The 57,671-nt window shown below is 71.2% G+C and carries 47 protein-coding genes (1 of these 47 running past the window's edge); 21 read left to right on the top strand and 26 right to left on the bottom strand.

What is annotated here, in order from left to right; genetic code table 11:
- Window positions 1–503 carry the 5' portion of a helix-turn-helix domain-containing protein gene (locus ACWGJY_RS26695; protein ID WP_453263378.1) on the bottom strand. Its footprint begins 406 nt before the window's first position, so the window shows 503 of its 909 coding nt (coding positions 1–503); the start codon lies at window positions 501–503; the stop codon falls past the left edge of the window.
- Window positions 504–616: 113 nt separating this feature from the next.
- On the bottom strand, window positions 617–859 hold the full coding sequence (locus ACWGJY_RS26690; RefSeq protein ID WP_453263377.1) for a DUF397 domain-containing protein: 243 nt from the start codon (window positions 857–859) through the stop codon (window positions 617–619).
- Window positions 860–1,054: 195 nt separating this feature from the next.
- Here ACWGJY_RS26690 and ACWGJY_RS26685 point away from each other — a divergent pair, with 195 nt between their 5' ends.
- Window positions 1,055–1,561: an ATP-binding protein gene (locus ACWGJY_RS26685; protein ID WP_453263376.1), complete on the top strand. Its 507-nt coding sequence runs from the start codon at window positions 1,055–1,057 to the stop codon at window positions 1,559–1,561.
- Window positions 1,562–1,742: 181 nt separating this feature from the next.
- Here ACWGJY_RS26685 and meaB read toward each other — a convergent pair whose 3' ends face one another.
- From meaB to ACWGJY_RS26670, 3 genes are read right to left on the bottom strand one after another with little or no spacing between them, the layout of a single operon-like run.
- Window positions 1,743–2,819 (bottom strand): methylmalonyl Co-A mutase-associated GTPase MeaB, encoded by a 1,077-nt coding sequence (meaB, locus tag ACWGJY_RS26680; RefSeq protein ID WP_453263375.1) that lies wholly within the window; start codon window positions 2,817–2,819, stop codon window positions 1,743–1,745.
- A 10-nt stretch (window positions 2,820–2,829) separates the two neighbouring features.
- Window positions 2,830–5,103: a methylmalonyl-CoA mutase gene (gene scpA, locus ACWGJY_RS26675; protein WP_453263374.1), complete on the bottom strand. Its 2,274-nt coding sequence runs from the start codon at window positions 5,101–5,103 to the stop codon at window positions 2,830–2,832.
- Window positions 5,103–6,989 carry a methylmalonyl-CoA mutase family protein gene (locus ACWGJY_RS26670; RefSeq protein WP_453263373.1) on the bottom strand — a complete coding sequence of 629 codons (1,887 nt, stop codon included), beginning with the start codon at window positions 6,987–6,989 and terminating at the stop codon, window positions 5,103–5,105. Before ACWGJY_RS26670 ends, scpA begins: the two co-directional genes overlap by 1 nt.
- A gap of 220 nt (window positions 6,990–7,209) precedes the next feature.
- Here ACWGJY_RS26670 and ACWGJY_RS26665 point away from each other — a divergent pair, with 220 nt between their 5' ends.
- A complete protein-coding gene (locus ACWGJY_RS26665; RefSeq protein ID WP_453263372.1) occupies window positions 7,210–8,508 on the top strand; it encodes a DUF4185 domain-containing protein in 1,299 nt (432 codons plus the stop codon).
- Between the two features lie 23 nt (window positions 8,509–8,531).
- Here ACWGJY_RS26665 and ACWGJY_RS26660 read toward each other — a convergent pair whose 3' ends face one another.
- Genes ACWGJY_RS26660 through ACWGJY_RS26650 form a run of 3 tightly spaced genes read right to left on the bottom strand, consistent with a single transcriptional unit; the run spans window position 8,532 to window position 11,574 of the window.
- A complete protein-coding gene (locus ACWGJY_RS26660; protein WP_453263371.1) occupies window positions 8,532–9,269 on the bottom strand; it encodes a hypothetical protein in 738 nt (245 codons plus the stop codon).
- Window positions 9,266–10,849, bottom strand: a complete 1,584-nt coding sequence (locus ACWGJY_RS26655) for an ATP-binding protein (RefSeq protein WP_453263389.1) — start codon at window positions 10,847–10,849, stop codon at window positions 9,266–9,268. The genes ACWGJY_RS26660 and ACWGJY_RS26655 overlap by 4 nt, the downstream gene beginning before the upstream one ends.
- A gap of 17 nt (window positions 10,850–10,866) precedes the next feature.
- The gene (locus ACWGJY_RS26650; RefSeq protein WP_453263370.1) at window positions 10,867–11,574 is read right to left on the bottom strand and encodes a response regulator; all 708 of its coding nucleotides are present in this window, start codon (window positions 11,572–11,574) and stop codon (window positions 10,867–10,869) included.
- Between the two features lie 151 nt (window positions 11,575–11,725).
- Between ACWGJY_RS26650 and ACWGJY_RS26645 the strand changes: the two genes are divergently transcribed.
- Window positions 11,726–12,496, top strand: coding sequence for a polysaccharide deacetylase family protein (locus ACWGJY_RS26645; RefSeq protein ID WP_453263369.1), 771 nt, complete (start codon window positions 11,726–11,728; stop codon window positions 12,494–12,496).
- 297 nt (window positions 12,497–12,793) lie between these two features.
- On the opposite strand, the gene ACWGJY_RS26640 is transcribed toward ACWGJY_RS26645, so the two are convergent.
- The 3 genes from ACWGJY_RS26640 to ACWGJY_RS26630 all read right to left on the bottom strand — a co-directional run bounded on the left by ACWGJY_RS26640 (window position 12,794) and on the right by ACWGJY_RS26630 (window position 15,710).
- Window positions 12,794–13,207: an SsgA family sporulation/cell division regulator gene (locus tag ACWGJY_RS26640; RefSeq protein ID WP_453263368.1), complete on the bottom strand. Its 414-nt coding sequence runs from the start codon at window positions 13,205–13,207 to the stop codon at window positions 12,794–12,796.
- Between the two features lie 215 nt (window positions 13,208–13,422).
- Entirely contained in the window at window positions 13,423–15,099 is a 1,677-nt protein-coding gene (locus ACWGJY_RS26635; RefSeq protein WP_453263388.1) for a PH domain-containing protein, read from the bottom strand.
- 92 nt (window positions 15,100–15,191) lie between these two features.
- Window positions 15,192–15,710 (bottom strand): PH domain-containing protein, encoded by a 519-nt coding sequence (locus ACWGJY_RS26630; protein WP_453263367.1) that lies wholly within the window; start codon window positions 15,708–15,710, stop codon window positions 15,192–15,194.
- A 155-nt stretch (window positions 15,711–15,865) separates the two neighbouring features.
- Between ACWGJY_RS26630 and ACWGJY_RS26625 the strand changes: the two genes are divergently transcribed.
- On the top strand, window positions 15,866–16,654 hold the full coding sequence (locus ACWGJY_RS26625; RefSeq protein WP_453263366.1) for a TetR/AcrR family transcriptional regulator: 789 nt from the start codon (window positions 15,866–15,868) through the stop codon (window positions 16,652–16,654).
- Window positions 16,655–16,789: 135 nt separating this feature from the next.
- Here the strand turns inward: ACWGJY_RS26625 and ACWGJY_RS26620 are convergent, their stop codons facing one another.
- Window positions 16,790–17,203 (bottom strand): SsgA family sporulation/cell division regulator, encoded by a 414-nt coding sequence (locus ACWGJY_RS26620; RefSeq protein WP_453263365.1) that lies wholly within the window; start codon window positions 17,201–17,203, stop codon window positions 16,790–16,792.
- Window positions 17,204–17,964: 761 nt separating this feature from the next.
- On the opposite strand from ACWGJY_RS26620, the gene ACWGJY_RS26615 reads away from it, so the two are divergent.
- Window positions 17,965–18,990, top strand: a complete 1,026-nt coding sequence (locus ACWGJY_RS26615; protein ID WP_453263364.1) for a WD40/YVTN/BNR-like repeat-containing protein — start codon at window positions 17,965–17,967, stop codon at window positions 18,988–18,990.
- Window positions 18,991–19,198: 208 nt separating this feature from the next.
- Here ACWGJY_RS26615 and ACWGJY_RS26610 read toward each other — a convergent pair whose 3' ends face one another.
- Entirely contained in the window at window positions 19,199–19,705 is a 507-nt protein-coding gene (locus ACWGJY_RS26610; protein ID WP_453263363.1) for a MarR family winged helix-turn-helix transcriptional regulator, read from the bottom strand.
- Between the two features lie 84 nt (window positions 19,706–19,789).
- Window positions 19,790–21,553: an FUSC family protein gene (locus ACWGJY_RS26605; protein ID WP_453263362.1), complete on the bottom strand. Its 1,764-nt coding sequence runs from the start codon at window positions 21,551–21,553 to the stop codon at window positions 19,790–19,792.
- Window positions 21,554–21,920: 367 nt separating this feature from the next.
- Between ACWGJY_RS26605 and ACWGJY_RS26600 the strand changes: the two genes are divergently transcribed.
- Complete coding sequence (locus tag ACWGJY_RS26600; RefSeq protein ID WP_453263361.1) at window positions 21,921–22,538, top strand: TetR/AcrR family transcriptional regulator; 618 nt, start codon at window positions 21,921–21,923, stop codon at window positions 22,536–22,538.
- Between the two features lie 62 nt (window positions 22,539–22,600).
- Here the strand turns inward: ACWGJY_RS26600 and ACWGJY_RS26595 are convergent, their stop codons facing one another.
- From ACWGJY_RS26595 to ACWGJY_RS26580, 4 genes are all read right to left on the bottom strand, one after another.
- Window positions 22,601–22,912 (bottom strand): hypothetical protein, encoded by a 312-nt coding sequence (locus tag ACWGJY_RS26595; RefSeq protein ID WP_453263360.1) that lies wholly within the window; start codon window positions 22,910–22,912, stop codon window positions 22,601–22,603.
- Window positions 22,913–23,450: 538 nt separating this feature from the next.
- Window positions 23,451–24,254, bottom strand: coding sequence for a DeoR/GlpR family DNA-binding transcription regulator (locus tag ACWGJY_RS26590; protein WP_453263359.1), 804 nt, complete (start codon window positions 24,252–24,254; stop codon window positions 23,451–23,453).
- Between the two features lie 126 nt (window positions 24,255–24,380).
- Window positions 24,381–25,262, bottom strand: coding sequence for a class II fructose-bisphosphate aldolase (locus ACWGJY_RS26585; protein WP_453263358.1), 882 nt, complete (start codon window positions 25,260–25,262; stop codon window positions 24,381–24,383).
- Window positions 25,263–25,315: 53 nt separating this feature from the next.
- Window positions 25,316–26,221 carry an SIS domain-containing protein gene (locus ACWGJY_RS26580; protein WP_453263357.1) on the bottom strand — a complete coding sequence of 302 codons (906 nt, stop codon included), beginning with the start codon at window positions 26,219–26,221 and terminating at the stop codon, window positions 25,316–25,318.
- 341 nt (window positions 26,222–26,562) lie between these two features.
- Between ACWGJY_RS26580 and ACWGJY_RS26575 the strand changes: the two genes are divergently transcribed.
- Window positions 26,563–28,032 (top strand): sugar porter family MFS transporter, encoded by a 1,470-nt coding sequence (locus ACWGJY_RS26575; RefSeq protein WP_453263356.1) that lies wholly within the window; start codon window positions 26,563–26,565, stop codon window positions 28,030–28,032.
- Window positions 28,033–28,201: 169 nt separating this feature from the next.
- On the opposite strand, the gene ACWGJY_RS26570 is transcribed toward ACWGJY_RS26575, so the two are convergent.
- A complete protein-coding gene (locus ACWGJY_RS26570; RefSeq protein WP_030983847.1) occupies window positions 28,202–28,501 on the bottom strand; it encodes a YciI family protein in 300 nt (99 codons plus the stop codon).
- Between the two features lie 444 nt (window positions 28,502–28,945).
- On the opposite strand from ACWGJY_RS26570, the gene ACWGJY_RS26565 reads away from it, so the two are divergent.
- Window positions 28,946–29,650: an endonuclease V gene (locus ACWGJY_RS26565; protein ID WP_453263387.1), complete on the top strand. Its 705-nt coding sequence runs from the start codon at window positions 28,946–28,948 to the stop codon at window positions 29,648–29,650.
- Window positions 29,651–29,696: 46 nt separating this feature from the next.
- On the opposite strand, the gene ACWGJY_RS26560 is transcribed toward ACWGJY_RS26565, so the two are convergent.
- The gene (locus ACWGJY_RS26560; protein WP_453263355.1) at window positions 29,697–30,884 is read right to left on the bottom strand and encodes a saccharopine dehydrogenase family protein; all 1,188 of its coding nucleotides are present in this window, start codon (window positions 30,882–30,884) and stop codon (window positions 29,697–29,699) included.
- A gap of 624 nt (window positions 30,885–31,508) precedes the next feature.
- On the opposite strand from ACWGJY_RS26560, the gene ACWGJY_RS26555 reads away from it, so the two are divergent.
- From ACWGJY_RS26555 to ACWGJY_RS26530, 6 genes are all read left to right on the top strand, one after another.
- On the top strand, window positions 31,509–31,889 hold the full coding sequence (locus ACWGJY_RS26555) for an MmcQ/YjbR family DNA-binding protein (RefSeq protein WP_453263354.1): 381 nt from the start codon (window positions 31,509–31,511) through the stop codon (window positions 31,887–31,889).
- 176 nt (window positions 31,890–32,065) lie between these two features.
- Complete coding sequence (locus tag ACWGJY_RS26550; RefSeq protein WP_453263353.1) at window positions 32,066–33,259, top strand: CaiB/BaiF CoA transferase family protein; 1,194 nt, start codon at window positions 32,066–32,068, stop codon at window positions 33,257–33,259.
- A complete protein-coding gene (locus ACWGJY_RS26545; RefSeq protein WP_453263352.1) occupies window positions 33,259–33,465 on the top strand; it encodes a hypothetical protein in 207 nt (68 codons plus the stop codon). Before ACWGJY_RS26550 ends, ACWGJY_RS26545 begins: the two co-directional genes overlap by 1 nt.
- A gap of 38 nt (window positions 33,466–33,503) precedes the next feature.
- Entirely contained in the window at window positions 33,504–34,646 is a 1,143-nt protein-coding gene (locus ACWGJY_RS26540) for an acyl-CoA dehydrogenase family protein (protein WP_453263386.1), read from the top strand.
- Window positions 34,647–34,711: 65 nt separating this feature from the next.
- Window positions 34,712–35,926, top strand: a complete 1,215-nt coding sequence (locus ACWGJY_RS26535) for an acetyl-CoA C-acetyltransferase (RefSeq protein WP_453263351.1) — start codon at window positions 34,712–34,714, stop codon at window positions 35,924–35,926.
- Between the two features lie 34 nt (window positions 35,927–35,960).
- Entirely contained in the window at window positions 35,961–38,165 is a 2,205-nt protein-coding gene (locus tag ACWGJY_RS26530) for a 3-hydroxyacyl-CoA dehydrogenase NAD-binding domain-containing protein (RefSeq protein ID WP_453263350.1), read from the top strand.
- Window positions 38,166–38,201: 36 nt separating this feature from the next.
- On the opposite strand, the gene ACWGJY_RS26525 is transcribed toward ACWGJY_RS26530, so the two are convergent.
- Window positions 38,202–38,996 carry a MerR family transcriptional regulator gene (locus ACWGJY_RS26525; protein WP_453263349.1) on the bottom strand — a complete coding sequence of 265 codons (795 nt, stop codon included), beginning with the start codon at window positions 38,994–38,996 and terminating at the stop codon, window positions 38,202–38,204.
- 530 nt (window positions 38,997–39,526) lie between these two features.
- Between ACWGJY_RS26525 and ACWGJY_RS26520 the strand changes: the two genes are divergently transcribed.
- The gene (locus ACWGJY_RS26520) at window positions 39,527–40,987 is read left to right on the top strand and encodes an amino acid permease (protein ID WP_453263348.1); all 1,461 of its coding nucleotides are present in this window, start codon (window positions 39,527–39,529) and stop codon (window positions 40,985–40,987) included.
- Window positions 40,988–41,102: 115 nt separating this feature from the next.
- Here ACWGJY_RS26520 and ACWGJY_RS26515 read toward each other — a convergent pair whose 3' ends face one another.
- Together ACWGJY_RS26515 and ACWGJY_RS26510 are read right to left on the bottom strand one after the other, a co-directional pair.
- Window positions 41,103–42,794: a DUF6895 family protein gene (locus ACWGJY_RS26515; protein WP_453263347.1), complete on the bottom strand. Its 1,692-nt coding sequence runs from the start codon at window positions 42,792–42,794 to the stop codon at window positions 41,103–41,105.
- A 33-nt stretch (window positions 42,795–42,827) separates the two neighbouring features.
- A complete protein-coding gene (locus ACWGJY_RS26510) occupies window positions 42,828–43,040 on the bottom strand; it encodes a hypothetical protein (protein ID WP_392375733.1) in 213 nt (70 codons plus the stop codon).
- Between the two features lie 798 nt (window positions 43,041–43,838).
- Between ACWGJY_RS26510 and ACWGJY_RS26505 the strand changes: the two genes are divergently transcribed.
- Window positions 43,839–44,633: an oxygenase MpaB family protein gene (locus ACWGJY_RS26505; protein ID WP_453263346.1), complete on the top strand. Its 795-nt coding sequence runs from the start codon at window positions 43,839–43,841 to the stop codon at window positions 44,631–44,633.
- Window positions 44,634–44,721: 88 nt separating this feature from the next.
- Here the strand turns inward: ACWGJY_RS26505 and ACWGJY_RS26500 are convergent, their stop codons facing one another.
- Window positions 44,722–46,209, bottom strand: a complete 1,488-nt coding sequence (locus tag ACWGJY_RS26500; RefSeq protein WP_453263345.1) for a M1 family metallopeptidase — start codon at window positions 46,207–46,209, stop codon at window positions 44,722–44,724.
- 321 nt (window positions 46,210–46,530) lie between these two features.
- On the opposite strand from ACWGJY_RS26500, the gene ACWGJY_RS26495 reads away from it, so the two are divergent.
- From ACWGJY_RS26495 to ACWGJY_RS26480, 4 genes are all read left to right on the top strand, one after another.
- On the top strand, window positions 46,531–48,450 hold the full coding sequence (locus ACWGJY_RS26495) for a Xaa-Pro dipeptidyl-peptidase (protein WP_453263385.1): 1,920 nt from the start codon (window positions 46,531–46,533) through the stop codon (window positions 48,448–48,450).
- Between the two features lie 84 nt (window positions 48,451–48,534).
- Window positions 48,535–49,878: a M14 family metallopeptidase gene (locus tag ACWGJY_RS26490; RefSeq protein WP_453263344.1), complete on the top strand. Its 1,344-nt coding sequence runs from the start codon at window positions 48,535–48,537 to the stop codon at window positions 49,876–49,878.
- Between the two features lie 81 nt (window positions 49,879–49,959).
- Window positions 49,960–51,669: a BCCT family transporter gene (locus ACWGJY_RS26485; RefSeq protein WP_453263384.1), complete on the top strand. Its 1,710-nt coding sequence runs from the start codon at window positions 49,960–49,962 to the stop codon at window positions 51,667–51,669.
- A 246-nt stretch (window positions 51,670–51,915) separates the two neighbouring features.
- Window positions 51,916–52,677 (top strand): GNAT family N-acetyltransferase, encoded by a 762-nt coding sequence (locus ACWGJY_RS26480; RefSeq protein WP_453263343.1) that lies wholly within the window; start codon window positions 51,916–51,918, stop codon window positions 52,675–52,677.
- 187 nt (window positions 52,678–52,864) lie between these two features.
- On the opposite strand, the gene ACWGJY_RS26475 is transcribed toward ACWGJY_RS26480, so the two are convergent.
- Together ACWGJY_RS26475 and ACWGJY_RS26470 are read right to left on the bottom strand one after the other, a co-directional pair.
- Entirely contained in the window at window positions 52,865–53,758 is an 894-nt protein-coding gene (locus ACWGJY_RS26475; RefSeq protein WP_453263342.1) for a D-alanyl-D-alanine carboxypeptidase family protein, read from the bottom strand.
- Between the two features lie 246 nt (window positions 53,759–54,004).
- The gene (locus ACWGJY_RS26470; protein ID WP_453263341.1) at window positions 54,005–55,045 is read right to left on the bottom strand and encodes an FAD-dependent oxidoreductase; all 1,041 of its coding nucleotides are present in this window, start codon (window positions 55,043–55,045) and stop codon (window positions 54,005–54,007) included.
- A gap of 270 nt (window positions 55,046–55,315) precedes the next feature.
- On the opposite strand from ACWGJY_RS26470, the gene ACWGJY_RS26465 reads away from it, so the two are divergent.
- A complete protein-coding gene (locus tag ACWGJY_RS26465) occupies window positions 55,316–57,325 on the top strand; it encodes an FUSC family protein (protein WP_453263340.1) in 2,010 nt (669 codons plus the stop codon).
- The last annotated feature ends 346 nt before the right edge of the window (window positions 57,326–57,671 follow it).

The raw sequence follows: 57,671 nt of genomic DNA, 5'->3' as shown, positions 1-57,671 counted from the left end.
TGCACCCGTCGCTCGATCTCCTCGGGGGTGGACCTCGGATGACCGAGCTGCGCCACCGCGCGGGCGTAGTCCGGCGTCTGCAACAGGCCCGGCACGAACTGGACTTCGTACGTACGGATCACCGAGGCGGCTTCTTCGAGGCCGATATGCGTCTCGAACCAGCCGGGCAGCACATCGCCGTACTGATGCCACCAGCCGGGACTGCTGGTCTTGCGGGCCAGCTTGAGGAAGTCGGAACGGACCGCGTCGTCCGTGACGTGGTAGAGCGTCAGCAGATCGGCGACATCGCGCTCCTTGCAGCTCACCCGGCCCAGTTCCAGGCGGCTGATCTTCGCGTGCGAACCACGGATGGCGTCCCCGGCGGCTTCCCGGGTGATGCCCGCCGCCTCGCGCAGCCGGCGGAGCTGGGTGCCCAGCACGATACGCAGGACGGTCGGGCCGCCGCGTGGATGCTCCAGATAGCGGCGCAGGGACGGATCGCTGCTCGGCTGCGCGGCGGTCATGCTGACTCCCCTGAGTGGTCGGGCGAGCGCCCAGTGTCCCACCGCCCCGAGCGGTTCGTACAGTCAGGGCGACTAACCGATCGACATATGCGCCAATCGTGGTGGCGCATGTGTCAGGGGCCGGCGATGAGGTCGTCGAAGTCGCCGTCCTTGGCTCCCTGGACGAAAGCCACCATCTCGTCGCGGGTGTAGACCAGCGCCGGCCCCGAGGCGAACCGCGAGTTGCGCACCGCCACCCCGCCGTCCGAAAGAACGGCCAGTTCCACGCAGTTGCCGCTGGGGTTGCTACGGCGGCTCTTGCGCCAGACGGCACCTTCGATGCCGGTCGCCTGCATGCCGTTGGTCACCGACTCCATATCAGCTGCTCCCTTGCCGGAGGTCACTTCTTCGACCGATTTCGAGCCTGCGCTCACCTTGGCGTGAACGAGCCCCTGGGCCACCGTCCTTGCTGATGTAATTGCAGATGCACTTGCATCATGGGACGGCTGACGAGGATATTAGCCCTCCGAGGCAGTCCGGCCCAGCCCCGAAATCCCCTCGCGGAGATGTTGATGACCACACATCCGGCAGAGACCGTGCACGACGCCTTCAGGGATGAACCGTGTGAGGACAGCTGGTGGATGCCCGCTCCCGACGGCTTCGCCGCCTGCGCCCTCAGCGGCTCCGCGCGCACGGTGCCGGAAGCCCGCCGCTTCACCCGGGCGACCCTCGCCGGCTGGCAGATGTGCGCCGCCGTGGCCGACGACGTGGCCCTGGTCGTTTCCGAACTCGTCAGCAACGCCCTGCGGTACGGCGCCCGGCCCCCCGGGGACGAGGACGTCCGCGAGACGCCCGCCCCCTTCTGCAACGCCTGGCTCGCCCTGACCCGGCAGAACGCCACGGTGCTGTGCGCGGTGTCGGACGCCGGCACCGGCGCGCCCGTCGTCAAGCCCCCGGATGCCCTGTCAGAATCCGGGCGCGGACTGCATATCGTCGACCAGCTGAGCGACGCATGGGGCTGGACGCCGCCGGACCGGACCGGGAAGACGGTGTGGGCGACGGTGTCGCTGCGGGGCTGAGGCGCTCCCGTACGGGATGTCTGGTGGTCCAGCCCTCGGTGAGCCGGACGATCGCCCGGCTGGAGACCGAACTGAGTGTGCCCGTTGTCCGGGGCCGGTGCGCGAGCCGTGCGGTTGCTGCACGAAGAGGTGCTGCTCGTCGTGCCGGCCGGTCATCCGCCGGCCGGCGGGGAGCTGAGGCTCAGGGCAGGCCGGCCGCCCCGTCCGTCCCCTGCGCCCCGCCCGCCAGGCCGTCCCCCAGTCCGAACGCCGCCAGGAGCCGCTCGGCAGCCAGCGTCGCGGTGAGCTCGCCGTCGCGCACCGCACGTTCGACATCGGGGCCCAGCCGCCGTACCTCGGGGTGTTCCTGGAGGCGGTCGATCAGCCGTTCGCGCACCATCGACCAGGTCCAGTCGACCTGCTGGGCGCGGCGCCGCTCGGCCAGCGCCCCGGTGGACTCCAGGAGGGCGCGATGCTGTTCGACCCGCTCCCAGACCCCCTTCAGGCCGGTGCCCTCGCGGGCGCTGCAGGTCAGTACCGGGGGTGTCCAGGCCGCGTCCGGCGTGGGGGTCCCCCCTGTTCGAGCGTCGTCGAGAGCTTGGGGGCGCAACAGCCGTAGCGCACCGGCCAGTTCGCGGGCCGCCGAGCGGGCGTCCTGCTCGTGCGGGCCGTCGGCCTTGTTGACGGAGACCAGGTCCGCCAGCTCCAGCACGCCCTTCTTGATGCCCTGGAGCTGGTCGCCGGTGCGCGCCAGGGTCAGCAGCAGGAACGTGTCGACCATGCCCGCGACGGCGGTCTCGGACTGGCCGACGCCGACCGTCTCCACCAGGACGACGTCATAGCCCGCCGCCTCCATCACCACGATGGATTCGCGGGTGGCCCGTGCCACTCCGCCCAGCGTGCCGGACGTGGGGGAGGGGCGGACGAAGGCCGCCGGGTCCGTCGCCAGCCGCTCCATCCGGGTCTTGTCGCCCAGGATGGAGCCGCCGGTACGGCTGGAGGACGGGTCGACGGCGAGCACCGCCACCCGGTGCCCGGCACCGGTCAGCAGGGACCCGAGCGCGTCGATGAAGGTCGACTTGCCGACGCCCGGCACCCCGCTGATGCCCACTCTGCGGGCCGAACCGGAGTACGGGAGCAGCTCGATCAGCAGCCGCTGGGCCGCCGCCCGGTGGTCGGGGCGGGTGGACTCGACCAGGGTGACCGCGCGGGCGATCCAGGCGCGGGAGCCCGCGCGGACACCCTCGGCGTAGCGTTCGACATCGATCCTGGCAGGCATGGCCCCCCGATCAGAGCTCGTGGCCGAGGACCGATGCCAGGTCCTTCACCAGGTCGTGGGCGGCCTCGGGGATGACCGTGCCGGGCAGGAAGACGGCGGCGGCACCCATGTCGCGCAGCGGCTGCACATCCTGCGGCGGGATCACCCCGCCCACCACGATCGTGATGTCCTCCCGCTCCTCCGCGGCCAGCGCCTCCCGCAGTGCGGGCACCAGCGTCAGATGCCCGGCGGCCAGCGAGGACACCCCGACGATATGGACGTCCGCCTCCACCGCCTGGCGGGCCACCTCGGCCGGCGTCTGGAACAGCGGGCCGACATCGACGTCGAAGCCCAGGTCGGCGAAGGCCGTGGCGATCACCTTCTGGCCGCGGTCATGGCCGTCCTGGCCCATCTTGGCCACCAGGATGCGCGGGCGGCGGCCCTCCGCGCGCTCGAACTCGGCCACCAGCGCCCGGGTGCGCTCGACACCGGAGGAGGGGCCCGCTTCGTCTCGGTACACACCGGAGATCGTACGGATCTGGCCGGAGTGCCGTCCGTAGACCGACTCCAGGGCGTCCGAGATCTCGCCGACCGTCGCCATGGCACGGGCCGCGTCCACCGCCAGCGCCAGCAGATTGCCCTCCAGCCCCTCGCCGGGACCGGACTTCGCTGCCGCGGTCAGCGCCCGCAGCGCCTCCTGGCAGGCGTCCTCGTCGCGCTCGGCGCGCAGCCGCTTCAGCTTCTCGACCTGCTGGGCGCGCACCGAGGAGTTGTCGACCTTGAGGACGTCGATCTCCTCGTCGGTCTCCACCCGGTACTTGTTGACGCCGATCAGCGCCTGCCGGCCCGAGTCGATCCGCGCCTGGGTACGCGCAGCGGCCTCCTCGACGCGCAGTTTGGGGATGCCCGCGTCGATGGCCTTCGCCATCCCGCCGGCCGCCTCGACCTCCTCGATGTGCTGCCAGGCGCGCTGCGCCAGGTCGTGGGTGAGCTTCTCGATGTAGGCGCTGCCGCCCCAGGGGTCGATGACCCGGCAGGTGCCCGACTCCTGCTGCAGGAACAGCTGGGTGTTACGGGCGATACGGGCGGAGAAGTCGGTGGGCAGCGCGAGCGCCTCGTCGAGCGCGTTCGTGTGCAGGGACTGGGTGTGGCCCTGGGTGGCCGCCATCGCCTCCACACACGTCCGCGTGACGTTGTTGAACACGTCCTGCGCGGTCAGCGACCAGCCCGAGGTCTGCGAATGGGTGCGCAGGGAGAGCGACTTGGGGTTCTTCGGGTCGAAGCGCTGCACCAGGCGCGCCCACAGCAGCCGGGCCGCCCGCAGCTTGGCGATCTCCATGAAGAAGTTCATGCCGATCGCCCAGAAGAACGACAGCCGCGGCGCGAAGGAGTCCACGTCCATGCCCGCCGCCATGCCCGCGCGCAGGTACTCCACCCCGTCGGCGAGGGTGTATGCCAGCTCCAGGTCGGCCGTCGCACCCGCCTCTTGTATGTGGTAGCCGGAGATCGAGATGGAGTTGTAGCGCGGCATCTTCTGCGAGGTGTACGCGAAGATGTCGGAGATGATCCGCATCGAGGGCTGCGGCGGATAGATGTAGGTGTTGCGGACCATGAACTCCTTGAGGATGTCGTTCTGGATGGTCCCGGCCAGCTTCTCGGGCGGTACGCCCTGTTCCTCGGCGGCCACGATGTAGAGGGCGAGTACGGGCAGCACCGCACCGTTCATCGTCATCGACACGGTCATCTTGTCCAGCGGGATGCCCTCGAAGAGCTGCCGCATGTCATAGATCGAGTCGATCGCGACGCCCGCCATGCCGACATCGCCGGTCACCCGGGGATGGTCGCTGTCGTAGCCGCGGTGCGTGGGCAGGTCGAAGGCGACCGACAGACCCTTCTGGCCGGCCGCGAGATTGCGCCGGTAAAAGGCGTTGGACTCCTCGGCGGTGGAGAAGCCGGCGTACTGCCGGATCGTCCAGGGCTGGTTGACATACATCGTCGGGTACGGGCCGCGCAGATACGGCGTGATCCCGGGGTACGTCCCCAGGAAGTCGAGGCCGTCGAGGTCCTCCTCGGTGTACAGCGGCTTGACGTCGATGCCCTCCGGCGTCTCCCACGTCAGGTCCGCCACGCCCTTGCCGGTGGACTGCGCCACGGCCGCGGCCCAGGCCCCGCCGTCGCCGGCGGCGTCCGCCGTGGCCGGGCCGCCCAGCTCGACCGTGCTGAAGTCCGGGATGGCGCCGGCCGGCACCGAGGAGCCCCGCGGTGGCCCGCCAACGGCGCCTGTCTGCTGCGTCGTCTCCTCCATCACGCCACCTCCATGACATCCAGGGCCGAGGACAGCACCTCGACCGCGTCGCAGCCCGCGAAGACAAAGGAGTCCACCCCGGCCGCCACGAATTCCTCCCGGCGCTCACCCGGCCGGCCGTCCAGGTGCACCCGCAGTGCCCCCGCCGACTTCAGCGCGGCCGCCACGGCCGCCGCCTGCTCGCCGTACACCGCATCGCTCGCACACAGACAGGCGATCCGCGCGCCACTGCGGGCGAACGCCTCGGCCACCGACTCCGCATCCACCGGCGCGGGCTCCGAGACGGTCTCGATGCCGCCCGCCTGGAAGAGATTGGCGGCGAACGCCACCCGCGCGGTGTGCGCCGCGACCGGGCCCAGCGCGGCCAGAAAGACCTTCGGGCGGGCACCGTTCGCCGCCAGCCGGTCATCGGAGCGCGCCCGCAGCCGCTCGTACGCATCGTCCCTGCGCACCCGCGGCAGCCCTGCCCCGCCGACCGGCGCGGGCGCCGGTTCACGGGTCACCGGCGGCTCGGCGAGATGGGGGAACTCGCTGACACCGGTGATCGGTTCGCGGCGGTGGGCGAGGTCTGCGGTGCGGCGCTCCCAGGTGCGGGCCAGCCGGCCGGCGATCATCCCGGAGCGCAGCGCCGTGGCCTGGCCGCCCGCGCCCTCGATCTCCTGGAACCAGGACCACGCGGCACGGGCCAGCTCGTCGGTGAGGCTCTCCACGTACCAGGAGCCGCCCGCCGGGTCGATCACCTTCGACAGGTGCGACTCCTCCAGCAGCACGGACTGGGTGTTCCTGGCGATCCGGCGGGCGAACGCATCGGGTACGCCCAGCGCGGCATCGAACGGCAGCACCGTCACCGCATCCGCGCCGCCCACGCCCGCCGACAGCCCGGCGACCGTGGTGCGCAGCATGTTCACCCACGGGTCCCGACGGGTCATCATCACCGTGGAGGTGACGGCGTGCTGGCGCTGCGCCGACGCGGCGGGCGAGGCCCCGCAGACCTCGGCGACCCGGGCCCACAGCCGGCGGGCGGCGCGCAGTTTCGCGATCGTCAGAAACTGGTCGGCGGAGGCGGCATAGCGGAACTCCAGTTGCCGGCAGGCGTCGTCGATACCGAGACCGGCGTCCGTCAGCCGGCGCAGACAGGCGACGCCGGTGGCCAGCGAGGCACCCAGCTCCTCGGCGGGCGAGCCGCCCGCCTCGTGGTACGGCAGCGCATCGACGGCCAGCGCCCGGATGCCGGGCGCCTCGGTGGTGCAGCGCGCGGCCAGCCGGGCCGCGGACTCCCACTGGAGGCGCAGCTTGGCGTCGTCACCCGTACGGGCCAGCAGGCCGAGCGGGTCGGCGCCCAGGCAGCCGACCGCTTCGCCGAGCGGTGCGCCGGAAGCGGTGTACAGCCGCAGCAACTCCTCGGCGGCCGCCGCGAAATCGGCGCCCGCGTCCAGTACCACCGCGGCCAGGTCCAGATAGACGCCGTCGAGCGTCTGCTCCAGACCTTCCACCGGCACCCCGCCGTCGCCGACGGTCAGCCACACCGAGGTGACGCCGTTCTCCAGATCGGCCAGCACCGCTTCATTGGCGCGCCGCGGATCGGTGTGGACATGGCGCTGGCGTACGTCCCACCCGGCGACGGTCGTGCCCTCGGGCCGGCCGGCCCGGACGAACGGCGGGAAACCCGGGCGGCCCAGGGCGGCCCGGCCGTCCTCGGCGGTGTAGAGCGGGCGGATGCGGATGCCGTCCTGCAGATCGGTGGCGAGCGCATCCTCGGCGGCGGCGCCCGTCGCCTCTGTGACGCCCGATTTGCGCAGCACGCCTTCGACGAGGCGCTGCCACTGCTCTCGATCGGCATCGGGGAAGGCAGCGGCCAGGGGGAGTTCGGGGGACTCGGCGGTCATGGCAGCAGGCTAGGCGAACGACCGTTAGCTGGAGCAGGGGCTCCAGCTGTGACCTTGCACTCGTTGACCTCCCATGGATCTTCATATTTATGCGTCGGAAGGGGCAGGTGGGACGGGTCGGCCGTATGGCGCGGAGTCATCTTTTTCCGTACCGGACGCACCCGTCCCGGACCGCCCGGCGGTTCAGTACGGTGGGCCCGGCACCCGACCGAGGAGCACCATGCCCAAGGCGCCGATGATCCGCACCACGGCCGTCGCCCCGCTGCTTCTCGCCGCCGCCGCGCTCCTGTGGGCGCCGCCGCGTACGGCTTCCCCCGGCCACGCCGCGGGCTGCGCCGGACGCCGGATCGCCTCCTGGTCCGTCGATTCCCGGCATACCGCGGAATTCGCCCGTTACGGCGACGACAACACCCGGGGGGACGACTGGACCGGCGGTGACGGCACCCACTCGGTGCGCCTTCCCGACGGCCGTACGCTCTGGCTCTTCTCCGACACCTTCCTCGACCGGATCCAGCCGCCGCCCAACTCCCAGGGGGAGCACCATCGTTGGCGCACCGCCGACACCGGTGGCGCCCCGCTCCTAAGGCACAACTCCGCCGTGGTGATGTCCCGTTCGGGACGGCTGGAGCGCACCCTGACCGGCGGCAGCGCGGCCGCCCCCGGCCCGTTCTTCCCCGACCCGCCCGGCGGTGGGTGGCGCTGGCCGGTCCGCGCGAGCGTGGAGCCGCGTACGCCCGGCGCACCGGAGAAGGTCGTCCGGGTACTGCTGTGGAACCGTGCTCCCGGAACCGGACCGTGGATCTTCGGCATCCCGCGGGGCACCGAGGTCGCCACGCTGTCGCTGCCCGGCCTGCGCCTGGAAGGCATCACGCGGACCGTTGACCGGACCTCCGTCGCGGACCCGGGCCGACGCGTCCTCTACGGGGCGGCGGCGGTCCGCGACGGAGAGCGGACCTATGTCTTCGGCGGCGACGACCCGCCCTCGTCGCCGGCCTCCAGCGCCTACCTCGCGCGGGTCCCGGCGGGGCGGCTCGCGGACCCCGGGAGCTGGCGCTTCTGGGACGGCGCCCACTGGCGGCGGCAGGCCGGACGGGCCGCGCCGGTGCTGCGGGCCGGCGGCCGGCGCGGCGTCGGCAGCGCCTTCACCGTCGTGCGCGACGGTCCGGTCTGGGTGCTGTTCACCATGGACACCGGGGGAGGCGGAGCGGCCGGGATGCGGACGGTCACCGGCTACTGGTCCTGTTCGCCGCAGGGCCCCTGGCACGGGCCGGACGGCCGCCTCACCCCACCCCGCCCACCGGCCGCCGACCCGCGGTATGTCGTCGTCTACAACCCCCAGATACACCCCGAATTCACGGCAAAAGGGGAGTTTCTGCTCAGCTATGACGTCAATTGGCTCGGCCCGCCCGGCGTCCCGGCCGGTCCCCGGCTGAACGATGATGTGGAGCTCTACCGGCCGCGGTTCCTGCGCGTACGGCTGGGGCCGCCGGGTGGTGAGGCCGGCGCGGCCGGGCGGTGACGGCCGTACGGCGGTGGCCCGCGTCAGCCCGCCGTGCCCGAGGCCGCGCCTGTCGTGCCCGAGGCCGCGCCTGTCGTGCCCGAGGCCGCGCCTGTCGTGCCCGAGGCCGCGCCTGTCGTGCCCGTGCCGGTCCCGTCCGGGTCGGCCGGGGCGGGCATACGGGTCTGGCTCGGCTCGACGATGGGGAACGCGTTGTTGCCGCCGCACACCATGGGGCCGACGCGGTCGGATTTGCTCACCAGCGTCACGGTGACCTCCCCGGGCGGCTTGTTCCCGGGCACCCGGGCATTGGCCGCGGTGCACACCAGCTGGTTCAGCGAGGCGGAGTCCAGCCGCTTGACGTCCATCGGCAGGTTGATCACGACGCGGCCGACCCGGGTGGCGACCGTCAGCGGCACGGGGAACTTCGGCAGCACGCTGGACAGGCCGCGCATCCGCTCGGCGTGATTCGGCCCCTTCATCAGCGCCTCGATGGCCTGTTCCGGGCCGACCGGTGCATCCGCCCGCCGGGTCGCCGAGCGCAGCCCGGAAGGCCCGTAGAAGAACAGCTGGACATCGGCCTCGGGCTGGCCCGGTGACTTGACGCCGGTGGCGGGCTCCCCGGCGTCGATGACATCGGTCGGCGCGATACCGCAGCCGGACAGCGCACCGGCCAGGATCCCGGTGAGCACGCCGCCCAGCGCAACGGTGAGCGCGCCGGTCAGCACCCGCCGCCGGGTCCGCGTCGCGTGCAGGGCGTCCGGGGCGTTCTCGGCGCTCATGCGTGGCTTTCCTTCCCGGCTTCGAGGCGTACGCCGCCCCGGTCGCCGTCCGTGGTCCGCTCCCCGTCCGCCCATGCCTCGTCCGGCGGACCGGTGCTCCCGTCGGCCGCCGGCTCGACCGCCTCCTCGTGGCGCAGCGGCAGATCCACCGTGAACACCGCGCCGCCTCCGGGGGCGTTGGCGGCACGCATCGAGCCGCCGTGCAGCCGTACGTTCTCCAGCGCGATGGCCAGACCCAGGCCGCTGCCCTCCGAGCGGGCGCGGGCGGAGTCCGCCTTGTAGAAGCGGTCGAAGACATGCGGCAGGACCTCGGGGTCGATGCCCGGCCCGCTGTCGGCGATCTCGATCAGCAGCCGGTCCGCGCCCGGCTCCGGGGCGTGCAGCCGCACCCGGACCGGCTCGCCGCCGTGGTGCAGGGCATTGCCGACCAGGTTGGCGACCACCACATCGAGCCGCCGTGGATCGAGCCCGGCCCGTACGTCCGCCGGCAGGTCCGCCGTCACCCGCTTCTGCCAGGCCCTGGCCTGCAGGGTCTTGCGGATGGTCTCGGCGACGTCCACCTCGTCCAGATGGAGCGCCGCGGCCCCCGCGTCGAACCGTGACACCTCCATCAGGTCCTCCACCATCCGTGCGAGCTTCCCGGTCTCCTGGCTGATCAGCCGGACCGCGGAGGCGGTGTCGGGGTCGAGGGAGTCGGCGTCCTCGTCGAGCACATCGGTGACCGCGGTCATCGCCGCCAGCGGTGTCCGCAGCTCGTGCGAGACATCGGCGACGAACCGCCGGGAGTTGGCCTCCAGGCGGCGCAGCTCGGCCATGCTCTCCTCCAGCCGGGCCGCCATGTCGTTGAAGGTCCGGGACAGATCCGCGATCTCATCGGCGCCCTTGACCTCCAGCCGGGTGTCCAGCTTGCCCTCGGCGATCCGTCCGGCGGCCTGCCGCAGTCCCCGTACGGGCCGCAGCACACCGCGCGCGGCGAGCAGCGCCAGGACCACGGTCAGTATCACCACCGGCAGCGCGCCCCGCTGTGCGGCGCTCACCAGTGCCTCGACGTTGGACTCCTCGGCGCTCAGCGGGAGCTGGGCGTAGACGGACAGCGCGGAGGCCCGGCCGTCGGACTGCCGCACCGGCATCCCGATCAGCAGCCAGGGATCCCCGTCGCGTTCCACGCGCTGGAAGGCCGGCACATGGCGCTTCTCCACCGACTCCTTGAGGCCGGTGGGTATCACGACACTGCCCCGCAGGTCGCCTTCATCGGTGTCCCGTACGCCGCGGTACTGTACCGAAATGTCCCAGTCCCGGGACTTTCCGGAGCGCTCCAGCTGGACCCGCAGGGAATCCAGGTCCGCCCGGGACGGCGGCACCGGCAGCTCGGGCGCCAGCGAATTCACCTGCGCCCGCAGGTCGTTGACGGCGATGTCCTGGGAGCGTTGGAGGATGGCGTTACGGGCTTCCTGATAGGTCAGCAGGGCAGTGGTCAGCGCGCTGACGGCGGCCACCACCAGGAACCCCACGACCAGCCGGGCCCGCAGACCGCGCAGCAGCTGGGGGTTTCCCGCCCGCAGCCGGGGGAGGGCCGGCACCCGGCCGGCGAGGCGCTTCACAGGGGCCCGAAGCGATAGCCGAAGCCGCGCACGGTCTGGACGTAACGGGGGCTGCGCGGGGTGTCCTCTATCTTCGTCCGCAGCCGCATGACACAGGCGTCGACCAGCCGCGCATCGCCGTGGTAGCTGTGCTCCCACACATGCTCCAGGAGCTGCTGGCGGCTGAAGACCTGCCCCGGAGTGGCGGACAGGAACAGCAGCAGCTTCATCTCCGAGGGGGCCAGCGACAGATCCTGGCCGCCCTTGCCGACCACCAGGCCGGCGCGGTCTATGGCCAGTTCGCCATAGGTCTCGACCGGGGCGGGACCCGGCTCCGCCGCGGCCGGTGCGCCGTCGGCGGGCAGTGCGGTACGGCGCAGCACCGCGCGCATCCGTGCTTCGAGGACCTCGCCGCGGGCCGGTTTGACGATGTAGTCGTCGGCCCCGGCCTCCAGCCCGAGCACCACGTCCAGATCGTCGCCACGGGCGGTGAGCATGATGATCGGCAGCTGCCGCTCGGCACGGATCAGCCGGCACACCTCGAAGCCGTCCTTGCCGGGGAGCATCAGATCCAGCAGCACGATGTCGGGGCGGAACCCCGGCAGGGCCTCCAGACCCTCCTCGCCGCTGGCCGCGGCCGCCACTTCGTGGCCGCGCCGCCGTAGGGCGAGGGACACTCCGTCCCGTACGGCGGCGTCGTCCTCGATCAGAAGTACACGTGGCATGGGTCCAGTATCAATAAGTTTCATGATGGATCCGTAACAGGAGCAGCCTTCCCGGACTTTGCTGCATCTCATGTGGTGCAAGGCGGTGCGTGCCAACGCGCCCACCGCCGGTCGGTACGCATACGAGCACGGTATGAGGGACGGGGTCGGCATGGCAGGGCGCTTCGGCATTCAAGGCGGCATCATCGGAGTGGCCGCGGCAGCAGTGGTCTCACTCGGGGTCGCGGGGGCGCTCGCCTTCGGCGATTTCGGGACCACTTCGCAGGCCGAGGCGGAGAGCGCCGGCGGGCAGCCCAAGCGGGCAGCCCCGGTCGCTCCGGTCGACTCCTCCATCGTGCACGCCTCGGACCGCCCCGGCCGCAGCCTCAACATCACCATCGACGACGGCCCGGACCCGGTCTGGACCCCGAAGGTGCTGGACGTGCTGAAGAAGCACAACGTCAAAGCGGTCTTCTGCATGATCGGCCCGCAGGCCAAGGCGCATCCGGACCTCGTCAAGCGGGTGGTGGCCGCGGGGCACAGGCTCTGCGACCACACCATCAGCCACAACACCGGTATGGACCACCAGCCACAGAGCTACCAGTCGCAGCAGATACTCGGCGCGCAGAAGATGATCGAGGACGCGGCGGGTGGCGCAAAGGTCGAGTACTACCGCGCCCCCGGCGGCGCCTTCACGCCCTACAGCCGGAAGCTGGCCGCGGACCACGGTATGCGCCCGCTGGGCTGGAACGTCGACAGCAAGGACTTCGAGGGCGGCAGCGTCGGGACGATCGAGTCAACGGTGCGCGGCGAACTCCGCAACGGGCCGACGGTCCTGTTCCACGACGGCGGCGGTAACCGCGCCCGGACCGTCGAGTCGATGGACCGGCTGCTGCCGTGGATGCAGCAGCAGGGTTACGGGTTCGGATTCCCCAAGCGCTGAGGGGATCCGCAGAGCGCCGGCGTTCGCAAGCGCCGGGATCCGCAAAGCCCCGCCCGGCCCTGCCCCGTCCGCTTGCCCGCGGGCGGGGCAGGGCCTTCTGGGTTCTGCGAGTTGTGCGGGCCGGGCGGCTGACGGCCGTCTCCGACCCGTGAGTCACCCCGGGGCCTGTCCGTCACCGACCGCCGGACAGGCCCCGGGGCGTGCCGTCGCCTCCCGGATTCCCGGCGGCTACGGCCTCCTCCTCGCGGTCCGACGGCTTCCTCCCCCGGTCGTACGCCGCGAAGAGCTTGCCCCGCCTCACGCCGCGCCGAACAGCTCCGCGAGGTCGCGGTCCATGCCGAGGTGCGCCTGCTCGCGGCCCGCGGGTACGGCCTCGTAGGAGCGGGCGAGGAACAGCCGGACGTCCTCGGTCTTCAACTGGACCATGGCGATACCTTCCGCCGCGTGGAACTCCATCACCGTGCGGTCCGGGCCGGACGGCCGCACCCGCACATCGCCGCGCCCGGCCGGCAGCCGCAGCCCCTCATCGAGCAGCTCGCGGGCGAACGCCCAGTCCACGGCGGAGCCGTCCAGCGAGATTTCCGGCGGGAAGAACATCCGTACCGCCAGCGGATCGGCGGGCTGGTAGTGCAGCACCGCGGGCACCGGGTGCGGGCCGAAAGCGGTGGCGATGAGGCGGACCTGGACGGCTTGGTCGATGACGGGGTTCATCGCGCTGCTCCCTCACGGCTGTCGGGTCTTGGGCAATGGCTCGTCCAGTAGGACGGTCTGCCCGCGCTCGTCGTGCACGCGACATGCGTGTGAGGTATCTCATGTCGCCGAGGGGTTGTCCCGAGGTCCGTCGCGCGCCAGGCGCGGCGTTGTCACCGGCGCGCTGCCCCTCCGGCCGAAGGAGCGGCGCCCCCGCACATGACGTGCCCGTGCCGCTACGGCAGTCGCTGCGCCGGAAGGTGATCCGGTGTCCCGGGGTGCCTCAGGAACTCCTCCAGGATCCCCGGGGCAGCCGCCGCAGCGAAGGCCGGGGCCTCGGCGGCCGAGAGGTCCGGGATCCGGTAGCCGTCCTCGCCCGCCGCGACCGCGGCGGTGAGGGTGACCAGGCCGGCCCGGCGGGTGAACGGCGAGGTCGAGAACGTCCAGGCGGCGATGGCCTCGCGCTGGAGGGCCAGGGTGTCGCGGCTGAAGGTGCCCGAGCGGGCCACCAGATACGGGCCGTCCACGCCGTGCCCCAGATTGCGGTACGCGTCCCGGGCCAGCCACAGCACCATCGCCGTGGTGATCACCGCGTAGATCCAGGCGCAGTGCAGCAGAACGGGTGTGAACGCCGCGCCGAGGCCGGCGAGGACGGCGGTGCCGGGCAGCACCGCCCACAGCAGTCCGCGCACCCGGCGCCGGCGAAGGGCGACGCGGGGGTGCGGCGCCAGCCCGGCCGGCGACACGCTTCCCGGGAACGGTGACCGCAGGGCGCCGCCCGCCACCCGCAGCGCCTCCGGGCGGGGCGCCGGCGGCAGCAGCCCACTGCGCTTGCGGTTCTCCTCGCGGTTGCCCAGACCACCCGCCACCGCGTGTACCAGCGCCCCGCCACCGGCCCGCAACAGCAGCGGTTCGCGCAGCAACACCCCGCACAGCCGGGCCCGTTCGATGGTGACCGCGCGGGTGGTGAACAGGCCGCGGCGCACCCGCAGAGTGCGTGCGTCGGTCCACTCCAGGCAGTAGTTCCACCAGTTCTCGACGTACAGGGCGACGGCGCCGACCGAGCCGAGGGCGAGGACCGCGAGCAGCGCCGCCGGGATCGTCAGCCACAGCGCACTTGCGCCGAATTCGGTGAACGCCCGCTGGACGAAGCCGAGTTTCCAGGCCTCGATGCCGATGCCGTCCAGGACCCGGTAGACCGAACCGGCCACCACGAACACCCCGCCGATGACCCAGAAGGTGAGCGGCGCATACCGCAGCCAGCGCCAGCTGATCCGGGCCACGACCGGGTCGTTCGCGACCGCCTCGACGTCCGTGTACGCGAGTAGTTCCGCGCGCAGCCGCTCCGCCTCCGGGACCGCGAGTGCCTCCAGCGACAACTCGCTGCGGCCGTCCCCCGAGCCCGCCGTACCGGCTCGCAACACCGTGACGCCCAGCAGCCGGTGCAGCGGTGAAGCCGTCAGATCGACGGTGCGGATGCGGTGCAACGGGACACTGCGCAGCCGCCGGTTCAGCAGTCCGCTGCGTACGTCGAGGGTCCGGGCGTGGCGCCCGCCGCCACCGCCGGGAGCATCCGTTCCCGAGCCGTCCGCAGGCTGGGGGAGGGAGATCCGGAAGTCCGTACGGGCCCAGCGGATCAGGCCGATCGTGGTGACCACGCCGAACGAGACGGCGATGGCGGCGAGCGTGAACCAGGCTCCGGTGGTGATCCGGCCCCCGGTGGCCAGCGCCGTCAGCGCCAGCGAACCGAGCGGCGCGGCCATCCAGCCGCAGTGCACCAGCAGTGTGCGCGGATCCAGCCGCCGCCATGGGGCCGTGCCGGGCCGCGTGCCGGGTGCGTCGGTGAGCGCGGCAGGTACGGCGGTGGGTGTGCCGGGTATGGCGGTAGGCATGCCTGGTGCGCCGCGGTCCATGCCTCGCGTGCCGCGATCCGTGCCGGGCGCGTCGCGGTCCACCCCTCGTGCGTCCCGGTCCATGCCGGGTACCTCGGGCTCCAGCGGCGCGCTCATGCGGCATCACCCGGTACGTCTTGCGCCGCCTCGCCGATCCGCCGGGACAGTTCCTCGGCGTCCGCGTCCGACAGTCCCGCGATCTTGATGTCGCCCGCGGTCGACGCGGTGGTGACGGTCACCGTCGCCAGTCCGTACCGCCGTTGCAGGGGTCCGCGCACGGTGTCCACCGTCTGCACCCGGGTCAGCGGAGCGATCCGCCGCTTCTGCCAGAACCAGCCGCCGGCCGCATAGACCGCACGTCCGCCCAGCTCCCAGGCGTGCACCGCATACCGCCACCGTGGCATGACCACGAGATAGCCGACGGCCGGCAGTACGAGCACCACGAGCAGGAGCGGGCCCAACCACGGCAGCGCGCCCGGGAAGAAGAGGAGGGACAGGACCGCCATGGCGAGTGCGGTGAGCAGCATCGGACCGCTGAGCGTCAGCAGTGCCTGGACCGTCCACCAGCGACGGGCCCGGGGATCGACCCGGTGGCGGGGCGGGCGCAGCAGTGGGGCGGCGGGCTCGGGCATGAGGGTCACCGGTTTCCAAGTCAAGCGTATTGAGTGGCGATACGTTATAACGGTACAAGCGACTTGTAAAAGCGGCCGGGCACCCTGACCGGAGTCATGTGCCGCCATGTGCCGCCCTGTGCGACGGGCCGCGCACTGTACGAAGGAGGTCATCCGTGCCCAAGAAGGTGGACCACGAAGCCAGGCGCCAGGAGATCTCCGAGGCGCTGTGGCGGATTGCGAGCACCCGCGGGCTGGACGGCGCGAGCCTGCGCGACGTCGCCGCGGAGGCCGGTATCTCGCTCGGCCGGCTGCAGCACTACTTCCGCACCAAGGACGAGATGCTCCTCTTCGCCCTCCAGCGCATCAACCGGCTCGCCGCGGCCCGGATCCGCGCGCGTATCGAGGAGCTGACCGAGGAGCCGACGCCGCGCGAGGTGCTGCGCGCCTGCCTGTCGGGAATGCTGCCGCTGGACGACAAGAGCCGCATCGGACTGCTGGTCGGCGCCGCCTACTTCGCCCGCGCGGTGCACGACCAGACCCTGCGCGCCGAGGCCGAGAACGGCATCCCCCGGCTCCGTGCCTTCTTCGCCGACCAGCTGCGGCTGGCCGCGGACCGTGGTGAGGTGCCGCCGGAGCGTGCCACCGAGGACGAGGCGATGCTGCTGATCAGCATGGCCGACGGGCTCGCCACCTACGTCCTGCTGGGTGTGCACGACTCCCGGACCGCACTACGGCTGCTGGATCTGCATCTGGCGAACCTCTTCGGGGCGGGCCGTACAGCGGAAGGGCAACCTGCGCCGGTGCCGCCCGGTCGCGGGGCCGACGCGGCGATTGGCGGGGCGGCCGACGGGGCGGCCGACGGGGTGATCGGCAGTGCGGCCGACGGAGCGATCGGCAGTGCGACCGACGGGGCGGCTCCTGCGCCGGGGGATGTCCAAGTGCCGCCTGCTGCCCGCCGATGAGCCTCCGACTGCGGCGGCGGGGCGAACTTGAGACGGCGAGCTTGCGGGAGAATGCAGAGGGATACCGGGGCGAGGCTGAGGGCGCGAGGCTCGGAGGAGGTGCGCGCCCGCATCATCGCTGTCAGGGGGCGAGTCCTACGCCTCGCGCAACAGCGCGGCGAGATCGGCCTCGACGTCCAGATGCCGCGCCTCGTCGCCCTTTGCGACGAGTTGGTACGACCGGGCCAGGAAAGCCCGCAGTTCCTGTGCGTCGAACTGCACGACCGCCATGCCACCGACGGCGTGAAACTCCATCACCACGGCGTCGGAGTCGTACGGCCAGATCTGCACGTCGCCCGCCCCGGCCGGCTCGCACAGACCCTCCTCCAGCAGATCCCGCCCGAACGTCCACGCCACCTCGGCTCCGTCCAGCGACGCGGCGGGCGGGAAGACCAAGCGCACCGCGAACGGGTCGGCGCGGTCATAACGCAGGCTCGCCGGAATCACCTGCGACCGGGGAGCGGTCGCGATGAGACGGGCCTGAACGGCTTGGTCGATGACTCTGGACATCGCCGGCTCCCTTGCATTCGGTGCGGATCGTTGGGTCTTTGACTACTAGGACGCGCAGGTCATCGCGCCAGGTGCATTGGATTCCCACGTGACCTGCATCACGGGCCGTTGAATGTGCGCATATGCCCTCTTTGGCGTGCACCCGGGGTGGGTGATCGGTCCCTGGGTGCCTGATTTGACGGCCCGTCAGACGTGGTGTCGTGCCGGTGGCACGCCATCGCTGCGCCGTGATCGTGACCTCACTCGCCGCCGGTGACGTGGACCGGTGACGTGGGCCGGTGACGTAGGGCGGCGGCGCAGGACGGCGGCGCGCGCCGGTTGTCGCGAGCAGGGGTGGGCGGTGCTGGACGTCTGTGGACGGTGGTCGGCTGGATGACGACGGTCTGGACGGCGCGGTCGGGTTGGGCTAGCTTCCAGCCCAAAACCAGAGCGGGGTGGGGCGAATGAGGCGCACGGGACGCTTGTTGTTCGGGGGCTCGGACCGGGGTGCGAGGGGGGTGCGGGGTACGCGCCGGGCCCGGCGCTGGGCGGCGGTAACCGCCGGTGCGGCGGTGCTCGCAGCAATGGCGGCAGGCCCGGCGGCCGCGGCCCGCCAGACGAGCACCCACACGTACGGAACCACCTCCGCGAGCGCCCCCGGGACCGCTCACGCGGCTCCGCACGGGACCAGGGACGCGGGGCCCTACGGGACCAGGGACGCGGGGCCCTACGGGACCAGGGACGCGGCGCCGTTCGCAACCAGGGGCGCCGGTTCGTCCGCGGTGGCGCAGACGGCAGCCGGCGAGCCGGTGCCGGCGGCGTCGCTCACCACCCCGCACGCCGGCTGGCGGCTCAAGGACAGCGGCAGCACCGCCCGCTTTCGCGGTCTTGCGGCCGTCAGCCGTACGACCGCCTGGGTCGCGGGTACGGCGGGCACCGTGCTGCGCACCCACGACGGTGGTAAGCACTGGAGCGACATCTCCCCACCCGGCGCCGGGGGACTGGAGTTCCGTGACGTCGAGGCACTCGATACGCGCCGCGCGGTCGTCCTCGCGATCGGTGAGGGCGAGGCCTCACGCGTCTTCCGCACCGACGATGCCGGCGCCACCTGGACCGAAAGCTTCCGCAACACCGACCCCCGTGCGTTCTACGACTGCCTGACGTTCTTCGACCGGCGGCACGGCATCGCACTCAGCGACCCCGTCGACGGCAGGTACCGCATCCTGTCCACCGCGGACGGCGGCCGCAGCTGGCACGTACTGCCGTCCGACGGGATGCCGCCGGCCCAGAAGGGCGAAGCCGCGTTCGCCGCCAGCGGCCAGTGCCTGGTGTCGGCCGGCCGCCGTGATGCCTGGATCGCCACCGGTGGCGCGGCCACCGCCCGCGTGCTGCACACCGCCGACCGCGGCCGTACCTGGTCGGTCACCGATACCCCGGTACCCGCGGGCGACCCGGCCCGTGGCGTCTTCGCCCTCGCCTTGCGCGACCGCACCCATGCCCTCGCGGTCGGCGGCGATTTCCGCCCCGGCCGGCCCTCGCCCCGTGCCGCCGCGGTCAGCGCTGACGCCGGCGCCACCTGGACACCGGCCGTCGAACCCCCGAAGGCCTACCGCTCCGGCGCCGCCTGGCTCCCGCACTCCCGTCGCCTCGCCCTCGCGGTCGGTCCGTCGGGCAGCGATCTGACCCTCGACGGCGGCCGTACCTGGCACACCTTCGACCACGGTTCGTACGACACCGTTGACTGCGCCCCCGACCTGGGCTGCTGGGCCGCCGGAGAGCGCGGCCGGATCGCACGGCTGGAGCCCTGACAGCGGCCCCGACGTCGCACGGGCGGAGCGGGTCGGCGTGGCGGGGCGGCGTGGTGGAGGCCTGAATGGTGGAAGGCGGAGGCGGGGCGCGCGCCGGCAGACAGGAGGGCGGACGGATGAGGCGCCGGGCCGGGACGGACGAGGCGCCGGGCCGGGACGGGCGAGGCGCCGGGCCGGGACGGGCGTCCAGGGGTCACGGCCGCCTCCCTCACTCCATCAGGCTGCCGAGCCGCCCCTCCAGTACCACCAGCAATTCGCCCAGTGCCGTGGAGAGTTGCTCCTGCCGCTGATCGCCGATGCCGTCGAGCAGCGCCGCCTCGTACCGCAGTTGCTCGGGCAGCAGCTGGTCGATGGTCTCGCGTCCCTCGTCGGTGAGCGAGAGATGCGCGACGCGGCGGTCCCGTTCGTCGGGGCGGCGGGCGATCAGCCCACGCTCCTCCAGCTGCCGTACGCGTTTGGTCACCGCGGCACCGGACGCAAAGGTCTCTCGGGCCACCCGCCCGGGGGTCAGCTCGCGGTCCATCCGGCGCAGGGTGCCGAGGATGTCGAATTCGGGACGGGTGAGCCCGGCCTTCCGCAGCGGCGCATCGGCTGCCTGCTGCAGCAGCGCGGAGCAGCGGTTGAGCCGCCCGATCACCGCCATCGGGCCGGTGTCCAGCCCGGGGTGCACCCGCTGCCACTGGCGCAGCACCCCCGCGACGATGTCCTCGGTCACCCGCACACTCCTCTCCGCCATCTCGTACGCCCCTAATTGTGCCTGCCGTACGGTGCCGGCCGCGGCCCCGGGCGGGCAGGCGGGTCAGGCGGCCGGCACCGGTGTCGAGTGCTGCCCCACGAGACCGGCCAGCGCCCGGTGACCCTGCTGCTCGGCACGCGCGATCCGCTCCTGCGGCAGGGCGCGCTGCCACCACTCGCCGGCCGCCACCTCCACGGCCTCGCGGAGTTCGACCAGACCACCGGCCAGCCGGTCACGGGCCCAGCCGGTCTCCCGGGCGTCGAACTCCCCGGGGGCGTCCCCCGTCGTCAGCAGCCGCAATGCAGCGGCCTCCGCAGCCGCAACCCGCTCCAGGGCGGCCTCGATACGGTCGGCGGCCCGCCGGTTGGTGACCAGGACACAGCAGGCCAGCCCCACCGTCGCGCCCACCACGGTGTCGATCCAGCGGTCGGTGATCAGCGTCCGCGCCGGCAGCCGACTGCCGAACTCGGTCAGCAGCAGCGCCATCGGCGTCACCCACACCGAGCCGAGCCAGTAATTACGGGTGATGCCGGCCTCCGCGCCGAGCTGGAAGGCCAGCACCAGCACGATCATCACGAGCGGCCCGAGGTGCATCAGTGGCAGCAGCGCGGTGTAGAGCACGAGACCGAGCAGATTGCCGAGGGTGCGCTGCAGCGCCCGCTGCCAGGAGAGTGTGGTGTTGGCCTGGTAGATCGAGGCCGCGGTCACCACGGCCCAGTACGGGTGGCCGACGCCGACGGCCATCGATGCCCAGCCCGCCAGCACACACCCGATGGCGACCCGCGCGCCGATGGGCAGCAGCGGTGACCCGGGTGCGAGCCGGGTGAACACCGCCCGCACCCCGTGCGGACCACCGGGCGCGGGCCGCCGCGGCTGCCACGCCTCGTCAGCGACTCCCACCAGTTCCCCGGCCTCAGCGGCCGTCAGCACCACTCCGGGCAACGGGCGCCCGCTACGCAGCTCACGCGCCCAGGAGCTGAGCCGCTCGGCTTTGTCTGCGGCGGAGCGGGCATCGTGCCCCAGCACCGACTCGGCCCGCACCAGCAGTCGTTCGAGCCCGGCCCGCGCGGTGGCCTTCGCCGGGGTGCGCGCCCGGACCAGGAACAGCGTGTGCCAGGCGGCGTTCACGGCGGCGGCGGTGGCATGCCGGGCGTGTGCCACACCGGCCGGATCCGCCCCGCCGGAGCCCGGGGCCGTACGCAGCAGTCCCGCGGCGGCCTCCAGCGCGCGGGCGGCGGCGATGCGCTCGGGTCCCTGTGGCCGGATGAGGGCCGGTGCCATACAGACCAGCCAGGCGAGTCCCCCGGCGCCGAGCGCCAGCGCCATGTGCTGGGGCACCTGGCCGAGCTGCTGCGGCACGAAGAACGCCGACGCCGCGATGAACGTCAGGATGAGGTTCCCCGGCGGGCCGATGCGCGTGGCATCACACACCATCTTGTGGACCGCGGCCATCAGCGAAGCCAGCACGACGAGCAGCGCCGTCGAGGTGGTCAGCGAGGCGGCGGTCAGCGCGAGGCCCAGACCGGCGACCATTCCGAGCACCACCCACAACAGAGTGCGGGCGCGGGCGGCGTACGGCAGGCCGTGCGCATAGAGGGCGCACATCGCCCCGGCCGAGGTGTACAGGATCAGATCCAGCCGGCCCAGGGCGCACAACGCGAGGTCGGGGAGCGCCAGCGCCGCCACCGCACTGAGTGCCGGTTTGTGCCAGATGTCGACGGGGCGGCGCAGTCGCACGGTGCTCCTGATCGGCAACGGCCGAGCGCGCACCGCGCTGCCCGGCGCGGTGCGCGCGCTCTTTCCGGTCGGTCTGGCGTGCTTCCCCATAAGGAGAGATTAGCAGGTGTTTTACTAGTAAAAGAAATGTGTTCGCGCCGTTGCGTCATCCGCATCCAAGAGTCGTACGGGGGCCGCAACGACGTATCAGGGAAGGGAGCAGCAAGGACGTGCCAAGGGAAGGGAGCGGCAAGGGGGAGCGGTAGACGGATAGGGCAGCAGAGGGAAGGGAGCCCGGGGAGGGAGTCCGAGGGGGGAGTCCGAGGGAGGGGAGTTGAGGGAGGGGAGTTGAGGGAGGGGGCCGAGGGGGTAAGCGCGTGGGACGCGAAGGTGCGGCAGGTGCGACAGGTGCGACAGGTGCGACAGAGGCGGCAACCTGGGACGCACAGAAGGTGGTGGGCGGGGCGACAATAGCCAGGTGCCAGCCGCCAAGAAGAAGACGACGACCGCGAACGCGTCACCGGAGCGCCGCCGCGAACTGCTCAACACCGCGGCGGAGGTATTCGCCGCACACGGCTACAACGCCACCACCGTCCGCCGTATCGCGGACGAGGCCGGGATGCTCGCGGGCAGCCTCTACTACCACTTCGATTCGAAGGAATCGATGCTGGACGAGATTCTGTCCAGCTTTCTGACCGAGCTCTGGGACGGCTATGACGCCGTACTCGCCGCCGGGCTCGGCCCCAGAGAGACCATCGAAGCCCTGGTCACCGAGTCCTTCCGGGAGATCGACCGGCATCGCGCGGCCGTCGCCATCTATCAGAAGGAGTCCAGGCACCTCGTTGCCCAGCCCCGCTTCGGCTACCTCGCCGACTCCCAGCAGAAATTCGAAAAGGCCTGGCTGGGCACGCTGGAACGAGGTGTGGCCGACGGCGTCTTCCGCACCGACCTCGACATCCGGCTCACCTACCGCTTCGTCCGCGACACCGTCTGGGTCGCGGCGAGCTGGTACCGGCCGGGGGGACAGCACAGCCCCGAGGAGATCGCCCGCCAGTACCTCTCCATGGTGCTGGACGGCATCGCCGTACGCGTCTGACCCCTGCCGACGGTGGGCACGATCTGCGCACCGTCGAGGCGGGGCGGCTTATCGGCGGCCGCTCAGCAGGGAGCGTTCTTCACATACAGGGCCCGCGATTGCCAGGTCGTGCCATAGCGGACGTCCTTGGTTGCGCCCTTGGGCAGGCCGCCGTGGGGGTCGCGCTGATGCGGGACGACGATGGTGAAGCACGCGGCCCGCCGGGAACACAGATTCGTCAGGCGGACGTAGCGCTGGTGGCTCTTGTTGAAGTACTTCCGCACCACGACGCAATGGGGCGGCCGCTCGGCGGCCGACGCGGTCGAGGCGCCGGCCAGTGTCAGAGAGGCGCTGCACGCCACCGTTGCCAGCGCTATGGCCATGATCTTCCGCACGACATCTCCCCCGTTGGAAAGCTCGGTTTTCCCCCGCGAAGTCCGTACGCGGTTCGCACGTTCATTCCCCATTGTCCATACAGGCTCAGGGTGAATCAGCCCCGGGGGCCACACGGGGACACAAGCGCGACACAAGCGCGGCCCTTTCGCAACCGGGGCGGGGCGGGCCCCGGACGAGGCGGGCCGGGCACGCCCCCCGGCCCGGTGGGGTCGGACCTGGACCAAAGGGCGCGGACCGGGCACGCCGGACCGGGCAGGCCGGGCCGGGCACGCCGGACCGGGGACGTCGGGTCGGGGACGTCGGTCCGGGCAGGTCGGACCAGGCAGGCCGCGAGCCGGGCAGGCCGGGCTGGATCAGTCCGGCGGGCCAGGTGAGGGACGGGACTCCCAGGAGCCCGTCGCCCGTGGGCTCGGCTCGTCGGCTCGGCGCGGCTCGCCGGCACGGACCGTCGGATCGGCCCGTCGGCTCGGTCGTACCGCCGGGTCCGACGACCGGACGGCCGTGGGTATCCCGTGGGGGTATCCGGTAAGGGCTACCTCACTCGCCGGCTGACGGGCGTGCCGTCACCACTCTCAGCCCTCGGTCCGCGAATTCACGGCGGGATTCCTCCTTCGCTCCGCTGTCCGTGATGAACGTGTCGAAGACATCGGCACCGCCGACCCGGGCGAAGCACCGTTCGCCGATCTTCGATGAGTCCGCGACGACCACGGCACGCCGGGCACGCTCGGCCATGAGGCGATTGACCCGGGCCTCCGCTTCGTCATGCACCGTGGCCCCCATCATCGGCTCCATGCCGTTGGCTCCGATGAAGGCGATATCGATGGAGATCTGCTGCAGCACCAACTCGCTGAACGGACCCACCAGTTCAAACGACCGGGAGTGCGCCACCCCACCGGTGAGCACGATCTTGATCTGCGGCCGCACGGCCAGCTCATTGGCGATGTTGAGGGAGTTGGTGACAATCGTCAGATGCGGTTGCGGGCCGGCCTCGGCGAAGTCCGGGCGGGTGGCAAGCACCCGGGCGATCGCCGTGGTCGTCGTGCCACCGCTCAGCCCGACCACATCCCCCCGCTCGACCAGCTTCGCCGCCGCCTTCGCCACGGCCTCCTTCTCCTCCGACCGGTGAGCATGCTTGTAGCGGATCGGCAGGTCGTACGCCACGGAGCTGAGCACCGCCCCGCCCCGGGTGCGGGTCAGCAACTGCTGCTCGGCCAAGGCGTCCATGTCGCGCCGCATCGTGGCGGCCGAGACCTCCAGTGCGGTCGCCGCCTCCTCGACGTCCACCCGGCCCCGGTCCCCGAGCAGCTCGAGCAGGGCGTTCATCCGTTCATGGCGCTTCATGACGCGAGCCTAATTCGTCCCGGCCGGCCACTGTGACGCACGGTAGAGGCCCTTCTGCTCCACCGCGGCAGACCGTCCCGTCCCCGCGGACGCAGCGCTGCCGGGTGGTGGTCGCCCGCTGCTGCCTCACCCCCGGGCCGGCGCCGGGGCTGCGTACCGGTCCGCAACCGCGGCCGGAGTGCCCAGTACGTCCAGCAGCCTCGCCGCTTCCTCGGCCACCGCCTCCCGGGCGGGCTTGAGGTACTTACGGGAGTCGACGAGCGAAGGGTCGGCGCCCAGCGTGTGCCGTATCGAATTGGTGAAGACGGAGACCAGATGAGTGGAGATATTGATCTTCGTCATTCCGGCGGCGATGGCCCGCCGCAGCTCGTCGTCCGGCACTCCGGAGGAGCCATGGAGTACCAGCGGCACCGGCAAAGCGGTGTGCAGCGCCGCGATGAGGTCCTTGTCCAGTACGGCCGTGCGCTCATGCATCGCGTGTGAGGAGCCGACGGCCACGGCGAGGGCATCCACCCCTGTCGCCCGGACAAAGGCCAGGGCCTCGTCCGGGTCCGTGCGGACCCCTGGCGCATGCACCCCGTCCTTGCCGCCGACCTCGCCGAGTTCCGCCTCGACATAGGCGCCACGGTCATGGCACCAGGCGGTGAGTTCGGCAGTGGTGGCCACGTTCTCCTCGTACGGGAGAGCTGAGGCGTCCACCATGACGGATCCCACCCCGGCGGTGATGCCCTGGCGGACCAGCTCCGCGTCGGTGATGTGGTCGAGGTGCACCGCGATCGGGGCCGTGGAGCCCTCGGCGAGCGCGAGGGTGGCACGGGTGAGGGGCAGCAGGCTGCCGTGGTAGCGGATGCAGTTCTCGCTGATCTGCAAAATCAAGGGAATGTCGGTGCGCTCGGCAGCCGTGACAAGTGCCTCGGCTGTCTCCAGATGGATGACGTTGAAGGCTGCGGCACCGACCCGCGCCTCATGCGCGGCATCGACGATCGATGAGGTCGGAACGAGGGGCATGGGATGCTGACTCCCTTGCGGACGGGACTGGTTGACGTGAGGGGAGGGGATGTCTACGGGGCGGCCGGCGCCTCGAGCATCACCGAACGGGTCAGGCTGCGGGGGTTGTCCGGGTCCAGGCCGCGGGCACGGGCCCGCTCCAGCGCCACCCGCTGGATCAGCACCAGATCCGCCAGCGGATCGCGCGCATGGCACACAAAGCGCGCACCGGTGCGCAGCACATCGGCCTCCAGTCCGTCCGGTGCCTGACCGAACAGCCACGTCACCCGGCCGGGTGCGGCTATCGCGATCGGACCGTGGCGGTACTCCATCGCAGGGTAGGACTCCGTCCAACTCTGTGACGCCTCCCGCATCTTGAGCGCCGCCTCATTGGCCAGACCGAACGTCCAGCCCGTCCCGAGGAAGGAGAACTGCTCGGCGTCCACCCATTCCTTCTCCACCGGCGCGGCCAGCGCCTCCTCCGCATCGGCCACCGCCCGGGAGATGTCCTCGCCCAGATGCGCGCGCAGCAGCGTCAGCGCCGTTGTCGCGAAACGGGTCTGCACCACCGACTTCTCGTCGGCGAAAGGCAGCGCGACCGTCTCGTCGGAGACCGTCACCGCCGGTGTCTGGGGGTCACCGATGATCGTCACCGTCGGGATGCGCCCCTTGACGGCATCGAGCACCCGCAGTACCTCGGTCGTGGTGCCGGACCGGGTGATCGCGACCACCGCGTCATAGCCGCGGTCACTGCCGAGGAACGCCTCGGAGGCGGCGAACGGGTCCGTCACACCCTGTCCGGCTGCCTCGCGCAGCGCCGCATATGACTGCGCCATGAACCATGAGGTGCCGCAGCCGACGACGGCCACCCGCTGTCCGGCCTTGGGCAGCCGGCCTGCCGCCGCCCCGATCCGGGCCGCCTCCCGCCAGGTCTCCGGCTGACTGCGCAGCTCCTGCTCCATGTACGAGATCTCGTTCATGACCCACCCTCCCGTGCGGTGCACCTAATGACCGCTCTGACTGCTCTGATTGTCTTGCGTGAAACTGCAACATTGAGCTTCGTTGCAATCGACTGTACGCAGAAAAAGTTCAGAGCTCCATCCCTCGTACGGGTGGATGTATCAGAGGTGGGAGGCGTTGCGGTGGTGCAGACGGGACCCGATGGGCGGTCCTGGCGGGGTGGATGGGGGAGCGGTGCGGAGTGGCTGGGGCATGAAAACTTGGTGTTGACAGTTGCGTGAAAGAAGCCAAATACTCGCAAGATCAGTCACATGGCTTCAGTCATGCAGCAAGGCCCGCTCCGCCGCACAAAGGACTCCCCATGTCCATTGCCACGCTCTCCGCGACGCCCCCGTCACCGTCATCCAAGGCCGCACGCCGCACCGGCAGGCTGTTCGCGCTCACCGGCGCCGTCGTCGGTGTCATCTACGGCTACGACACCGGCAGCATCTCCGGTGCCCTGGTGTTTCTGAGCAAGGACTTCCATCTCACCGAGGCCGAAAAGGGCCTGGTCAACAGCATCCTGGTGTTCGGCTCCATCGTGGGCGCGCTGCTCGGCGGCAAGCTCGCCGATGCCCTGGGCCGCAAGGCCGCGATGCTGATCGTCGCCGGCTCGTACGCCGTGTTCGTCGCGCTCTCCGCCCTCGCGCCCAACGTCGTGGTACTGGACATCGTGCGCTTCCTGCTCGGCATCGCCATCGGCATCTCGATCGTCGCCGCCCCGCTCTACGTCGCCGAATCGACCCCGGCCCGCATCCGCGGAGCCTCCGTCGCCGCCTATCAAGTGGCCACGGTCGCGGGCATCGTCATCACTTACTTCGTCAACTGGGGCCTGTCCGGCGGCGGTCACTGGCGCTGGATGCTCGGCCTCTCCGCGATCCCCGCCGCACTCGTGCTGATCCCGCTGCTGAGGCTGCCGGACACCCCGCGCTGGTACGTCCTCAAGGGTGACAGGGAGCGAGCCGTCGAGGTCATGGCCATGACCGATCCGGACGTCGATCCCCGCGCGGAGGTTGCTGTAGTGGCGGCGGCGCTCGCGGACGAGAGCGGTGGACCGGCGCGCTCGTTGCTGCGCAAGCCGTATGCGCGGGCCGCACTCTTCGTCGTCGGCCTGGGATTCTTCTGCCAGATCACCGGCATCAACGCCGTGACGTACTACAGCCCGCAGATCTTCGAGGAGATGGGCTTCGCCGGCAACGGCCAGAACTTCCTGCTGCCGTCCTTCGTCCAGCTCGCCTCGCTGGCCGCGACGGTGCTCGCCATCCTCATCATCGACCGGCTCGGCCGTCGGGTGGTGCTGCTCGGCGGTATCGGCACGATGGTCGTGATGCTCGCCGTCCTGACCGCGGTCTTCGGTACGGGCCGGCTGCACGGTGCCACGACCTGGGTGGGTTTCGCCGCCATCCTGCTGTTCACCGCGGCCTTCAACTTCGGCTTCGGATCGCTGATCTGGGTCTATGCGAGCGAGTCGTTCCCTGCCCAACTGCGCTCGACCGGAGCTTCGGTGATGCTCACCGCCGATCTGGTCGCCAATCTCCTGATTGCCCAGTTCTTCCCTTCCCTGATGGCCTGGGCGGGTGCGGCCCGGACCTTCGCGGGCCTCGGCGTCCTCGCGCTCGCCGCACTGGTCTTCGCGACCCTCACCGCGCCCGAGACCAAGGGGCGTCAGCTCGAGGAGATCCAGGACTACTGGCGTAACGGGGGACGCTGGCCCGCATCACCCGCATCACCCGCTTCGGAAAGCCCCGGACGACTCGGTGATGCAGCGGTGCCGCCGACCACGGCTTCGTAGCGCCGGAGGGTGTCTGCCGCACTGACGGACGGGATCGAGTACTTCGCCCGCCCGCCCGCCCGCCCGTCCACCCGCCGGCCGCCACGGCGGGAGCTCTCCGCGACAAGCGCACTGATGGCGGTGCCCGGACTGCCCGCTCACCGGCGGTCCGGGCCGGGAGGGCGGTGCCTCAGGACGGCAGTTGTTCCCGGTACTGCTCCAGAGCCGGGGCGGTCGTCGTCGCCACGAACTCCGTGATCCGGTACTCACACACCCCGGCGACGGAGAACGGGTCCTCGGCCACGATCCGCTCGACGGTCGCTCGGTCCGTCCCGGCGGCGAGAATCACGCCTCCGTCACGCGGGACCTTACGGCCGGCAGCGATGAAATGCCCCGCGGCGTACTCCTTCTGCAGCCATTCCACATGCTCCGGGAGGGCGGCGTCGACGCGTTCGAGGGGCGCGGTGTAGGTGAGTTCCAGTACGAACATAGCTGCAATATAGAGGAGCGACCGGACCGCAAGCCTGGCCTCCTCCTGGAGGGGAATGCGCAGGCCGGGGTACTACTGCGCGAAAGGCGTGGCCGGCTGATCGCGCAGTTCCCCACCGGAGCGCCGCAGGCCCGGGAAGTGGTGCGCGCAAGGGGGTTCAGGGTGTCTCGATCAGGGCGTCTCGATCAGGTCGTGGGCCGGTCCGGGCGCCGCCGCCTGCGCTGCGTCGCCCGCTCGTAGGAATGGCCCGCCCGGAGGCGGCGAGATCCGCGCGCGGTGCACCGATGAACTGCAGCACCACGGGCAGGCCGCCCGGCGTGAATCCGGCGGGAACGGAGAGGGCGGGCACGCCGAGGACGGAGATGAGGCAGGCGGACCGTATCCAGCGTGAGCCGATCCGTCCGGCCGGGGCTCGGGCACCGGTTCGGTAGCGTGGCGGTCACCATGGACACTCCCGGAATGATCTCCTGCGACGACGAACTGCGGCACTGGCCGGCCGACGAGGACCAGGCGCGCGCGGTCCAGGACCGGTTGCGGCCCGCTGTGCGGCTCGATGAATCCGGTCCGGAACCGGGATTCGCGGGCACCGTGGTCGGAGTCGATGTCGCCTATGACGACGCACGCGGTGTCGTTGCCGCTGCCGCCGTCGCGCTGGACGCCCGCACCCGCGCCGTCGTCGACGAGGCCACCGCCGTCGGGCAGGTCTCCTTCCCGTACGTCCCCGGGCTGCTCGCCTTCCGCGAGATTCCCACCGCGCTCGATGCCCTCGGGCGTCTCGCCCGCACCCCTGACCTCGTGGTCTGCGACGGGTACGGGCTGGCGCATCCACGCCGCTTCGGGCTCGCCTGTCATCTGGGGGTGCTGACCGGGCTGCCCACCATCGGCGTCGCCAAGAACCCCTTCACCTTCCGGTACGAACCTCCCGGGCCGGACCGCGGCGCCACCTCCCCTCTACTGGACGGTGCCGAGGAGGTGGGACGTGCGCTGCGGACCCAAAAGGGCGTCAAACCGGTCTTCGTCTCCGTAGGGCACCGCATCGACCTCGACCGGGCCTGCGCGCACACCCTCCACCTGGCGGCCGAGTACCGGCTTCCGGAGACGACCCGGGCCGCGGACTCGTTGTGCCGCAGAGCGCTCGTGAACGCCTGACGGCGCCATCGCGGTGCGGGATCCGCGGGACCGGCCTGGGGCCGAACTACCCCTGGACGACGCGGAACGTGATGCCCGCATCCTGGAGGCGGGCCGTCAGCGCGTCCCCCATGGCGACCGCGGTCGTCACCTGGCCCGCGGTCTCCGGGAGGTCGTCGAAGGCCAGGCTCAGCGCCGACTCGGCGAGCATCTTCGCCGTCTCGTCGTAGCCGGGGTCACCGCCCGAGACCTCGGTGATCACGCGTTTGCCGCCGCCGGAGGCGACGAAGCGCACCGTGAACCAGCTGCGTGCACGCCGCTCGGGGCCAGGCCCGTCGCCCGGCTCCAGACGCTGCGACAACCAGCGCCGCGCGGGCGGCACCTGGGCGAGCGCATACAGGGCGCCGGCCCCCAGTGCCCCGCCGACGGCGATCGGCAGCCGCCGTACGCCCGCGTAGTGGCGATAGCGGAAGTCGGGACCGTAGCGGTCCAGCGCGGCGGCCGAGCGGGCGATGATCTGCGGGTCGAGGGTCGGCAACGGCACACCCCAGGTGCGCGTTTCGCCGCTCCTGAGAGGCGGTCCGAACGGCGCCCGCACCGTACGGCCGGCCGGCCGGGGTTCGGTCCTCCGACGCTCCCGGGCAGTCCGCATCATGGCGACCGGACGCGATGCGACGGTCAGCGCGGAGGCCAGGGTGCCGCCGGAGAACGTCGCATTGGTCCGTACGAAGCCGTCGATGCGTACGGGAACGCCTTCGGGGAGGAGCCCCACCGTGAAGAGGACTCCCAGGTCGTGCGGGACGCAGTCAAAACCGCCGGCGTGCACGAGGCGTGCACCGGAGGCGCGGGCCGTCGCATCGTGGCGGACGTACATCCGGTCGACGAACTCCGGCTCACCGGTCAGATCGACATAGTCGGTACCGGCCGCGGCGCAGGCGGCGACCAGTGGCTCGCCATGGACCACATACGGGCCGACGGTCGTCACCAGCACCCGGGTACCGGCCGCGAGCGCGCGCAGCGAGTCCGGGTCGCCGCTGTCGGCCCGTAGCAGTGGCAGGTCGGCGCAGGACGGGTCGATGTTCGTCAGCCTGTCCCGCAGCTGCTCCAGCTTGGCCGGGTTGCGCCCGGCCAGCGCCCAGCGGCAGTTCCGGGGTGTGTGTGCGGCCAGATAGGCGGCCGTGAGCGCGCCCGCGAAACCGGTCGCTCCGTAGAGGACGAGGTCATAGGTCCGTCCAGAGGTGTCCTGCGGTCGCATCGCGCGTCCTCCCGACCGGCCGATGGGCTTGGAGCCCGGACCTTAAGCAGTCGCGGTCGCCCCGTCAACGTCCGCTCCTCGCGTTCCCCTTGGCCGGGGCGTGGGTGACCCGGTGACCCGGTGACCCGGTGAAACGGAATGCGGCATGCAGCCTTGGCAGAGCGCCGGAGCCGGGCCGGATTCGCCGATGGGGGCGGGTGGGCGCTGATGGGCGCTGATGGCACCGATGACGCGGGACGTCCGATGTCTGGCCGTCGACGGCCGCGACCGGTGACCATCTTGCGCCGGAGGCCGGGGGAGCGGGGGCAGGGTGTGCGTGCGCCGGCCGGCGCTCTTCTGTCTCGCCTCGCGCTCCAGGCGATCAGTGAGGACAGCAGCAGCGCAATCGCCGGCTCGGTGAACTGGCGTAGCCCCTGACCGCTGTGGAAGTCGAACGGTCCGGCGGCGAGTTGCGGGGCGGAGTTGACGGCCGTTGTCCCTCGGGCGGCCCGGCATCCGGCGCTCCGCGGGCCGTTGTCAGTGGTCGCCGTTAGCGTGGAATGCGTTGGGTGGTCTGCGCGGACGAGCGCGGCGCCGGGCGGCATCGCGGGCGGTGTCGTACGGGGGACGGATGTGGAGGAGCGCATGGCGAAGGCGGCGGATCCGGCGGCGCTGCGGGAGCGAGTGCGGGTGTTCGCGCTCGGGCTTCCCGGGGCCGTGGAGGAGTTCCCCTGGGGCGAGAGCGTCATCAAGGTCAACAAGAAGGTCTTTGTCTTCCTCGGCATCGGCGACGGCAGCCATCCACCCGGGGTCACGCTGAAGCTGACGGACCCCGAGGCGCATGCCCATGCGCTGACCTCGCCCGGCGCCAGGCCCGCGGGCTACGGCCTGGGCAAGGCCGGATGGGTGCGGGTGCCCCTGGCGGGGCACGGTGCTCCGCCGGTCGATCTGCTCTGTGACTGGGCGGAGGAGTCCTATCGCGTCATAGCTCCCAAGAAGCTCATCGCCGAGCTCGACGGGGGATAGCGGCGCAGCGGCAGCAGGCGCGCAAAGGCCCGCGACGGTGATGACAGTTGGACATCGCCGTCGTGGGCCTTTGTCACTGCCGCCACTCGGTACGGGGGTTGTGGAAAGTGGAACACGTTCTTAACATCATGAGTGTTACATCAGAAGTGTCACAGTGCGGAGAGGCATGGGGCGCAATGACGGAGTCAGGGAACGGCCCGCTGAGCGGGGTGCGGGTGGTCGAACTCGCGGGCATCGGACCCGGCCCGTTCGCCGCCATGCTCCTGGCCGACCTGGGGGCCGATGTCGTCCGCGTCGACCGGCCCGGAGGAGCGGGGCTGGGCATCGACCCGGCCTGCGACCTCACCAACCGCAACAAACGCTCCGTGCTGGTGGACCTGAAGAGCCCCGACGGGGTGGCGCAGGTTCTCGAGCTGGCCGAGCGCGCCGATGTGCTGCTGGAGGGGTACCGCCCCGGTGTGGCCGAGCGGCTGGGCGTGGGCCCCGAGGAGTGTCTGGCGCGCAACCCCCGCCTGGTCTACGGGCGCATGACGGGCTGGGGACAGCAGGGCCCGCTCGCCGACACCGCCGGACACGACATCGGCTATATCGCCATCACGGGCGCCCTCGGCATGATCGGTCCGCCCGATGGCCCGCCCGCCATCCCCGCCAATCTCCTCGGTGATTACGCAGGCGGCTCTCTCTACCTCGTCATCGGCATCCTCGCCGCCCTCCAGCACGCCCGGACCGAGGGCGGAGCGGGCCAGGTCGTGGACGCGGCGATCGTCGACGGCACGGCTCATCTGACGGCGATGATCCACGGCATGCTGGCGGCCGGCGGCTGGCAGGACCGGCGCAGCGCGAATCTGCTCGACGGCGGGGCACCGTTCTACGGCGCCTACGAGACCGCAGACGGCGGCCATATGGCGGTCGGTGCGCTGGAACAGCGGTTCTACGGCGAATTCATCCGGCTGCTGGGCATTGCGCAGGAGGCACCCGGCCGCGATGACCTCGCCGCCTGGGGCGAGCTGCGCACCACCATTGCCGCCCGGTTCAGGACCCGTACCCGCGAGGAGTGGACGGCGGTCTTCGAGGGGTCCGATGCCTGTGTGGCGCCGGTGCTCTCCCTGCGCGAGGCACCCCAGCACCCGCATCTCGCCGCCCGTGGCACCTTTGTCGAGCACGGTGGCCTGACCCAGCCCGCGCCCGCGCCGCGCTTTTCGCGCACCCCCGGAGCGGTGCGCAGACCCCCTGCGCGGCCCGGTGCGGACGCCGCGGAGGTCGCCCGCGACTGGCACATCCCCGGCCTGCTCGCCCCGCTGCCCACCGGCCCCGCCGACATCCCGTCCGCCGCGCCGGGCCGCACGGAGCAGAAGGACACGGCCGGCTGATGGAAGGCGTCACCACGCTCGCGTACGCGGCCTTCCCGCGCCGCGGCGGGGACGAGGCGACCGCCCTCTTCCCGGAGCGGGCCGGCGAGATGCGGGGCGGCGCGCTCGCCGACGGCGCCGCCCGGCGCGCTCCGGCGCTCGCCATCCCGCTGGGGGCGGCTCCCTCAGGGACGGAGCCCGCCAAGCCGACCGAGACCGTCCAGTGAACCGGCTCCGAGGAGGGCCCGCAGAGATGACCGCGCAGATGAAGCGCCAGATCTTCACCGAGGACCACGACGCCTTCCGCAAGGTCGTAAAGACCTTCCTCGCCAAGGAAGTGACACCGCATTACGAGCAGTGGGAGAAGGACGGCATCGTCAGCCGGGACGCCTGGCGGGCGGCCGGCAAGCAGGGGCTGCTGGGGATGGCGGTCCCCGAGGAGTACGGCGGGGGCGGGCAGCCCGACTTCCGCTACAGCGCGGTGCTGGCCGAGGAATTCACCCGGGCGGGCGCAGCCGGACTGGCCGTGGGCCTGCACAACGACATCATCGGCCCCTATCTGGCGACCCTCGGCACCGACGAGCAAAAGCGCCGCTGGCTGCCCGGCTTCTGCAGCGGCGAGATCATCACCGCCATCGCGATGACCGAGCCCGGTGCCGGATCCGATCTGCAGGGCATCCGCACCCACGCCGAGGACGCGGGCGACCACTGGATCCTCAACGGCTCCAAGACCTTCATCTCCAACGGCATCCTCGCCGACCTGGTCATCGTCGTCGCCAGGACGACGCCCGAGGGCGGGGCGCACGGCCTGAGCCTGCTGGTCGTCGAGCGCGATATGCCGGGCTTCGAGCGCGGCCGCAATCTCGACAAGATCGGCCAGAAGGCCCAGGACACCGCCGAGCTGTTCTTCCACGACGTACGCGTTCCCAAGGAGAATCTGCTCGGCCGGCGGAACGGCGGATTCGTCCATCTGATGACCCATCTCGCGCAGGAGCGGATGGGCATCGCCGTCGCCGGTATCGCGGCCGCCGAATACCTGCTGGAGATCACCAGCGAGTACGTCAAGGAGCGCGAGGCGTTCGGACGGCCGCTGGCCAAGCTCCAGCACATCCGCTTCGAGATAGCCGAGATGGCCACCGAGTGCGCCGTCACCCGCGCGTTCCTCGACCGCTGTATCGCCGACCACTCCGCCGGGGAACTGGACGCGGTGCATGCCTCGATGGCCAAGTGGTGGGCCACCGAGCTGCAAAAGCGCGTCGCCGACCGCTGTCTGCAACTCCACGGCGGCTACGGCTATATGGCGGAATACCGCGTGGCCAAGGCCTTCACCGACGGCCGTATCCAGACGATCTACGGAGGGACCACCGAGATCATGAAGGAGATCATCGGTCGCTCCCTGCTCGGCTGACCCGGACCGGCCCCGGTCCCCACCCGCTGCTCCTGCCTCCACCCTCATGCGAAAGGCTTGTTGACTTGAGTACCGAAGCGTACGTATACGACGCGATCCGCACCCCGCGCGGCCGCGGCAAGGCCAATGGGGCACTGCACGGCACCAAGCCCATCGACCTGGTCGTCGGCCTGATCCACGAAGTGCGCCGCCGCTTCCCCGGGCTCGACCCGGCCGCCATCGACGACATCGTGCTCGGTGTCGTCGGACCGGTCGGCGACCAGGGCTCCGACATCGCCCGGATCGCGGCGATCGCCGCGGGGCTGCCCGACACGGTGGCCGGTGTACAGGAGAACCGCTTCTGTGCCTCGGGCCTGGAGGCGGTCAACATGGCTGCCGCCAAGGTGCGTTCGGGCTGGGAGGACCTGGTCCTGGCGGGCGGCGTCGAATCCATGTCGCGGGTCCCGATGGCCTCCGACGGCGGCGCCTGGTTCGCCGACCCGATGACCAACTTCGACACCGGCTTCGTCCCGCAGGGCATCGGCGCCGACCTGATCGCCACGATCGAGGGCTACACCCGGCGCGATGTCGACGCATTCGCCGCGCTCTCCCAGGAGCGCGCCGCCGAGGCATGGAAGGACGGCCGCTTCGACCGCTCCGTCGTCCCCGTACGGGACCGCAACGGCCTGGTCGTCCTCGACCACGACGAGCACCTGCGCCCCGGCACCACCGCCGACTCCCTCGCCGGCCTCAAGCCGTCCTTCGCCACCATCGGCGACGCGGGCGGCTTCGACGCGGTCGCTCTGCAGAAGTACCACTGGGTCGAGAAGATCGACCATGTCCACCACGCCGGCAACTCCTCCGGCATCGTGGACGGCGCGGCGCTCGTCGCGATCGGCTCCAAGGAGGTCGGCGAGCGCTACGGCCTGACCCCGCGGGCCCGTATTCTCTCCGCCGCGGTCTCCGGCTCCGAGCCGACGATCATGCTCACCGGTCCCGCGCCGGCCAGCCGCAAGGCCCTCGCCAAGGCCGGGCTGACCATCGACGACATCGACCTGGTCGAGATCAACGAGGCCTTCGCCGCCGTCGTGCTGCGCTTCGTCAAGGACATGGGCCTGAGCCTGGACAAGGTCAATGTCAACGGCGGCGCCATCGCCCTGGGCCACCCCCTCGGCGCCACCGGCGCGATGATCCTCGGCACTCTGATCGACGAGCTGGAGCGGCAGGACAAGCGCTACGGCCTGGCCACCCTCTGTGTCGGCGGCGGTATGGGCATCGCCACCGTCATCGAGCGCCTCTGAGACCCCTCGTCCCACCCACTACGGAGTACGCACCATGAGTGAATCCGCTGCTTTGTCGACCATCCGCTGGGAACAGGACGAGACCGGCATCGTCACCCTGGTCCTCGACGACCCCGACCAGTCCGCCAACACGATGAACAATGCCTTCAAGACCTCCCTCACCGCGGTCGCCGACCGCCTGGAGGCCGAGAAGGACAGCATCCGCGGCATCATCCTCACCTCCGCCAAGAAGACCTTCTTCGCCGGTGGCGACCTGCGCGACCTGATCGCCGTCACCCCGGACCACGCCCAGCAGGCCTTCGAGGCGGGCAACGGCATCAAGCGCGACCTGCGCCGTATCGAGACCCTCGGCAAGCCCGTCGTGGCCGCGATCAACGGCGCGGCGCTGGGCGGCGGTTACGAGATCGCGCTGGCCTGCCACCACCGAGTCGCCCTCGACACCCCCGGCACCAAGATCGGCCTGCCCGAGGTCACGCTCGGCCTGCTGCCCGCCGCCGGCGGCGTCACCCGCGCGGTCCGGCTGCTCGGCATCGCGGACGCGCTGCTGAAGGTGCTGCTCCAGGGCACCCAGTACAACGCCACCCGCGCCAAGGATGCCGGGCTGATCCACGACGTCGCGGCCACCCCCGAGGAACTGCTCGCCAAGGCCCGCGCCTTCATCGAGGAGCACCCCGAGTCCCAGCAGCCCTGGGACGTCAAGGGCTACCGCATCCCCGGCGGCACCCCCGCCCAGCCGAAGTTCGCGGCGAACCTCCCGGCGTTCCCCGCCAACCTCAAGAAGCAGCTCAACGGCGCCCCGTACCCCGCCCCGCGCAACATCCTCGCCGCGGCGGTGGAGGGCTCCCAGGTCGACTTCGAGACCGCGCAGACCATCGAGGCGCGCTACTTCGTCGAGCTGGTGACCGGCCAGATCTCCAAGAACATGATCCAGGCCTTCTTCTTCGATCTGCAGGCCGTCAACTCCGGCGCCAACCGGCCCAAGGACATCGAGCCCCGCAAGGTCGGGAAGGTCGCGGTCCTCGGCGCCGGCATGATGGGCGCCGGCATCGCCTACTCCTGTGCCAGGGCCGGGATGCAGGTCGTCCTCAAGGACATCACCGTGGACGCGGCGCAGAAGGGCAAGGCGTATGCGGAGGGCCTGCTCGCCAAGGCGCTCTCCCGGGGCCGTACGACCGAGCAGCAGCGCGATGAGCTGCTGGCGCGCATCACGCCCACCGCCGAGCCGGCGGACCTCGCGGGCTGTGATGCCGTCATCGAGGCGGTCTTCGAGGACGTCGCGCTCAAGCACAAGGTGTTCAAGGAGATCCAGCACATCGTCGCGCCCGATGCGCTGCTGTGCTCCAACACCTCCACCCTGCCCATCACGCTGCTGGCCGAAGGCGTCGAGCGCGACCAGGACTTCATCGGGCTGCACTTCTTCTCGCCGGTCGACAAGATGCCGCTGGTGGAGATCATCAAGGGCGAGCGGACCGGCGACGAGGCGCTGGCCCGTGCCTTCGACCTGGTCCGCCAGATCAAGAAGACCCCGATCGTCGTCAACGACTCGCGCGGCTTCTTCACCTCCCGCGTCATCGGTCACTTCATCAACGAAGGTGTGGCGATGATCGGCGAGGGCCTCGACCCCGTCTCCGTCGAGCAGGCCGCGGCCCAGGCCGGCTACCCGGCCAAGGTGCTGTCCCTGATGGACGAGCTGACCCTCACCCTGCCGCGCAAGATCCGGGAGGAGACCAAGCGGGCGGTGGAGGAGAGCGGCGGCAGCTGGCAGCCGCACCCGGCCGACGCGGTGATCGACCGGATGGTCGACGAGTTCGGCCGCCCCGGCCGCAGCGGCGGCGGCGGCTTCTACGAGTACGGCGACGACGGCAAGCGCGCCGGTCTGTGGCCGGGCCTGCGCGAGCACTTCACCAAGAAGGACGCCGCCATCCCGTTCCTCGACATGCAGGAGCGGATGCTCTTCTCGGAGGCACTGGACACCGTCCGCTGCTTCGAGGAGGGCGTGCTCACCTCCGTCGCCGACGCCAACATCGGCTCCCTCCTCGGCATCGGTTTCCCGGGCTGGACCGGCGGCGTGATCCAGTACATCAACGGCTACCAGGGCGGGCCAGGACGGGAGGAACTCGTCGGCCTGACCGGATTCGTGGCTCGCGCCCGCGAGCTGCAGGCGGCCTACGGAGACCGGTTCGCACCGTCTGCGCTGCTGGTCGAAAAGGCCGAGAAGGGCGAGAAGTTCAGCGACTGACCGGTCGTGGGGGCGGGCCCTCGCGGCCCGCCCCCGTCAGCCCTGGGACGTGTGGTCCCTCTGGCTTCTGCCGTCTTCGTGGGAGGTGTGGTCCCCCCGGCCTTTGTCGCCCTCCTTGCCGAACGACTCGCGCAGCTCCTGTTTCATGGACCGCTGGAAGGCGGTGACCAGTGCCTGCACCACCATCGGCTGCATATGGGCCGAGAGCGACTTCATCCGCGCCATCTCGTCCTCGTCCGGGCCGCCGTCCCGGTAGGGCCCCCATACCTCGTCCCTGAAGAGCCGGCTGAGTTCGCGGGCCGCCGAGCGGGTGTGCTCGATGACGACGGTGCGCGCCGCGAGGATGGTCTCCAGCGCGATCGGGACGTCCAGCAGCCGGGTACCCAGGTGCAACAGCCCCGGGTCGACCCGGAAGACCTGCGGGTCATCGGTCCGTACGAGCACACTCATGGCCGCCAGCCGGTCCAGATCCTCCTCGGTCAGCGCCCGGCCGACCCGCCGTTCCAGCTGGTCGCGGGTGGCGTCCTCCGCCTTGTCCGGAATCCAGCTCGCCACCAGCGCCCGGTGGATGGCCAGATCCTGGGCGCTCAGATCCGGTGGCAGCTGCTCCAGATAGCGCTCGATCGCGGAGAGCGTCAGGCCCTGGTGCTGGAGCTCCTCGATGAGTGCGAGCCGCGAGAGGTGGTCCGGTCCGTAACGGCCGACCCGGCGCGGACCGATCTCCGGCGGCGGCAGCAGGCCGCGCGTGCTGTAGAAGCGGATCGTACGGACGGTGACGCCGGCGCGGGCGGCCAGTTCGTCGACCGTCAGGTCGGTGGCGGACTCCATCATGTTCAACAGTATTGCTGTCTCACCACTCTTGTGAAACCTTCTGACCCTTCTGCCCGCCTTCTCCGCCGCCCCTGCGCGGATCCGGCCGCCGTCCCTGCGCGGATCCGCTCGTCGTCGCGCAGCTGCCTGAGGGGGTGGCGGCTGCCGACGTGGCGGGCGGGAGCGCCCGCGCATCCCTCGCACGCCAGGAACGGTACGGCGGGCGCTTGCCGGGCAGCCGGAGGTGCAGGCGGTGGCCGAGTGGCCGTCGCGGCGGCCAACACTCGTCCCAACTGAGCTGAACAGGTCAAAAACACTTGGTTGCCGGGTGCGGAGTGGGGGCCGGAATCGGGTAACTGATGCCCTCCTTGGAACTGCGCTGCCGGAAAATTTCCGACAAATACAGACAAATCTTGGATGGCCTGTACGTGCTGTGATCTTGCCCACAGACGGGGGAGCGCTCTTCAGGGAAGGTGTGCCGTCGGCCGTCCGTGCGATCCGCGGGATCGGCAATCGCGCCAGCGCCTCCCCGAAAGCGAGATGCACCACCAGTGAGCACAGAAGCCGTCACCGAGACAGCCCACAGGTCACCTGACGGGGGGAGCGGCGCGCAGCAGGATGCGGGCGACGCGGGCTACAGCAAGGGCCTCAAGGGCCGGCACATCAACATGATCGCCATCGGCGGAGCGATCGGCACCGGCCTGTTCCTGGGCGCCGGCGGCCGGCTGCACTCCGCCGGCCCCGCCCTGGCCATCGCCTACGCGGTCTGCGGCCTCTTCGCGTTCTTCGTCGTGCGGGCCCTGGGCGAGCTGGTCCTGCACCGCCCGTCGTCCGGTTCGTTCGTGTCCTACGCCCGCGAGTTCCTGGGGGAGAAGGGCGCCTACGTCGCGGGCTGGATGTATGTCGTCAACTGGTCGACGACCGGTATCGCCGACATCACCGCGATCGCCCTCTACACCCACTACTGGAGCATGTTCACCAGCGTGCCGCAGTGGGTCATGGCGATGATCGCGCTGGCGGTCGTGCTGACGGTGAACCTGATCTCGGTGAAGATCTTCGGTGAGCTGGAGTTCTGGTTCGCGATCATCAAGGTCGCGGCGCTGGTCATCTTCATGTTCATCGGCATCTTCCTGCTGGCCACCCAGCACCCGGTCGCCGGGCACACGCCAGGGCTGAACCTGCTCACCGACCACGGCGGCCTCTTCCCGACCGGTCTGCTGCCGGTGGTGATCGTGCTCCAGGGCGTGGTCTTCGCCTACTCCGCGGTGGAGCTGGTCGGTGTGACCGCCGGTGAGACCGGCGAGCCGGAGAAGGTCGTGCCGAAGGCCGTCAACTCCATCATGTGGCGGGTGGGCGTCTTCTACGTCGGCTCGGTGATCCTGCTCGCGATGCTGCTGCCGTGGAACAAGTACACCGGCGGCGAGAGCCCCTTCGTCACCGTGCTGTCCAACGTCGGTGTGCCGGCGGCGGGCGATGTGATGAACCTCGTGGTGCTGACCGCGGCGATGTCCAGCCTGAACTCCGGGCTCTACTCGACCGGCCGGATCCTGCGCTCCATGTCGATGGCGGGCTCCGCACCCAAGTTCGCCGGCCTGATGAACCGCAACCAGGTGCCGTACGGCGGCATCCTGCTCACCTCCGCGGTGTGTGTGCTGGGTGTCGCGCTCAACTATGTGGTGCCGGGCCAGGCGTTCGAGATCGTGCTGAACATCGCGGCGCTGGGCATCATCAGCACCTGGTGCACGATCATGGTCTGCCACATGGTGTTCGTACGGCGGTCGAAGGAAGGCCTGGTCGAGCGCCCGCGCTTCCGGCTTCCGGGTACTCCCGTCACCGATATCGCCACCATCGTCTTCCTGCTCGGCGTCATCGTGCTGATGTGGTTCGACGACGGTGTCGGACGGCAGACCGTGATGCTGATCCCGGTCCTCGCCGCCGCGCTGCTGGCCGGCTGGTTCGTGGTCCGCGGCCGGGTGAGCCGGATCGCCGAGGGACGCGAGCTGTCGAAGTAGTCGCGCAGTAACGAACGCCCGCAAAATCAAGGGCGGTCGCGGAGGCCGGGAGGCGTCCGCGACCGCCCTTTCGCCTGGGTGGCCGCGGCGGGTGACGTGCCCTGCGGTTCGGGGGTCAGCGAAAGGACTGCGGGGCAGTGAGGGCCGTGCCGCAGGCGGTGTGCACCGCGGCCAGGGCGGTGACGGCACTCCGGGTCCACGACAGCATCGTCCGTTCCCGCATTGCCGGATCGTCACAGGCCGGGCGGCCGAAGGCACCGCAAGGGCTCTGCTGGGCGAGGAGGAAGGCGACGGCGTCACGGGTGATGCGGTGCTGTGCCCGTCCGGCGCGAGCCCAGTCCCGGACGATGGCGGCAATGTGTCCCAGGTGATAGTTCTTCCAGGCACGGGGCAGGCCGGCGGCGGCCGTCTCCGGCGCCGAGTGCGGTGTGTCGGCTCCCCCGTCCCTCAGTGCGGCCGCACGCCGGGGGGAGACCAGCCCCAGACCGACCAGGCGTTGGACATTGCACGCCGCCTGCGGTGGAACCTCGTCCAGAAGTTCGACGGCAGCGGCGGCAGACTTGAGGAACACGTCGAGTGAGGCGCATGTGATCTCGTGAGTCCGCAGACCGAACGCGAACTCACCCACGACCTCCATCCCGTGTCCCTGCCACACGTCCGGGTCCGCGTGCGCAAGACGTGCGGAGAAATCCAGGAGCAGGGGACGCGCAAGCTCGGGTTCCCCCAGAGCCTCGGCCGCATACGCGACAGCCGCCGCGGCCGGCAGGTACGTGACCGGGTCGTGGTGCCGGGTCGCGCCGGCCAGCCACACCACTGCCTGTCGCAGCGGCTGTTCCACGGTCAGGCGGGGCCTGGGTACGGACGGCCGAGGCCTCCGTACGACCCTGGGGCTGCGGTCCAGGAGCGCGGCCAGGGCGGCGACGATCGTGGTGTGGTAGCCGGTGGCCCAGTGTCCGTACGCCTCGTCCCCGTCGGCCAGTTCGGGGTGGACGACTCCGGGCGGCCCGTTGACCCGCCCGTCGTCCTCCTGCGCCGCCGCGAGGAACTCCCATGCCCGACGGGCTTCTTGGGAGTCCCTGACCCCGAGGCACAGCAGACAGCACAGAAGCTCCCCCACCAAGTCGGCGTTCTCCTGGCCGAGGGTGAGAACGAGCAGAGCTTCGAGCAGCTCCACCGCCGCGCCCGGATCGAAGTCCCGCGGCCATCGGGGCTCGCGAAGCCCGAAGTCCGTGGCGTAGAAGATCGTGTGGGTGAGGGCGTAGATGTCGCGGTCGGCGAGCTTGGCGACATTCGGGCTGTTGCACAGCAGAGTGAACGGCAGGACATCGTCCATGGCCGGCAGCGTGTGCCGGACGCCGCACAGCTCCAGGGTGTGCAGCAGATCGAGCTGCCGGTACGGGATCCGCTCGAAGACTGCCGCGTATCCTCCGGCCGCGGCTTGCGTGATGATGTGCCGGAACTCCGGGTCCTCGCGTCCGCAGAGCCGGAGTGCCGCATAGGTCCCCGCGTACAACAGGAGCGCCCCTTCGTCCCGGGCGATCAGCTCCCGGTAGGAAGGGCGGGCCGTGATCCCCTCGACCTGATCGAGGAGCGCCGCGTAATCGCTGTCCAGCGGCTCCGGGGCGAGGCGCGCCCGCAGTCCCACGAGGAAGGCGGTTTCGATGAGGGCTTTGCGGGCGAACAGCACCCGGTTGGCGGCGGCTTCGGCCGGATCGATCAGATGGCGGCGCGCAGCGAGCCAGGCGACTGCCCGGGTCTCCACCGCGCGCCTTTGTGACATTCCGTCACCGGGTTGCGTCGTGTCCATCGAATGCCTCCCGGCGATCGGTGCAGTCAACGGTCAGTTGCGCGCAGCGGAGTCGTCGGGCTCCGCGACCTGGTTGGCGACCACGAGGACGTAGCGCTCCCAGGCGAGCACGTAGCCGGCCACATCGTCGATCTGGCTGACCTGATCGACGACTCGCTCGAGCGGAACGCTGAGGTCGACGAGTCCACTCGTCCTCAGGAAGTCGAGTGCCTTGCGGGCGTCAATCGGAGGGGGAGGACAGGACATGAGTTTGCTCCTTTTGGGTGGTTCGGACAGATGTCGCGAGTGTCGCGTTCCGTGATGCACTTGTCACTATCTGCGCCCGAGGAGGAAAAACGGCGGGGTAATCGACCCAGCTCATGGGGTTTATCTCGGCGCAAAATCACTCTTACGGGCTAATGTCGCCCATGGGGGCGCGGTGGCTTGTGTGCGGCATGGGGCGGGATGCCGGGCGGGGATGTATAGTCCGCCCGCTTGCCCGCTTGCCCGCTTGCCCGTACCGAAGTGGCTCCCGCGCCGCCGCGATGTCGGCACCGTCGCCGAGCGGGCCGGGAGGTGTCGTCGAGACCGGCGGTCGCGGCAGTGCGGCGGTCTGCTGCTGGTGCGTATATCCCTCGCCCTACGGGCAACCCGATGGCAACCCGATGGCAACTCGATGGTGCGCAAGGCTTGTTGGTTGCCGTCCCGGTCGGGCGGTCATTGCGGCAAGGGTGTTGAGGGGCTGGTCTCCTCACGGGAGTCACCCGTGTGTCCGTGTAGACGGGCGCCCCGGCCCGGCCTGAGTCAAGGAATGGCAGTACCGGCTGCGGTGGTTCGCCGGATGGTGTCGCCGCTGCGGGGCGTCCGGACGGGATGTCCGGCGTACTGGAATATGCACCTGCCGGGAAGGTGAAGCGGCCATGGGCAGGCGTCGGGCGGGAACATGTACCTGCGGGATACGCCCCCGCATCCGTCGGCCATCGCACTCGCCGTATCATGATTAATGACATGAATACGGTAAAAAATGACCCAAACCCCCCGCCGGTCGGAGGTGTGCTCTGGTCGATGGCCGGGGACATCCGCATGCTGCTGACCCTGCCGGCCGCGCTGACCATGCAGGTCGCCCACCCGGCGGTGGGCGCCGGTGTGGACGACCACTCCGTATTCCGTACGGACCCGTGGGGGCGCGGGGAGCGGTCGCTGGCCTCGTTGCAGCTGTGGGTGTACGGAGGTGAGGGCGCGGCCGAGGAGGGGCGCCGGCTGCGGCAACTGCACAAGACCATCCGGGGGACCGACGCGCACGGCCACAGGTACCACGCGCTCACCCCCGCCTACTACGCCTGGGTGCACGCCACCGGCTACCCCGTCTTCCGGAACGCGCAGCGCTATCTCGGCCGGCCGTTCACCAAGGCACAGGAGCGGCAGCTGTACGCGGAGTGGCTCCAGGTCGGGCGGGTCCTGGGGATCCACGACCGCGATATGCCGCAGTCCGTCGAGGAGTTCTGGCCGTACTACCACAAGGTTCTCGACAACGACCTCGAAGAGACCTTCGTGGTGCGGGAGTTGGTGGCGGCCGACCCGCCGCTGCCGGCCCCCGACCGCGGTCCGCGGTGGCTGCGGCTGGTCCTTTGGCTGAGCTGGCCGTGGCTGCGCCCGCGCTTCGCCCGCCTGCGGCGCTTCCTCACGATCGGGCTGATGCCGCCGGACGCCCGGCGCGCCATCGGACTGGAATGGACGGAAGCCCAGGAACGCCGGCTGTGCCGCTTCGGCCGCGTCGTCCGCGCCGTCGTCCCGGTGCTCCCGGAGCGACTGCGCTTCATGCCGATCGCGCGCCGGGCCCGCCGGGCGGCGCGCGGGTGAACGGACGGAGCCGGCCGGAGCCGGGGCGGTCACCCCTGCTCTGGCCGGTCCGGTTCCCGGGGCGCCGGTGCGGTGCCCGGCTGCCGGATCAGTGCCCGTGCACGTCGTGCGTGGCCGCGATCTGCTTCCATGACGCGGGCTCGGGAACCGGCGCCTGCCGTGTGCCGAACGCCCGCTTGGCCGCGCCCACCGCCGGCTTGGCCGGCTGGAACAGCCAGGTGTCGAAGAACCCGGCCAGCTTCTTGCCGGACTTCTTCTCGGCGAATGTCACGAAGTCGGCCACCGACGCGTTGCCGTACTTGTGCTCCGCCGGCCAGGACTTGAGGATCCCGAAGAAGACCTTGTCGCCGACCTTGTTGCGGAGCGCCTGGAGGGCCAGCGCGCCACGGTCGTAGACGGCATCGTCGAACTGGTTCTCCGCGCCCGGGTTGCCCGGCTTGACCTTCCAGAACGCGTCATCGGCCGGGTGCTGGGCGTAGACGTAGTCCGCCAGCTCCTGAGCGGTGCCCTCGCCCTCCTTCTCCGACCACAGCCACTGGCTGTAGGCGGCGAAGCCCTCGTTGATCCAGATGTCCTTCCAGTCCTTGAGCGAGACGCTGTCGCCGTACCACTGGTGCGCCAGCTCGTGCACCACGACCGAGACGTTCGTACCGCGGTCGAAGGCCTTCTCGCCGTAGAACGGGCGGGTCTGGGTCTCCAGGGCGTAGTGGGCCGGGACGTGGGGCACATAGCCGCCGACCGCGTTGAACGGGTAGGGGCCGAAGACGCTCTCCAGCCACTCGGTGACCTCGGCGGTGCGCGCGATGCTGGCCCGCGCCGAGCCTTCGTTCGCGCCGAGGTCCTTGCTCACCGCGTTGATCACCGGCAGGCCGTTCGCGGTCTGGTCGGTGGTGATGTCGAACTTGCCGATGGCCAGCGTCGTCAGATATGTCGCCTGCGGCTTGTCCGAGCGCCAGTTGTAGCGCGTCCAGCCCAGCTTGGAGGACTGTGAAGCCAGCACGCCGTTGCTCAGCGCCTGGGTGCCGTCCGGGACCGCCACCGAAATGTCGTACGTCGCCTTGTCGGTGGGGTGGTCATTGCTCGGGAACCACCACACGGCCGAATCCGGTTCCTGTGCCACCACACCGCCGTCGGCCGTGCGGGCCCAGGCGGTGAAGTTGTCGATCTTCAGCTCGGAGGGCTTGCCGGCGTAGCGCACGACGACGCTGATCTGCCGGCCCTTCTCCAGCGGCGTGGCCGGGGTGACCTCCAGTTCGTGCTTGCCGGACGTGGCGAAGGAGGCCTTCTTGCCGTTGATCCGGATCTCGCTGACCTTGAGGCCGAAGTCCAGGTTGAAGCGGGAGAGATCCTGGGTGGTCGTGGCGAGCAGCGTCGCCGTGCCCTCCAGCAGGTCCGTCTTCGGCTGGTACTTGAGCCGCAGGTCGTAGTGGGAAACGTCGTATCCGCCGTTTCCGCTCTCGGGGTAGTAGGAGTCGCCCACACCCGGAGCACCCGGGGTGAAGTCGGCCGCGGAGGCTGGGATCGCCAGCAGCAGGCTGAGCGCGGCCGCGCCCGGGACCAGGAGTCTGTGACGCACGAGTCCTCCAACTCGTAGGGGGATGGCTCTCGTCCGACCCTATGTACTCCGGCACGGCAGCGTCATGTACATGGCCGCATCTGACACATGACCGACATGAAGCACCATCCGGTTTCGCGAACCGGCCGCAGCGGTCCGGCCGGCGCCCCGGGCCTGCCGCACGCGCGGTCCCGTACCGCCCCGTGCGGCGCCCCCCTCGCCACGGTGGCCGCGGCCGCCGGTTCCCCGGACAGGCTCTTACGCACGGGAGTTGAGCCGCGCTACCGTCCGCCCGTGACGAATCCTGCGCGGATCCCCCGCATCCCCTTCACCGTGCTTGTGATGGCGGCCGTCGCTGCCCTGCTGTCCGCCCTGACGGGGCCGGCCACCGCCGCGCAGGCGGCGCCCGGCGAGAGCAGACCCGTTTACTCCTACGACCACGCGATACGCGAATCGGTCTGGGTGGACACCCGGCTCGACGGCGACGCGGACGGGAGGACCGACCGTGTCGCCGTCGACATCGTGCGGCCCGCCGAACCCGCACAGCAGGGCCGCCGAGTCCCCGTGATCATGGATGCCAGCCCCTACTACTCCTGCTGCGGCCGCGGCAACGAGAGCCAGAAGAAGACCTACGACGACCGGGGCCGGCCGGTCCAGTTCCCGCTCTACTACGACAACTACTTCGTGCCGCGCGGCTATGCGACGGTCCTCGTCGATCTCGCGGGCACCAACCGCTCGGACGGCTGCATCGACGTCGGCGGCCGCTCCGACATCGGGTCGGCCAAGGCCGTGGTCGACTGGCTCGGTGGCAGAGGCCGCGCCTACACCTCCCGAACGGGAGGCACACCCGTCACCGCCGACTGGTCCAACGGCAGCACCGGCATGATCGGCAAGAGCTGGGACGCCACCATAGCCAACGGTGTCGCGGCCACCGGCGTCAAGGGACTGAAGACCATCGTCCCCATCGCCGGCATCTCCTCCTGGTACGACTACTACTTCGCCAAGGGCGCCCCGCTCTACGACTCGGGCCCCGACTCCCTCGCGGACCTGGTCGACAGCCCCGATGCCCACAAGCGCTGCGCCGCGGTGCAGAAGAAACTCGCCGACGGCGCACCGCGCAGCGGCGACTGGACCGGTCTGTGGACCGCGCGCGACTACGTCCGCCACGCGGACAAGGTCCGGGCCAGCGTCTTCATGGTGCACGGCATGCAGGACCTCAATGTTCGCACCCGGCACGCCGGGCAGTGGTGGGACGCGCTCGCCCGGCACGGCGTCGAGCGCAAGATCTGGCTCTCCCAGACCGGGCACGTCGACCCCTTCGACTACCGCCGCGGGGAGTGGGTCACCACACTGCACCACTGGTTCGACCACTATCTGATGGGCTACGACAACGGCATCAACCGCGCCCCGATGGCCGATATCGAACGTTCCCCCGGCACCTGGTCCACCGACCCGCAGTGGCCCGCTCCCGGCACCCGGGCCACCACGCTGCGGCCGCGCGCCGGCCGCACCCCCGGGGTCGGCGTCCTGGGGACCACCAAGGCGCCGCACGGCGCGACCGCGGCCTTCACCGACAACCCGAAGCTGAGCGAGGCCGACTGGGCGGCCCAGATCGATGAACACACGCCCGCCAAGGCCGGGTTCAGCACCGGGCCGCTGCGCGCACCGCTGCGGCTGTCCGGCTCCGGCAAGGTGACGGTGACCGCCACCCCGAGCACCTCGACCGCGCATCTCTCCGCCGTCCTGGTGGACCTGGGCCCCGCCACCATCCGCAACTACGCGGCCGACGGCGAGGGCATCACCACCCTCGACCGGCGCACCTGCTGGGGCGCCGGAATCCCGGGCGACACCGGCTGCTTCAAGGAGACCGCCGCCGACACCAAGAAGGTCGGGTACACCGTCTTCAGCCGCGGCTGGGCCGACCTCGGCAACTACGCCGACCCCCACAGGGGCCGGCCGCTCACCCCGGGCAAGCGCTACCCGCTCACCATCGACCTGGCCGCGAGCGATCATGTCGTGCCCGCCGGACACCGGCTGGCGCTCATCGTGGCCGGGACGGACGCCGGTCTGATCGACCCGCCCGCGTCCACGCCGAGCCTCACCCTCGATCTGTCCCGTACGTTCGCCCAACTGCCGTTGACCGGCGGCGCCCCGGCCTTCGCGCGGGCCGCCACGGGTGCGCCCCGGCAGCCGTCCGCTGCCGCCCTGCCGGCCGGCATCGCCCCGCCGCGTTCGCTCAGCCGGATGCCGGCCGCGAAATGACCGACCGGGGCCGCCCCACCCGCGGGCGGCCCCGCCCCGGCCCCCGCTCCACCCCCGCCGCTCACCCAAGGGAGGCACCCCCTCGTGTGGTCCCGCTTCTGCCGCCTCGCCCTGGGGGCACTGGTCATCGGACTGCCGGCCGTCCTCGGCGGGCCCCTGCCGGCCTCTCCTGCCGGCGTGTCCGGAACCACCGCACCCCGTACGGGATTCGAGACCAGCAACGGTGCCCGCTGGACCAGCGGGGCGGAGGAACAGAAGTTCCTCGCTGCCGTCGACCGGGCGTCGGCCCGCGTACGGATCGACCGGATCGGCACCACGGAACAAGGCCGCCCGTTACAGCTCGTACGGATCGGCGCCCCGGTCCCCGCGCGCCCGGCGGACGTCCGCCGCGGCGACTCCGTACTGCTGGTCTGCACCCAGCACGGCGATGAACCCGCCGGGCGCGAGGCCTGTCTGAGCACCGTCCGCGACCTCGCCTACGCCAAGGACCCGGCGACCCGCCGGTTCCTCGCGCACACGAGTGTGCTGGTCGTGCCGACCGCCAACCCCGACGGCCGGGCCGCGGACACCCGTGGCAACTCTGACGGCACGGACATCAACCGCGACCACCTCGCCCTCAAGACCGCCGAGGCCCGCGCGATGGCCGCCATCCTCCGTGACTACCGCCCCGACTCCCTCTACGACCTGCACGAGTACGGCCCCACGGTCCCGTACTACATGAAGGACCTGCTGTCGCTGTGGCCGCGCAACCTCAACACCGCGGACGGGGTGCACCGCGAAGCCGGCGCACTTTCCCGGGACTTCGTGGCACCCGCCGTCCGGCGGGCCGGATTCTCCACCGGTGTCTACGGCATCTGGACCGATCCGGAGACCGGGGCCCCCGTCAGGCAGGTCGCGGGCGACGGCCAGGAACGGATCCTGCGCAACACCGCAGGGGTGAAGGGCTCGGTCGGGCTGCTCGTCGAGACCCGGGTCAACCCCCTCACCGACGCGGAGAAGGCCGACCCCGCACTCAACAACCGGCGCCGGGTGCACTCCCAGCTGGCCGCGCTGCACGGCGCATTCACCTTCATCGACCGCCATCGTCCACGCATCGAGGCGGCCACCGCCGCCGCCCGGCTCGCCGGTTACGCCGACCACGGCCCGGTCTATCTCGGCGGCGCGGACAACGAACCCGCTACCGCTGCCCGGATCCTGTCCGACCCGCCCTGCGCCTACCGCCTGGATGCGGCACGGTTCGCGCAGGTCAAGAGCGAACTGGCACTGCACGGTGTGGTCTGGGAGCGGGACCGGGAGGGCGTCGTCGTTCCGCTGCGCCAGCCGCTGCGGAAGCTCGTCCCGCTGTTGTTGGACCAACGGGCCGGTTATCACCTTACGGTCGCGACACCCATGAACGTCTGCCGTCCTGGGGTAGGGGGTAAAGGGTAAGAAAAATATGGCCCATTGAAAGGTTGACAGGTGTCGGACACAGTCAAGGAGAAGACCGGCGACGGGGGTGGCGCGTCACCCGTGGCGGATCTTCCCGAAGACCCGCGGCGGACCGGACCGCCACAGACCGACCGTGTGGTCTTCGGCGTGACCGCACTGCTCACCCTCGCCTTCATCGCCTGGGGAGCGTCCTCCACCGCATCACTCAAGAACGCCTCGACAGCCATGCTGAACTGGGTGATCGACAACGGCGGCTGGGCGTTCGTGCTCTCCGCCTCCGGCTTCGTGATCTTCGCGATCTGGCTGGCGGTCAGCAAGTACGGCCGGATCACGCTCGGCACGGAGGGCGAGGAGCCCGAATTCCGCACCGTGTCATGGATCGCCATGATGTTCAGCGCGGGTATGGGCATCGGCTTGATGTTCTACGGCGTCAGTGAACCCCTGGGGCACTTCACCACCCCGCCGCCGGGCACCGATCCCAAGGACGCCGCCCAGGCGATGGACACCGCGATGGCCACCACGATGTTCCACTGGACGCTGCACCCGTGGGCCATCTACGCGGTCGTGGGTCTGGCCATCGCCTACAGCTGCTTCCGGCGGGGGAGGCGGCAGACGATAAGCGCGGTGTTCACTCCGCTGATCGGCACCCGGCGGGCGAACGGCTGGGGCGGCCAGGTCATCGACATCCTGGCCATCTTCGCCACGCTCTTCGGCTCCGCGGCCTCGCTCGGGCTCGGCGCGCTGCAGATCGGCAGCGGCCTCAGGGTGCTCGGCTGGATGGACAGCGTCAGCACCGGCCTGCTGGTCGTCATCATCACCGTGCTCACTCTCGCGTTCATCCTGTCCGCGGTCTCCGGCATCGCCAAGGGCGTCCAGATGCTGTCCCAGATCAATATGGTGCTGGCGGTGATCCTGGCGGTCTTCGTGTTCGTGGTCGGGCCGACCGTTCTCATCCTCAACCTGGTGCCGACCTCCCTCGGCTCGTTCCTCGGCGAGCTGCCGCAGCTGGCAGGCCGTACGGAGGCCGGCAGCGGCGCCGATGTGGGCAACTGGCTGCGCCGCTGGACGGTCTTCTACTGGGCGTGGTGGATCTCCTGGACGCCCTTCGTGGGGATGTTCATCGCCCGGATCAGCCGTGGCCGGACGATCCGCCAGTTCATCGGCGGGGTCATTCTCGTACCGAGCGTGGTCAGCCTGGTGTGGTTCGCGGTGTTCGGCGGCTCGGCCATGAAGCTCCAGGACGCCAAGCGGCTCAACGGGGCGAGCACCCCCGAAGGGCAGCTTTTCGACGTGCTGCACCAGTACCCGCTCGCCACGGTCATGAGCATCCTGGTCATGATCCTCGTCGGCATCTTCTTCGTGTCCGGCGCGGATGCCGCGTCCATCGTCATGGGGACCCTCTCGCAGAAGGGCACCTTCGAGCCGACCCGGCTCGTAGTGATCTTCTGGGGCGTGGTCACCGGCGCGGTCGCCGCGATCATGCTGCTGATCGGCGGTGGCTCGGGCGACGCCCTGACCGGCTTGCAGAATCTGACGATCCTGGTCGCGGTGCCGTTCATGGTCGTGATGATCGCCATGTGCTGGGCGCTGATGCGCGATCTGCGCAGCGACCCGCTGATCGTCCGCGGCCAGAAGGGCGAAGAGGCCGTCGAGATGGCCGTGATCGCGGGGCATGAGCAGTACGACGGTGACTTCGAGATCCAGATCGGGCCGGGCGGCAATGGCAACGGCGGCAGTGACAATGGCAACGGCGGCAGTGACGAGGGGGACACCGGGGGGAGACCGCGCTGAGGAGCGCGCAGGGGCCGGGGCCCGTGCCACGGCGGGGGTTGCCGCCGCCGGCCGGTGATCGTTCCGGCGGGCGGGAGGCGGATTTGCCCCGGGCCGGGGGCGGTATGTCAGAGTGGGCCGTCCCGGTCGGCCGGGCGCGCGTGTGCGCAGCCGCTGCCGGGCTCCCCCTGTACCCAGATGGACGGATTCCGGTCGCGCGTGCGCGTGTCCGGTCCGTTCGCCTCCTCCTTTACTTCTCAGAGAGCGATGCAGGCAACGACTCTTCTCCCCCGGACCACAGACCTGTTCGACCAGGGCCTGGAGCGGCAAGCCGGCGCCGCGCTGCTGCGCTTCGGTGCGGCGCGACGACGGCCGTCCGGCCGGATCAGCTGGTCGGGCCAGGGTGCCGCCGCCTGGCTCGACGACGCCCGCGGACATCTGTGGTGCGTCGGTGAACCGGATCCCGCCGCCGGACTGGTGCTGCGCGCCGCGCAGGGCCGGCCCGATCAGGTGCGGGAGTTCACCGGGCCGCGCGGCACCGCCGGCCAGGTCGGGCGGCATCTGCCGGTGACCGATGTCGTGGAGTGGATCTTCCGCTGGACGCTGGAGGAACCGCCGGTACACCCGGCGGAGGAGCGGGTGGTCACCCTCGACGCGTCACACCACGGGGAACTGCTCGACTTCCTCAACGAGCACAGCCCGGCCCACTCCACCGGCCCCGGCTCCAGCGACGTCACCCTGTGGGCCGGGATCCGCGGCACGGACGGGCAACTGGTGGCCTGCGGCGCCCTCAGCAGTCTGCGGGACAGCGGCGCTCCGCTGATGGCCTCGGTCGCGACGGACGCCCGCCGGCGCGGTCGGGGGCTCGGCGCGGCCCTGACCTCGTGGCTGACGCGGCACGCCGTACGCCGCCACGGCTTCTGCACGCTGTGGCAGCTCGCCGACAACACCCCTGCCGAACGGCTCTACGACCGCCTCGGCTACCGCAACGAGGACCCCTGTGTGTCGGCGCGTCTCGCCGCTTCCTGACCCGGTGGCCGCTTCCTGACCGGTGGCTGCCTCCGGCTCGTCATTGTGCGGCGCCGGAGAGGGCTCCCGCCCGGGAGGACACGGGCGGGACGGCCGTGCGCCAAGGGTGCGGTGACGGCGTGATGACGAAGGGGCCTGCCCCCGGCCGGATGGCTGCGGGCAGGCCCCTCGTTCGTCCCGGTCCGGGCTACTTCTTGAAGCCGTAGTCCATCAGCTTCTTCGCATCAGCGGTGCGGTTGACCACCGAGGAGGAGGACAGGACCGTGCCGATGACCGTCTTGCCACCCCGGGTGGCGGCGAAGACCAGGCAGTACTTGGCCTCCGGACCCGAGCCGGTCTTGACGCCGATGGTGCCCGAGTAGCTGCCGAGCAGGGCGTTGGTGTTCTCCCACGACATGTAGCGGTATCCGCCGCTCTTCGTCGTGACCTTCTGCTTGGTCGACTTCGTCTTCACGACCGTACGGAAGGTGGAGTACTTCATCGCGTTGCCGGCGAGCTTGGTCAGGTCGCGCGGCGTCGAGTAGTTCGAGCCCTTGCCGATGCCGTCGAACGAGTCGAAGTGCGTGTTCGTCAGGCCGAGCGACTTGGCGGTGGAGTTCATCTTGCCGATGAACGACTTCACGCGCGCGGCCCGGGTGGAGCCGCTGCCGAACTTGTCGGCCAGCGCGTACGCCGCGTCACAGCCGGACGGGAGCATCAGCCCGTACAGCAGCTGGCGGACGGTGACCTTGTCGCCGACCATCAGCTTGGCCGAGGAGGCCCAGTTGTTGTCGACGATGTAGTCGCTGTACGCCTTCTGGACCGTGACCTTGGCATCCAGGTCGAGGTGCGCCTGCGCAAGCACCACCCGAGCCGTCATGATCTTGGTGGTGGAGCCGGTGGAACGACGGGTGTCCGCGGCCTTGGTGAAGAGGGTCTTCCCCGTGCCGTTGTTCATCACGAAGCCGCCCTTGGCGACGATCGTGGGGGTCTTGGGCGTGGCGGCCTGCGCCGGAGCGGTGAACGCCCCGGCCGCCAGGACGGCTCCCGCGGTGACGATTGCCGCAGATGCCCGGCGAATGCCCTTTTTGCAGTTTTTCAAAATATATACTCCAAATACCCCTGCAGTGGCGGCCGTATGAGAATGCCGCTTGCTCATGAGACGCACGAGACGGGTGAATGGATGCGTGCCCCGGGCGGCAACTTCATCTCGTTCACCGCCGATTCACCAGTCCGGGCCGGGACAGCCGGAGTGCCGGAACGAGTCGGACGGCCGGAAGGGGGCCGGCACCGGACGGGCGGAGCGGGCCTGCGCCCGGCGCCGCGGCCGGGCTGAGCTCCGCCGCGGTCACCGCAGGGGCGGTCCGTCACCCTCCCCGAGGGCCCGCACCTCCCGCCGCACCTCGTCCGCGCACCCCCACGCCACGGTCGCACCGGCGCCACCGTGGCCGTAGTTGTGGACGCACGGCGTGCCGTCGGGCAGCCGCTCCACCGCCAGCCGCACCGCCGGACGGGCCGGACGCAGCCCCACCTTGTGCGCCAGCACCCGGGCCCGCGCCAGCTCCGGAAAGCGCCGCGCGCAGCGCGCCACGATCGCCGCGGCCACCGCCGGATCGGGCTCCCGCGACCAGGCATTCTCCCGCGCCGTCCCGCCCAGCACCACGCCGTACGGCTGTGGCAGCACATAGGCCGTCTCCGCCGCACCCGCGGCGGCGGAGACGTACCACTCCTCGATACCGGGGTTCTCCACTATCACCAACTGCCCCTGGACGGGATGGACGTCCGGATCGGGTACGAGCTCACGCGCGCCCAGCCCCGAGCAGTTCACCACCACGCCGGCCGCCCGGCCGGCGTCCGTCAACGAGCTGACCGCGCGCCGCTCCACGGTCCCGCCCGCGGCCGTCAACCGCCGCTCCAGGTAGCGGAGATGGGCCGGCATGTCCACCACAGGAGTACGGGCCCGCCACCCCGACGCGGACCCCTCGGGGAGTTCCGCCGCGCTCGCCCGTCGCAGCCCGGGTACCGCGTCGTACCAGGCGGCCAGGCCGTCGTCGCAGCCGTCAGCCGGGTTCTGGCCTGCGTCCCGGCCGCCGGCCGACGCGTCCGTCATCGTGCCGGTCACCATCCGGGCGCCGGTCTCCTCCGGGCGCTGCGCGAGCCCGGCGAGTACGTGGAAGGACCGTACGGACCACTGCACCGCCCGGTCGAAAGGCCGGATCCGGTACGGCCAGCACAGCCCGCCGGCCACCGCCGAGGTCGTCCCGTCCGCCGCGTCCCGGGTCACCACGTGCACCCGGTGCCCGTCCTCCGCCAGCGCGATCGCAGCCGTCAGCCCGATCACGCCGCCGCCGACCACGCATACGTCCACGTCACCTGTGTCGATCGTCATGGCGGGACGCTAACGGGTGGGACGGGGGTTGACGAGGGTGGGGAAGGGGGCCGAGCGGAGAAAACGGTGGCGCCGAGCGGGCGCCGGGTGCGTGAGGAGGGCGCGTACGGGACCGGAGCCGCCTCCCCGCTGTGCGCTCGTGATCTTGCGGTAACCCTGCGGCTGTGGTGCGGACAAGACCGGACCTTAGGCTGGTAGCAGCACCGTCGGCCGATGTCGCCCCTCGGATCCCGCTTTCCGTCATCCGTACGCCGTCGTCTGAGGAGGCCCATGCTCCGCGCGCAGCGCGCCGTGCCCGCCTGGCTCGCCCACCCCTTCCGCTGGCAGCGGCTGCCCGTGCCCTGGGCGGCCGTCGCCCGTGGTGCGCTGTGCGCGGGGCCGCTGCTCGGCGCGGGCATCGCGACCGGCCACCCCGCGCCCGGCGTACTGGCCGCTCTCGGCTCGATGCTGGCGGGGGTCAACGACCGCCCCGGCACCCGGCGCACCGGCATCGTGCACATCGGTCTGCCCGCCCTCGCCTCGGCGCTCGGCATGCTGATCGGCGCCTCGCTCCAGGCGGTCGGTGCCGGGTGGTGGATCGTTCTTGCACTGTTCGCCGTCGGCTTTGTCTCCGGCGCGGGCAGCGTGGCCGGACCGGTGCGCTCCAACGCCGGGATGCAGATGCTGGCCACCACTGTCCTGGGCGCCGGGATGCCGCTGCCCGGCGCGCCCTGGGCCAAGGCGCTCTATGTCCTCGCCGGCTGCCTCTGGCTGCTTCTGCTGCGGCTCGTCGTGCGCTCACCGCGCCCCGCGGGCGGTGCGCTCAGTGGTGAGCGGGCGGCCGTGGCCACGGTCTTCGAAGCGCTCGCCGACGCCCTGGGCGCGGCCGGCGGGCCCGGCGCCGAGCCCGCCCGGCGCCGCCTCACCGCCGCGCTGGACCGCGCCGACGAGGCCCTGCGGCTGCGCCGGCTCACCAGTCGGCTGCTGCACCGTCCGGCGCGTACGGAAGAACTCCTGCTCACCGAGCGGTTCGCCGCGGCCACCGCACTGTGCGAGGCCAGCGTTGCGCTGCTGTGGGAGGCCCGCCCGCTGCCGTCCCGGGTGGCCCAGAGCCCCCGGCGGTTCGCCGACGCCCTGCGCACCGGGGGGTCGCCGGGCCGGTTGTCCGCCCCGGAGACGAGTACCGCCGCGCGCGGCGCCTTCGACCGGGCGTTGCTGGACGCAGCGGTCGCGTTCGCCCGCCGGGAGCCGCTGTCCCCGGCACAGGAACACCCGGAAACCGGCCCCTTCGGCCGTCCCGCCCGGGTGACCGTGCCCGGGTCGCTGGTCCGTGGGGCGCTGGCCGCCGTCGGCGGACGGACCCGGCGCGGGCGCAGCCTGTTCGGGCCCGCCGGACGGGACTACGGTCTGCGGGTCGCCGTCTGCATCGCCGCGAGCGCCGCCGTGGCCCTGCTGCTGCGCCCGGAGCACTGGTACTGGCTCCCGGCGACCACCACTTTCCTCGTCAAGCCGGACCTGGGCCCGCTGTTCTCCCGTACGGTCAACCGCTTCGCCGGGACCGTCGCCGGTGTGCTGGTCTTCGCCGGGGCGAGCCTGTTGCTGACCGGTTCGTGGTGGCCCGCGCTGATGGCGGGCGTGGGTGGTGCGCTGCTGCCGTTCGCCACCCGCCACTTCGCGCTGCAGACCGTCGCGATCACCCTGATGGTGCTGTCGTTCGTGTATGCCAGTGGGGCTCGGGAGGCCGCCACCGAGCGGGTCGTCGACACCTCCATCGCCTGCGGCATCGTGCTCGTCGTCGGACATCTGCCACGGCTCGCCGACCCGCGCCGCCGGGTCGGCCACCGGGTCACCGCGGCGCTGCACAGCACCGAGCACTTCCTGCGGCACGTCCTGGAGTCGGAACCGGGCGCGGACCCCACCCGGCGGCTGGCGCTGCGCCGCGCCGCCTACCGGGCGCTGGGCGAGGCCAGGGCGGCAGCGGAGACCGCCGCGGCCGAACTCCTCGCCGCCCGCGACCGCAACCCCGACTGGCTGACGGTCGTCACCGCGGCCGAACGCATCGTGGACGCCGCGACCGCCTGCGCGATACGCCTGGACCACGGCGCCCACCGCCCGAGCGTGACCGAGGCGGAACGGCTGTGCCAGGCGCTGTCCGCGATGGCCGACGCCCTGGAGGACCCGCGCCGCCGCCCCGACGCCGCGCCGCCGGGCCCCGATCTGCTGCCGGTTCCGGACTGCGCCACGCTCACGGATGTGGCGGCGGAGCTGGAGCGTATCCGTGGCTATGCGGGGGCGTCCTGAGCCGGCAGTGCGCCGACGGGCACGCCTCGGCATCGTGACCGACGGGCCCGTGCTGTTCGTCCGCCGGATCTCCGCGGCCCGGCGCAGCCAGGCCGGGCCGGGGCGTAACCGCTCGGCCCGGCCGCGCCGGCCGGCTCCGGCAGCAGCGCGAGGCCGGTCTGCTGCTGCCGGTCGCCGGAACGGTCGATCAGCGGCCGCCCCGCTCCTTGCCCAGGAGTCCGGCCCGCCGGAGGGCGTCCGCCATCGCGTCGTTGGCCGGTCCGGCGTCGCGGCCGCCCCGGCGGTCACCGCCGCGCTGCCCGCCGCCGCCCTGCCGCGGCCGCGGCGCACCGCCCCGGCCGCCCTC

The organism is Streptomyces sp. NPDC054765, from assembly GCF_053612065.1.
This window is presented reverse-complemented; position numbering and strand designations above follow the sequence as displayed.

Coding starts and splice junctions, on each gene's coding strand:
- ACWGJY_RS26690 (WP_453263377.1), bottom strand. CDS start 859: ATGGAGTCGGTGACCAACGGCATGCAGGCGACCGGCATCGAAGGTGCC.
- ACWGJY_RS26685 (WP_453263376.1), top strand. CDS start 1,055: ATGACCACACATCCGGCAGAGACCGTGCACGACGCCTTCAGGGATGAA.
- meaB (WP_453263375.1), bottom strand. CDS start 2,819: ATGCCTGCCAGGATCGATGTCGAACGCTACGCCGAGGGTGTCCGCGCG.
- scpA (WP_453263374.1), bottom strand. CDS start 5,103: ATGGAGGAGACGACGCAGCAGACAGGCGCCGTTGGCGGGCCACCGCGG.
- ACWGJY_RS26670 (WP_453263373.1), bottom strand. CDS start 6,989: ATGACCGCCGAGTCCCCCGAACTCCCCCTGGCCGCTGCCTTCCCCGAT.
- ACWGJY_RS26665 (WP_453263372.1), top strand. CDS start 7,210: ATGCCCAAGGCGCCGATGATCCGCACCACGGCCGTCGCCCCGCTGCTT.
- ACWGJY_RS26660 (WP_453263371.1), bottom strand. CDS start 9,269: ATGAGCGCCGAGAACGCCCCGGACGCCCTGCACGCGACGCGGACCCGG.
- ACWGJY_RS26650 (WP_453263370.1), bottom strand. CDS start 11,574: ATGCCACGTGTACTTCTGATCGAGGACGACGCCGCCGTACGGGACGGA.
- ACWGJY_RS26645 (WP_453263369.1), top strand. CDS start 11,726: ATGGCAGGGCGCTTCGGCATTCAAGGCGGCATCATCGGAGTGGCCGCG.
- ACWGJY_RS26640 (WP_453263368.1), bottom strand. CDS start 13,207: ATGAACCCCGTCATCGACCAAGCCGTCCAGGTCCGCCTCATCGCCACC.
- ACWGJY_RS26635 (WP_453263388.1), bottom strand. CDS start 15,099: ATGGACCGCGGCGCACCAGGCATGCCTACCGCCATACCCGGCACACCC.
- ACWGJY_RS26630 (WP_453263367.1), bottom strand. CDS start 15,710: ATGCCCGAGCCCGCCGCCCCACTGCTGCGCCCGCCCCGCCACCGGGTC.
- ACWGJY_RS26620 (WP_453263365.1), bottom strand. CDS start 17,203: ATGTCCAGAGTCATCGACCAAGCCGTTCAGGCCCGTCTCATCGCGACC.
- ACWGJY_RS26605 (WP_453263362.1), bottom strand. CDS start 21,553: ATGGGGAAGCACGCCAGACCGACCGGAAAGAGCGCGCGCACCGCGCCG.
- ACWGJY_RS26590 (WP_453263359.1), bottom strand. CDS start 24,254: ATGAAGCGCCATGAACGGATGAACGCCCTGCTCGAGCTGCTCGGGGAC.
- ACWGJY_RS26585 (WP_453263358.1), bottom strand. CDS start 25,262: ATGCCCCTCGTTCCGACCTCATCGATCGTCGATGCCGCGCATGAGGCG.
- ACWGJY_RS26580 (WP_453263357.1), bottom strand. CDS start 26,221: ATGAACGAGATCTCGTACATGGAGCAGGAGCTGCGCAGTCAGCCGGAG.
- ACWGJY_RS26575 (WP_453263356.1), top strand. CDS start 26,563: ATGTCCATTGCCACGCTCTCCGCGACGCCCCCGTCACCGTCATCCAAG.
- ACWGJY_RS26570 (WP_030983847.1), bottom strand. CDS start 28,501: ATGTTCGTACTGGAACTCACCTACACCGCGCCCCTCGAACGCGTCGAC.
- ACWGJY_RS26565 (WP_453263387.1), top strand. CDS start 28,946: ATGGACACTCCCGGAATGATCTCCTGCGACGACGAACTGCGGCACTGG.
- ACWGJY_RS26560 (WP_453263355.1), bottom strand. CDS start 30,884: ATGCGACCGCAGGACACCTCTGGACGGACCTATGACCTCGTCCTCTAC.
- ACWGJY_RS26555 (WP_453263354.1), top strand. CDS start 31,509: ATGGCGAAGGCGGCGGATCCGGCGGCGCTGCGGGAGCGAGTGCGGGTG.
- ACWGJY_RS26550 (WP_453263353.1), top strand. CDS start 32,066: ATGACGGAGTCAGGGAACGGCCCGCTGAGCGGGGTGCGGGTGGTCGAA.
- ACWGJY_RS26545 (WP_453263352.1), top strand. CDS start 33,259: ATGGAAGGCGTCACCACGCTCGCGTACGCGGCCTTCCCGCGCCGCGGC.
- ACWGJY_RS26540 (WP_453263386.1), top strand. CDS start 33,504: ATGAAGCGCCAGATCTTCACCGAGGACCACGACGCCTTCCGCAAGGTC.
- ACWGJY_RS26530 (WP_453263350.1), top strand. CDS start 35,961: ATGAGTGAATCCGCTGCTTTGTCGACCATCCGCTGGGAACAGGACGAG.
- ACWGJY_RS26525 (WP_453263349.1), bottom strand. CDS start 38,996: ATGATGGAGTCCGCCACCGACCTGACGGTCGACGAACTGGCCGCCCGC.
- ACWGJY_RS26515 (WP_453263347.1), bottom strand. CDS start 42,794: ATGGACACGACGCAACCCGGTGACGGAATGTCACAAAGGCGCGCGGTG.
- ACWGJY_RS26510 (WP_392375733.1), bottom strand. CDS start 43,040: ATGTCCTGTCCTCCCCCTCCGATTGACGCCCGCAAGGCACTCGACTTC.
- ACWGJY_RS26505 (WP_453263346.1), top strand. CDS start 43,839: ATGGCCGGGGACATCCGCATGCTGCTGACCCTGCCGGCCGCGCTGACC.
- ACWGJY_RS26495 (WP_453263385.1), top strand. CDS start 46,531: ATGGCGGCCGTCGCTGCCCTGCTGTCCGCCCTGACGGGGCCGGCCACC.
- ACWGJY_RS26480 (WP_453263343.1), top strand. CDS start 51,916: ATGCAGGCAACGACTCTTCTCCCCCGGACCACAGACCTGTTCGACCAG.
- ACWGJY_RS26470 (WP_453263341.1), bottom strand. CDS start 55,045: ATGACGATCGACACAGGTGACGTGGACGTATGCGTGGTCGGCGGCGGC.
- ACWGJY_RS26465 (WP_453263340.1), top strand. CDS start 55,316: ATGCTCCGCGCGCAGCGCGCCGTGCCCGCCTGGCTCGCCCACCCCTTC.